Below are 57671 nucleotides of genomic sequence, written 5' to 3' on the forward strand. Positions count from 1 at the left end.
TCTAATGAGAGCCATGCGCTTATTTTGTAGCCCCTTGAAAACATTGAATCACTCAATAAAATCGGCTATAACTCATCGTTCACAACTTTTTATCGGAGGCTAGACCTTGCCACAGAGTCGCAAACGCAAACGTAAACATCGCAGCAGTTCGGCAAAAGCCAAATCAACTTTTTCGACCAACCGTCGCAATCAAATTATTGTCTTTGTCATCATCGCCGCATTCATTATCGCAGGGCTGTTCTATGTCTTTTCCAGCAATAAAACCGATACGCCCACTTCGACAACCACTCAACCCGTTGAAGGCGCGACTGTCACATCTTCCGGTTTGCAATACATTGATTTAGTCGAAGGCGCAGGCGAAAGTCCCAAACCCGGTCAGCAAGTTACCGTCAATTACACCGGCACGCTCACCAATGGCACTCAGTTCGATAGCTCTGTAGGTAAACAACCCTATACTTTCCGAATCGGAACCGGCAGGGTCATCAAAGGTTGGGACGAAGGTATAATGACCATGAAAGTTGGCGGCAAACGCAAACTCATCGTTCCGCCCGCTCTCGGATATGGCACGAAAGGATTCTCGCCCGATATTCCCCCAAATGCCACGCTCATCTTTGAAGTTGAATTGCTTGGTGTGAAGTGAATCACCTCCTTCTCATCATCAAAGCGTCACTGGCTTCGCAACTGCGTTGGGCGAAACAACACGTTTATGCCTGGTTGTTTCTCGCGCCCACGGTGCTGGGTTTGACTTACTTGAGTGTGTCGCGCCTTGCCGAAAGTCTTTCAACCGATGACTTCACGTTTTTACAGATAGAAATCCTTGGCGCGATTTTGTATCTGAGTCTCATCGCGATGGGCATGTCACGCGCCACCGCTGAACTCTATCATCTGCGCCGACCTGAATATTATTTTGAATCGCTGCCGGTTGCCGTCAATACGTATCTGCATGTCGCCTTGATGACTCGTTTCATGCGAAACCTTACATTGGTTTTCGTGCTTTTGCTTATCAAAAGATTGATGCGCGAAACCATCGCAGCGCAAACGATATTATTGCTTATTCTGTTCGCGGTGTTGATTGCCATAGCACAAGTATTTGCCGCCTTGAACTGGGTTCATTGGGGACACCTTAAAGAGAAAAAGTTTTTATTGATTAGCGTGTCACTCACTATCATTTCAACCCTCGCCGCGTCGCGAATTTTTGCTTTTGCCATTAAACGTAATGAAGTTGAGTTTGTCATTATCATTCGGGATGTCGTCATCAATCTTTTTTTAATCGTTGTTCTTTATCTGCTCACGCGCTTTACGCATCAGCGGTGGCGCAGGCTTGATATGGAATTTGCGCGACGATTGAAAGCCACCAAAAGTTTTCGCTACTTCTCTGCTCAGGCACTAAAGCAAAGGTTCAGCGCATCCGTCGCATCGCAATTGGCGCGCGATTTTCAACTCACCTTCAGAGGTTTCACTTCGGCGGTTTATGTCGTTGCAGCCATTGCTTTGCTTTTACTCGCAGGACTTTTTGCGACACTTACGACCAACCTGTTATCACCTGTGCCGGCGCAACTCAGTTGGGGCGACGCCATGCAGCTACAGCAAAGCGCGGCGGTGAAAATCACCGGTTCGCTACTCACTACAATCTTTTCCATTTTGACGCCGCTTCTGGTTGCTTATGAAATCCCTCTGCTCTGGCTTGAACGCGCCACCGGCACGAGCGGGCTTGAAGTCTGGCAATCGAAACTCACCTACACCCGCATCATCAGTTTGCCCGCGCCGTTATTGGCGTTTTTGATTGGCGCAACGACCGGCACCTTGCCGCTGTTTTATTCGCCGCTGCTATTTGTTGAATGTTTAATGTTGTGGTGGTCAATCAGTTCATTCATCGGCGCGCTGGCTTTCGAGATGCCGACGCGCACGGCGCTTTCGGTTATTTTAATGGTCGTCGTGGGCGCAGGAATTGGCATCGGCGCATCGCTGGCATTTTTGACCAATGCCTTGTTGCCTTTCGGTTTGATTATCTATGGTCAAGTGATGCATGGATTGACGCAACGCGGGCGGGCGCGCGCCAGATATTTTTTAATGTTCGGAGATGATTAATTTTGCTCAAGGTTGAATCGGTAACCAAACGCTATGGTCAGGTCGTCGCCGTCGATGATGTCAGTTTGCGCGTCGAAGCGGGCGAAATCTATTCGCTGGTCGGTGCCAACGGCGCGGGTAAATCGACCTTGATGCGAATGATTGTCGGCATCACCGAAGCCGACGCCGGACGGCTGCTCATCTGCAATGAAGACCTGTCGCATCGTTTGCCAACCACCAAACGTCATCTCGGCTACCTGCCCGAAGAATTGTTGTTTTACGACAATCTCACCGGCAAAGAATATCTTGAACTGGTTGCAGGATTAAAAGAAACCGACCCCGCGCAGATTGAACGGGAGCTTGAGTATTTCGAGATTCTTCACGTCGCCGATAAACTGGCGGGCGGCTACTCGCTCGGTATGCGAAAAAAATTGGGCTTGTGCGCGGCGATGCTCGGTTCGCCCGAAGTGTTAATTTTGGATGAACCGCTAAACGGACTTGATGTGGAAATGATGCGCAAATTGCGCCGTCGGATTCAACTGGAACGCGAAGCCGGCAAAGCGATTCTGGTATCGTCGCACGTGATGAGTTTCGTTGAGCGCGTCAGCACCCGCATCGGCGTGTTGCGCAAAGGCAAATTGGTCGCCGAAGGCACCGCCGCAGACCTGCGCCAATTGACCGGTTTAATCAATGAAGATTTTGAAGACATATTTTTTCAACTGGCTGAGTAAAAATCAGTCGTTGACCGTTAGGAAGTGAGAAAGGCTACGCCCTTCTTCACATTCGGGCTACCGATACCTGAGACAACCCGCAATGCAAAACCCACATCCGAAAGCGCACGCGTGATTAGATTGAGCAAGACTCCCGAAGGGGTGTGCTATGAATGGCTCAATACAACTTGCAAATGAATCTGCCCGCAAAGTTTTTCTGTTGATGTTTTTTGCCGAATGTTTACTGGTCTTCTTTTACTGGATTGATATTTTATCCGCCTCACCTTCGCCGGTTCTGCACGCCCTGGTTGACCTCGACGGCGAAGGCAATCTGCCCGCGTGGTTTTCTTCGTTTCAACTCGCGCTCATTTCGCTCAGTCTGTGGTCGTGGGTACTCAAACATCAAAAAGGCGAAAAACCAAGGCAATGGTTTTTAATGATTCTCGCTTCTGCTTTTCTGCTCTGGTCTGCGGATGAAACCGCCATGCTTCACGAACGCGCGACCGCGCTCATCGGTTCGCGTTATGTGGATTGGCTGCCTGAGTATCTGCTCAATCACAAACTCTTCATCTTCGCCATCGCGGCGATTTTGTTTATTGCATTAAAAATATTGTGGAATGATTTAGCCGCCTTGTGGCGCTGGCATCGGCACGAAAGTGTGATTGCCTTGTTTGGCGTTGCCATCTGTTTTTTGGGCGGCGCGATTTTGGAAACCCTCGGCTACAAATATTTCGCGAACGGCGTCAGTCCGTTTTTATATCAAACCGAAGTTTGCTTTGAAGAATTTTTTGAAATGCTCGGCGCAAGTTTCCTGCTCTATGCGAGCGTGTCGCTTGCTACTCAAAAAGCCTCCCGACAAGCGACAGAAAAATCTCAGCGATTGATGCAATCGTTAAATTTTTAAGGCAAACTATTCTCTTGAATGAATCGAACCTACACCCGGCACCTGTACTGCCCTTAACTGATGGAGATGAACTCATGAAAAAATATTTTCTTTCTGCGGTAATCCTGCTTTCGATTTTAATTTCACTCGGTTGCTCAACCGAGCAACCCTCAACCCAATCGCCGCAAACTTCGCAGAGTAAAACCATGGAACCAGTAAAAGACCCGCACAGCTTTGCCAGCCCCGAAGCGGTTGTCGTCAAACATCTCAACCTCGATATCAATGTCGATTTCGATAAAAAGCAGATCGCCGGTAAAGCGACGCTGCAAATCGAAAATAAAACCAATGCCAGAGAATTGCGTTTGGACACCCGCGATTTGACCATTCAAAAAGTCACGCTCGATAAAAACGAAACCGAAACCAAATTCACGCTTGGGGATGAAATGAAATTCATGGGCAAGCCGCTCACGGTTGACATCACCCCCGACACCAAAGAAGTGAATGTCTATTACAACACTGCGCCGACGGCTGCCGCTTTGCAATGGCTCGACCCGGCGCAAACTGCCGGTGGCAAAAAACCGTTTCTGTTCACCCAATCGCAAGCCATTCTCGCGCGCACCTGGGTTCCCTGCCAGGATTCGCCCGGCGTTCGCATGACTTATCACGCCAAAGTAAAAACCCGCCCGGATTTACTTGCGGTGATGAGCGCCAGTAACAGCGCCACCACTCACCCGGACGGCGTTTATGAATTCGATATGCCGCAAGCGATTCCCTCTTATCTGCTCGCGCTTGCCGTCGGTGACCTCGCTTTTCGTTCGCTTGGTTCGCGCAGCGGCGTCTATGCGGAAACCTCTGTCGTAGACCGCGCCGCCAACGAATTCGTCGATTTGGAAAAGATGATTGCCGCCGCCGAATCCATCTATGGACCGTACCGCTGGGAGCGTTACGATTTGATTGTCCTGCCTCCGAGTTTTCCGTTTGGCGGTATGGAAAATCCGCGACTGACATTTGCGACACCGACGATTTTAGCGGGCGACCGGTCGCTGGTCTCATTGGTCGCCCACGAACTGGCGCATTCGTGGTCGGGCAATCTGGTTACCAATGCGACGTGGAATGATTTCTGGTTGAACGAAGGCTTCACCAATTATTTTGAAAATCGCATTATGGAAAAAATGAACGGCAGAAATTATTCCGAAATGCTCGCGCAACTTGAACTGCAAAATCTCAACGATGAACTCGAAGGCTTGAAAGATAAACCCGAAGACACCCGCCTTAAACTGGATTTAAAAGGACGCGACCCCGACGAAGGCACGACCAATATCGCTTATGACAAAGGCTTCATGTTTTTGCGAATGATTGAAGAAACCGTCGGGCGCGAAAAGTTTGATGCCTTTCTGAAAAAGTATTTCGACACCCACGCTTTTCAAAGCATGACCACCGAAAAATTCGTCGCCTATCTGCGCGATAATTTGATTCAAGGCGATAAGGCGCTCGAAGACAAATTGAAAATTGACCAGTGGATTTATCAACCGGGACTGCCGGATAACTGTCCGAAAATTCACGCTGCCGAATTCGATAAGGTCGGAGCCGAGTTGAAAGCCTGGACAGGCGGTAAGCCTGCTAAGGATTTGCAAACCGCAGGGTGGACGACGCAACACTGGTTGCACTTCTTGAAAAACCTTCCCGCTTCGATGACCAAATCGCAGATGATGGATTTGGATGCGGCGTTTAAATTTACGCAAAGCGGCAATGCGGAAATTTTAAGCGCGTGGTTATTGCGGGCTATTCAGAATAAATACGAAGCGGCATATCCGGCGCTTGAACATTTCCTGACCAGCCAGGGGCGTCGCAAATTCCTGCGCCCGCTTTATGCGGAACTTGCAAAAACCCCTGAGGGCAAAGCCCGCGCTCAACAAATTTATAAGAAAGCGCGTCCGTCTTATCACGCGGTTTCTTACGCCACGATTGATGAAATATTGAAATAGACAAAAGGCATATCAAACAACTAAAGCGCAAAATGAAATTTCATTGATTCATTTTGCGCTTTGGTTGTTCCCAGAATTATTCCTTCATTCGATCAAGCGCCTTCGGGGCTTTCAAAGGGTTTTCACCGATAAATCGGTCTTTTCGGCGGCAACAGATATAACACCGTCAATCCAACGCAAAGGATTAATCCGGTTGTCGTAAACCAGAGCGAAATTACCACGGCGATCAGATAAAGCAAAATTGAGAGCAGGTATTGTCCGGTAAGCAACTTCACAAATCGCGGAGCCAGTTTATGGTCAAGCAGACGATAGTTGCGGCTGCCATAAAACCAGAACAGAAACCAGGAAAACGCCGGAAGCAATAAACCAATCGCATACAAGGTGACGGCGCTATGTCGCTCCTGCGGGTTGTTCATATATTCGGCAAGTACCGCCGTAGGAAATGGCAGAAACGAAATGCACATCAGAAAAAAGACATTCAACAGATTAAAGAGGTGATCGGTCTTTTTGAAAAATTTGAAAAGATAATGATGATTCGCCCAGTAAATTCCGATGGTAATAAAACTCACCACATAAGCGAAGTACGATGTCCACAACCCCATTAAAGCTTGCGCCAGCGTCTTGCCATCGCTTGTGCCGCCCAGGTGCGGAATTTTGATTTCCAGAATCAACAAAGTAATGGCGATGGCAAAAACCCCGTCGCTGAATGCTTCAACACGTTGCGTGGTCAATTCAGAATTGTATTCACTCGCTTTTCCCATAGGTTGATTTGTGTAATTGAAAGAGAAGAATGTGTAGAAGTTGAATCATTTATTTGCCGGTCAATCGCCGCACGACTTCGGTAAACAGTTCCGTCCCCAGGCGTTTGGATGCGTCTTCATTGTGTGCGTCAGCCCATTCGAGCGCGAGAATCATCGGCACCCATCGGTAAGCCATCGCCGAAAGTTCGGAATCAAGCGTGTAAACTACGGTTGAAACTTTTTCTGCGAGTTCAACGCCTTCGATATTATTTTTCGGCATAGCGCAATTTTCGGCGGGCGAAGTGACCAGGTATTCGCGACACGAAAGCGGACGCTGCGGGTGAATCGAACAGGATTCTTCTTCAAGAAACGGACAGGCAATTCCGAGTTTGAAATATTCCAATCCGAATTTGCGGCGGTCTTCGAGTGACATCCCGGTTGGTTGTCGTAAAGTTGCTAACATTCCGGCGCTTTCCAGTCGTTCACGCGCATCATCAAAACGTTTGCGAATTTCCGCTTGGCGCGATTCCGGCAACGATTCGACCACCTCACGCAGATGAAAGGTTTCCATCTCGGCAATCGGCACCAGTTGACGACAACACGCGCCGCATCCGGCTTTGCAGGAAATGGTTCGCCCTTCGGCTTCAACTTTTCTCACCGCGGCATCGACAATGGTGTTGGTGAGTTGTTGAAAAATCGGCAGCATGCGTCGCGGGCGAATGGGTTCGGCGGGAACGGTGACTTCGAGTTCGATTTCCGAACCGGAGATGGTGAATTTACCTTTGCCCGTCACCCATCGGGAAATTTCTTCGGGGTTTTCATCAGCCATAAATCCTCCTTGCAGGCTTTGAAATCTATGCCGTGTTTATAAACACAATACGAAACAAACGGAAATAACCGAACCAACGGAACTCATTATTCCGTCTGCTCGCCAGTCAGGTTTTGCGACTGTTGGTCGGGCAAAGCAACGCTACATACAATGATGCAACCTATCTTGCCAGTCGAATGCTTTGAATGATTTGTTGAAATGCCGGTTTATATTTTTCTATTTCATCCTGCGGGCAGATGGTGACGAAATAAAATAACCGACCATCGGATGTCGCTGTTGTGTAAATCACATCGATTTCCATCACTCCCGTGACCGGTGATTGTCCTGCCAGCACTGTCGCATAGCCTTGCCGGTCGCCGAAGTTTATCGCTTCGGGTTGGCGGGCAAGTTGAAAATCGGGATTGGCGCTGATTTGCGCTCTCACGAAGGCTTCCGTAGCCGATTCCAGATCGTGTTGTTCAACCGGCATCGCACCGATGAAAATTCCGTGGGTTGCGTAAACCGTGCCTTCCATCTCGCCATATGCGCCCTGCGGAGCGAATATCAAATTGACTTCATCCGATGTCGCGCCTTCCCAATTGGCGGGCACTTCGAGCGCGAATGAATCATCCTTCGCTTGATAGCTTTTAAATTCCGAAGACGGCGGTTCGGGACGATTGCCCATGTAGGTCGGAACTTTACCAACGCGACGCGGTTCTTCCGAAGTCATCGCCGAACGGTTGCCCGTGAGCCTTGCTTTAATTTGTTCAAACTCCGGCGTGGTGCGTACAGGATTGGCGCTCACCGGCAATGACGAATAAATATCGGCGATGGCTTTGACGCGATTGCCCGGGTCCGGGTGGTCGCTCATGATTTCCGGCACACGCTTGCCGCCGCTCAGTTTTTCAAGAGTTTGAAAAAAGTTTGCCAGATCGCGCGGGTCATATCCGGCTTCAGCCATAATGCGCGCCCCTTCAATGTCGGCTTGGGTTTCCGCTGTGCGCCCGAATTTCAAAAACAGGGCGTTTGCGCCCGCGCCGCCAATCGCTTGAATGACCTGTCCGAGGTCTGTGTCGCTGCCGCCCGCAAGTCCGCCGAGAACGCTCAGTCCGGCTTGCGCGATATAAGCTTTGGTTGCCTGATTGGTGCCGTGACGCAGTGCGACGTGAGAAATTTCATGCGCCATCACGCCTGCGAGTTCCCCTTCGTTTTTCGCCGCAGCAATCGCCCCCGCGTTGACGTACATAAATCCGCCGGGCAAGGCAAAGGCGTTTACATCGCGAACGGCTGTGACTTTGAATTGATACGGAAATTTGAAGCCGGGGGCTTTCGCGGCGAGCTTTTCTCCGACTCTGATGATGAAATTCTGAATTTGCTGATCGCGCAAAATAGGCGTTTGTTTTTCGATTTCCGCAGCCGATTGCTTGCCCATTTCGACATCCTGTTCGGGACTGAAGAGATTAAAGCCGGGTTTAAAATGGGTGTCGCTTTTCTTGCTGCCCATGCGTGTGCCGCTGCCGCCACCGCAAGCCAGTTGCGCAACCATCATCGCCAGTACAATCAAAATGACAGGCAATTTTTTCTTGAGCATCGTTTGTGTGAACTCCTCTTGTGAATCTCATTAGGGGATCAGGATACTGCAAAGCTCTGGCAAAATCTTAACCATTCAAATGACAACTCACAACCTGCGTAAAATAATTTCCCGACACTGTAACCGCCGATATTTTTCGTGCGTTTACCGGTTGGGGCGTTGATAATATGATTTGCAGCCTGACGAAATGCCTTGTGCGGCTGCAACCGCGCCCAGATTTTGGGAAAGCAAGTCTACGAAGGCTTGCTTTCCGATTCATACACAGGCGACCGATGTAGCGCATGGAAATTTGCCGGAGAGTTTAGCGACACGATTATCGAAACCCGTTCTCGCATCAAAGAGGAAGTAAGCGATGATGCCCTCGTTCAAGCGGTGCTTGGCGGCGATGAATCCGCCTTTGAGCAACTATTCGAGCGGCACAAAACCAGAGTTGCGCGTGTCGCGGGAAATTTTTTCAACCGTCCTGAAAAGATTGAAGAAATCGCTCAGGAGGCTTTCACCAAAGCTTATTTCGCATTGAAAAATTACGCGCCACAACCGGATGCGTCGTTTGCCGCCTGGCTCTCACGAATCACCATGAACTGTTGTTACGATGAATTGCGACGCGCGCAGCGACGCCCGCACGACGGAGCAAAATCGCTCGGTGATGACGAAGTGCATGAGTTGAGCGCGTTGTTGAGTAACACCAAAAAGCGGGACGCCGAAGCCCATTTGATTACCCGCGATTTAGCCGACAAGTTGCTTGCGCAATTGAGTCCCGAAGACCGCTGGGCGCTCACGCTTTTGGAAGTTGAAGAGATGTCGGTCAAAGAGATTTCCGAACTGACGAACTGGTCGATTGCCAAAGTAAAAGTGCGAATGCACAGAGCGCGGCTCAGTTTGCGGCAATTGCTTAAAGATTTTATGTAAAGCTCTCAAGGCTTGGACAATTTTCAAAGAGAATTTTTTATGGCGAATGAAATAGAACGAAATGAAATTTTAGACGAAGCCGGTCGAACGATTTGTCGTTCGGCTCGCGCGACGGATGATGAACTTGCGCAGGCGATGGCTTCGCCATTCCTGTTTGCAAAAATTCGCGCCCGTATCGCGCAAGGCAATCCAACCACGGCGCGTCCCACATCAATCTTTTTAATTTGGCGGCAAGCTATCCCGGCGCTCCTGCTGGTCGCCATGATAGCGACCGTGAGTTTTTTGGTGGCTCCGAAAAAAGCTGCGCCGGTGGTTGCAAATCCACCGGATATTTTGCAACCGGCGAGCGACCCGAAATTTCAACTCATCAATAATCCGACCGGCGCGCCGATAACCGCCTGTTCAATCGCTTCAAAAGAAGAGTGCGCGGTTTCCACCAGAGACGTGGTGGCGATTTTGATGAACACCAGTGAAGGACAGAACCGTAATGAATGAATCAGCCAAAGTAACCTTGAAAATCTGGAGCGCAGTTTTTGTGGTCTTCCTGCTCGGTTGTATCACCGGCGGCGCAGTGAGCGGTCTTTATCTCTCGCGTTCAAGCGAACCTCATAAACCGGTTTCCATGCGCGACCGCGACGAATATTTCGATGTGCTCAAACACGAAGTCAATTTAACGCCTGAACAGGAAGCGAAAATGGGCGCGATTTTGGATGACATGCGCGACAAATATAAATCGGTTTGCGCAGAAGTGCGTCCGCGTTATTTCTCTTTGCGTGAAGATGCGCGTTTGCGTATGCGTGAATTGCTTTCGCCCGAACAGCAGAAAAAATTCGACACCATCGTCACTCAGGCCGATTGCAAATGTCCTGAACAGAAGCCGTGAAAGGTCAACAAAACCGCTTTGCAATTACTCGCAGTAAACTGCTAGCTTCATAGTTACACCATTATTCAAGGAATGATTCAGATGAGAAGGTTTATTTTTATCCCCGTTTTTATTGCGTTTTTTGTGATGAGTGTGGTGGCGCAGGAAAAAACCGCCAAAACCGATTGGAGCGACACCACGCGCGACGTCTTGATTGACGGCGAAATCGACCGTTCAGCGCAGGTGTTGAGCGCAGGGCAACCGACGCGCCTGGCGCTCCTTTCTCCTAAGTTTGAAAAAGCCATCCTGCTCGATGTCAACAGCAAAAGCGTCAACACCGTTGCTAAAGACATCTGGAAATTTTCACCAGACAAATCATCGGCAACCACTGAAGGAACCATCGAATTAAAACCGATTGGCAAATATGTCCGCGTTGACGGAGCCAATTCATCATTCGTTTATACCTTCAATGCCGAAGGCAAGATGATTGTCATTCGCGCCCATCCGGGACTCACAGGCGAACTCACCGAAGACAAAGTCTGGGCAACGGTTCCGGTGTGGCGCGCCGGCATGGACACCCATAAACCCGATGCCAAAGCGGTTGCCGCCATCAAAGCCAGCGATAAAGAAACCAACATCACGATTATTTTCGGAACCTGGTGCGGCGATAGCAAACATTATGTTCCGCAACTTTTGAAAGCTTTGCACGAAGCTAACAACCCCAAACTGAAAATCAAACTCGTCGGCATCGACAATCAATTCAATCAACCGACCGATGTGGTTCAACCGCGCAAACTCATCAATGTGCCGACGGTGATTGTTGAAAGAGGCGGGCGCGAAATCGGGCGCATCATTGAAACCCCCGCAACCGCAAGCGTCGAAGAAGACCTTGCCACTATCTTGCAGGAAAAACCGCTCACTCATAACGGCAGATGGGATCGGGTTGTTAAACTCGGACAAGGCGTTTACGAGTATCGCGATGCATTCGGCAAAACCGTAGGCAAAGAAGATTGGGAACTATTCAGCACCGCAGAAGGCGGCTATATGATTCACAGCCGCGTAACCACAGGCGATTTAACCACGGAAATTTTTCATCGCATCAATGCGAAAAAGAATCCGACCTTTGTTGAAGTCACTAAAACTCAGGGCGACAATTTAACCCGCACCCGTTACAACATTGATGACCACTCGCTTTCAGCCACCCTGCGCGGCAACGTTTCGGGCGGCGTCAAACAGACGCTTGAAATTCCCGCGCAACTGGCGATGGCTTCCCCTTGTGTGGCTGCCGAGGGCTGGATGTCGGCGCAGGTGCGCGAAGGTCAGGTGACCAGTTATCTGGTGCCGCGCGAATTTGCCAACACCGCAGGCACGCTTTTTACCATTAACAATCAGAGCCTCAATGAAGAAAATGTCAAAACCCCAGCCGGAGAATTTCGCGCCCAACACATCATTCGCATGACCGGTAAAGAAACTTCCGAATGGTGGGTACATTCGCAACTCGGCATCCCTGTGCGCGGCAAACTGGCAAACGGCACCGAGTTCGTTTTAACGTCGCTTGAAGTCGCGCCGAAAAATTGATATGCACGAATGAAGATTCATGCATATCAATTTTGATTCCTTCATAACCAGCTTATGTAAAAAAGCCAACCCGTTAATGATTCGGATTGGCTTTTTACTTTCTCTTGGTTTACATCATTCGCTTCCGCGCGATTTGCTTATCGAGCAAGACTGAGGATAGCCAGTTTAATCAATACCGCAACGATTACCAGAACGATTCGCGTGGTTTTACTCACTCTCTTTCTCCTTTCAAAAATTTTATTCGGATGTAATCATCAGGCTGCTTGTCTGGCGGCATCAGCCAGCGCAACGATATACAACTTCACCTCAGCAGGTTGAACGCCTGCCCGGGGGGCAAACTCACGAGCAACTTCATCAAGTGAACTGCCGCCATTCAATCGGTCTATTATCTGGTTGGCATAGGGATGAATTTTGTTAAAGGCTTCGGCGGTCAGTGGCTCTTCGGTTGAGGGTTTGCTATTGACCGGCGACATGGTCAAACACATCAGATAACGGGCGATGTTATTAATCAGAAAAAAGGGCGTCACGATTAAAGAAATCACACCCCACCAACCCAACACTGAGGTAATAAGCGTATGCGACCAGAATTGTTCGTGAATGCAGTTTTTGCAAAGTTCGCCTTTGATGGATTTGTGAAAGCGAATAATCAAAGCTCCGATATTTTGATAAAAGGCAACGTATCTGGTTTCTGCCGAAACCCCGCACAATTGACAGTTCATGAGGCTTTCTCCTTGTGATTGATGAATGGTTGGGCAGCAGGTTTCTTTTGTCTGTTTTAATTGCTTCGTAACCACTGTCTGCTGCCCTTCATTTGGGGACGGCGCAGAAATTGTCGGGATATTCCCTGACCTAAATATTTTTTTTAATCGAAGGTCAGAACGCTCTGCATAAACAGGCAGGTTGCAGATGGCGAGGACACTCTGCCACTCACATAGCGGGTATGGATTCAGATTGAGAAGGCTAAGGCTTCTTTTGGATGCGTCTGAGGTTTTCCTGCGCTTCACGATCATCAGGGTTGATCTTGAACGCCTGTTTATAGGCGTCTTCGGCGTCTTTCAGTTTCCCCTGTTTTTCGAGCGCAATCCCCAACCGTAAAAATAGTGCTGCATTATTTGGCGTCTTTTCAAGCGCATTTCGGTACGCGGTTTCGGCTTCGGCAAATTTTTGCAAGCCGAACAATGCCAACCCTAACATGTCCTGGTAGTAAGAAAATTGCGAAGGCGGCGCTTGCGGGGGAAGCAGACGAATGGCTTGGTTAAACAGTTCAATCGCTTCCGCATATTTTTGTTGCCGTGAAAGCGCATCCGCATAATGAAAAACGTAGAGGTGATTATCGGGATCGAGATTGACGGCATTTTTGAATGCGGCTTCGGCTTCCGGATATTTACGTTGCTCCAACAGCACCCCGGCAAGACCATCCTGATAAAGCGCCGATTGCGGATTGATTCGTAAAGCCTCTTTGAAAGCGAACTCCGCGTCGGCATATTTCTGCTGCCAGTATAATGACCAGGCAAGATGGCTATAAAACTCAGCGATAGTCGGTTGCAAACGGGTCGCCTCTTTATAAGAGGATTCGGCTTCGGCATATTTACGCTGCCAGAATAAAGCATCGCCGAGTTTGTCCTGATAATCTGCAATACTCGGATTGATTTGCACGGCTTTGCGAAACGCCTCTTCGGCGTCGCGGTCTTTGCGTTGCGCAGTTAAAGAAAGTCCCAGGCGATAATAGAATTCGGGATTGTTAGGGTCTATGTTGATGGCAGTTTTCACAGCCGTTTCCGAATCCGCAAAGCGATTGAGACTCGCAAGGCATCCGGCGAGATTGTAATGAAAATGCGGGTTTTGCGGATTGAGTTTGATGGCTTCTCGGTACGCCGATTCTGCCTCCTGAAATTTTTTCTGCCAGCTTAAACTCAGCCCCAGGTGATAATGAAAATCGGCTTTGTTGGGGTTCAGTTGAATGGCTTTGCGATTCTGTTCTTCGGCTTCTTTATAGCGTTGCTGGGCATAGAACGCGCCGCCGAGATGGTCATAATAATCGCCGTTTTTCGCGTCCAGCCGAATGGCTTCCCGATATTCGGCTTCGGCATCCTGATTTCTTCGTTGCCAGCTAAAGGCTCTGCCGAGATGGTCATGAAACGAAGCATTACCGGGTTCAAGCCGGATGGCTTCACGAAGCGCCGCTTCACCTTCTTTATCCTTCTGCTGATACCCTAAACTCTGCCCCAGCCCATCGTAATAAAGCGCTTTACCGGGTTCGAGTTTAAGGGCTTCTCTGAAACTCGTTTCAGCATCGCGGTCTTTTTGCTGTTGCATCAACGCCAAACCTAAACGGTAATGATAATCTGCGACATCGGCTTTCAAACGGATGGCTTCACGGAAATCGGCTTCGGCATCTGCATAGTTTTGCGCTTCAAACCGTTTCAAGCCGCGCGTCACATAAGCCGTCGCGTCTTTGGGTTCCGCTTCGGCTGTGGAAGCGACAAGTTCAGAGGTTTCCGCACTCGCGCCTTTACGAACGAAGACAAAATCTCCGAAGCTATCGCTGTGCCCGGAAATGCGTATCGGATTGTATTGCGGCAATTGTCTGGATTTGCCGCCTACGGCAATGCGCACATAGGATTCAAACAACTCTCTTGCGGTAAAGACGTGTTCCTCGATTTTTTTAAAGCCGTTGAGCAAGGCATTGGCAAACACCGAATGAACGCCACCGCCGCCATCATCAACCGGTTCATTGCTGCCGCTTGACATCAAGGTGCGCGATTTCGACGAGATGGCTTTGCGCAAAAAAGTCTGGCGCTCTTTTGCTGGAATGCGCAGATTGGCATCTCTGGTATTGGTCAACAATCCCGAATAGCAACTGTCAGCGATGATTAAAATATGCAAAGAGGGCAAGGCGCGAATGTCATCGGTGATTTCTCCTGCGCTGATCCAGTAGGTATTGTCCTGGCTGGCATCAACCGGCAACCAGTACGCCTGGTCGGCATCCTTGTCATAGTAGCCGTGTCCCGCGTAATAGATGAGCAGGTTGGAATTTTCATTAAGCGCGCGCCGGTAACTGAAAATGGCTTTTTTAATCTGGTCGCGCGTGGCATTCAGCAGCAGTTGGGTTTCAAAGTTGTATTCGTCGCGCAGCAATCGGGCAATCTCCTGCGCATCATTCACCGCGGTTCTCAGTTTTGACAGATGCCGATACTCATTATTGCCGATGATGAGCGCGTAATATTTACCCGCCTGTTTTGCGTATTCCTTTTCAACGACGGTAGGTCCGCGTTTTTGAATTTGCGCTTCAACAGCAATCGACAGGAATGCGTTGCCCGACAACACGAGCAATAGAATCAACAACCGGTGAGGCAAAGTTGTAAATTTCATCTCGTCAAAATTCCTTCCCGCTTTCGCAGTCAAACCCAATTGAAGAGTTTAGTTTAATTATCCTTGCCAAATTTGAAAAATGTTTTTGCCGGACAATTCATTCAGCTTTGCCGCTGAAATCGGCGCAACCTCATTCGGGGTATAAAAAAATAATTTTCAAAAATATTTATCCTCAATGTAACCACGTCAATAATGGGAGCGTTTTTGGGGGTTGTAAAATCAAATTATGGAGAGTCAAAAATGAAATCAAAAACCCCGCTCATGTTAATTGCGCTTTGTTTGATTACGGTGTTTTCCGTAGTCGCTAAAGAAAATCCCGCAACATCAGGCAAAGCGCCGAAAGCCAGCATCACTTCACTTGAACACAACTTTGGCACGGTTAAAACCGGTACACCGCTTAGCTTCACCTTCAAAGTGAAAAACACCGGCGACGCCGATTTGGAAATCAAGAATGTCGCGCCGTCCTGCGGTTGCACCTCAAGCCAGTTCGACAAACTGATTCAAACGGGCAAAGAAGGCGGCATCACTTTGGAAGTCAAAAACACCGAAGGCTACAAAGGTGAAGTGGTTAAAAACGCCACCGTCACCACCAACGACCCCAACCAACCCACCTTCACTCTGGTGTTGCGCGCAACCTTCACAGAATAAATTCCTGTGCACTTTCAGATTGCTTGAGCGTCGGCACCAGACCGACACTCAAGCAGATTGAACCCGTTACTCAATTCGATGCTGGCATTTTGGCTTTTTCAACAGCATCGGTGATTTTTTTCCAATCCATCAGCGTCAGGTGCATGGCGAAAACTTTGTCAACCGTTAAGTGTTCGCGGTTCACTGCGTCCATGACTTCCGCAAGATACTGAGGCATAAAAAAGTTGCCGCCGCCGAATTGAATCAAATCGCTGGCGTAAAGCATTCGGTGTTCGGGAAAGTAAGCCATCATCATGCGTTCGCCCGCTTCCGTGCGAATCGGATAAAGCTCGATTCTATTTTTGCCTTCCCCGATAACGGTTTTCTTTGAAACCATAGCAAACCTGGGCTTTTTAGGCGCACGCGTCAAAGCATCCGGTATTAAACGATGCGACGAAGCAATCAATCTTTCAAGTATCGGTTGATTGAGGTCAAGCGCATAAACCGGAATGCCGCGAGCGACATATTCGCGCAAGCCGCCGAAATGCGGCCAGGCGTCCGACGTGGTGATGACGGCTTTGATTGGCGCGTTCGGAAACCGTTTCGCGGTTTCTTCGATAACCTTCGCGCTGTATTCGGAAGAGATGGGCGATTCCAGAATAACAATGCCATCGCTTTGACGAATCAACACGACATTCCACGCGCCGGGTATTTGAATCAAGTCGGGGGTTATTTCTTGCACAGGTCTTCCCATTTGCCCCAAAGCGATGGTGTGAAGCGTAATCGCTTTGCTGGCGTTTGCTTCAAAGGCTTTGCGAACCTCATCAGGAATAGCGAACGAATCCGGCGCAATCGCTGCATTGAATTCCAATTTGGTAAGGGTCAGCGATTTGTTCGGTATGCCGTTGCCATAGATGTCCCACTGTTTCGGATAGCGTATGCCTCCGGCTTCAAGCGTCCAGTATGAAAAGAGGGTTCGCATCTTCACATCGCCCCAGATGCCCCAAAAGAAATCCGGGTAGGCGCGAACCGTTTCCACGCCTGTTGGCAACGCCGTGTTGGCGTTTAGAAATAATCGCGTCAGATTGCCATTCAAAGTAAAAACGACGACGTGATGTGGAACGCCTTGCAGCAAGGTGTCGCTTTCGGCGCGCAGGTCTGTGGCGGCAAGGGCATTGAGCAAAACTTTTTCGGGACTAGTGGCGAGGTCTTCTTTCGCTTGCTCCACCTCTGCGACCTGTCCCGGAATTTTTCTGGTTCCCACAGTGCGCATCGCTACGCCGTCGGCAATGATGAGCGAAGTGCCGTTCCAATTAGGCAATTGCTCCATTTTGCTTTGAGTGGCGCGGAGAATTTTATTATTGGTCAAATCGCGCGATTCGGTAATCTGGTCGTAACTGACAATCCAGGGACCTTCGGGTCTTTCGGATTGTTCCACCCAGAATCGGTGACCGATGGCTTCAAATTTCAAGCTTCGCAAATTTTTCAATTGCGTTTCGCCGCCCATCGCTTCGATGGCAGCGCGCACCCAGGCTTTCGGGTCTTTTGGGGTTACGGCAAAAACCGACATTGCCAGATTCAATGTAATGATGCAGGCAAAGATGATTGAGCGAGCAGAGTTTTTTTCAATCTTTCCTCTGGTTTGATTGAGCATTCTTTTCCTTCCAACTTTGTGATGAGTTAAATGTCTGTGCGGGTCGGCTGAGAGTCCCTTTGCAGATTTACAAGACGCTTAACGATGTTGCGCGACGACAAGTTCTCTCAGGGTTTACTGATTGGCTAAAGCGCGCTGATTACTTTATAAAAAAAATCTTCAAAATAAGCCAACCCGCTACAGACATTTCATCATCGTGTCAGTGCCGCTGCTATGAGCAAACAGCGCAATAGAATCTATACCTGTGTGCCTACATTGAATTCGTCAAACTCACACGACTCAATTTCTGACCAGCGTTATCATTCGTCGGTGTCTTGCGAAATCAAAAAGCGACGGTTTTTGAAAACCCGCTTTTTTATTCGCGCCACTGTCGATGCGCGGCGCTCTTTCCAGGCGCTGCGCACCTGACGGTTGACCGGCGTTCGGTTTACACAAAGGAATTAACGGTTGCGCCGGTAATTTCTGCACACTCCCTTTTTTCACTCCCTCATAAAGATTCGGCACCCGCTTCAATCCAAATTGCAACCACTCGTCAACCATGATGCGCCGGTCGGCATTCACATCGGCAGCATTTGCCGCGACACCTTCTTGAACCAGCGCATAGGTGAGCAACCCCTGCCGCAAGAGATTACTTTCAAGCGCCACATCATCGGCTTGCGTGGCAGTAAGAATTTTCATGCCTTTGTCATAAGCCAACTGTCCGAGTCCGCGACTGCCCATCGGTCCGGGTTTGAAACCTTGCCCTTCGATTGCCCCCGCCGAATAGCAGGCATCAACGACGAAGACCAGTTCGCCCGCATCCACATCGCGCAGCCATCGCGACAATTCTTCGCTTGAGATACAACGCCGCTTGATTTCTCCGGTCATCTTCTTGCCGCCGGTTGCGCCGATGTCATAAACGAAGAAATAGAAATTGCCGAGCGCGTCCGCATAGCCGTGACTGGAATACGAGATAATCAACAAATCTTCGGGGCGCGCTTCGCGGAGTTTATCGCCACCAGGAATTTGTTTTATCAATTCGGGAGCCACTTTTCTGCCTGCAAGCAAATCCATCACCGCCTTGAAATTGGCTCTGGTAGCCGTTTTCTCAGTAACTACAGGTTTACCATCGCGAATTTCATAATCGGAGATGAGCGGCACGGCAATCACTTCCGCGTAATCGCCGGTTCGCGCCAGGCGTTCAGCAAGCGCCGAATACATGAGGCAAGCGTCATTGGCGGCAAAGGTTAAATTCCATTGGCTGCTCTCATAAGCATTGACGCCGACAGTAATCAAATAAGCTCGCCCTTTTACGGCTGGCAAATTCGCTGGCATCACGAATAGCTTTTTTGCCGTCTGACTTTTTACACGGTCTTCGTTAAAAGCATAGGCGGAAAATTCCAGTTGATTGACATCGGCGCGACGCGGCAATTTGATATTTGAAAATTTGAGAAGTTGTTTGCCGCGCGCATCCATTTGAATTTGCGTTTCGCGTCGCCACACAAGCAAATTATCGGAAGGCTCATCATTTTTTGTGGGCACTTTTCCAGGCGCATTCACACCGGGAAGTTCGCCGACGATTTGCCCGTTGCGAAACAGCCGCACATCATAGACTCCGGTTGTGCGCGTTGGTTTACGACTGTTCTGCCCAAAGGTTTGCGACACTTTCGCCACTTCAACGGTGATGGTCGCCAAACTCGGATCATTTTTTTGTTGTTCGATAGCCACGATTTTAACCGCCGGTTGAACGCGATTGAGTTGTCCGAGTCCCCGCACCGGTTTCAAAATTTCACCAGCCAGAATACGCGCCAGCAGTCGCGGTTCGTAATAATCGCGCATAAAAATTTCCAGCGGCAGTAGTCTCAACGGGTCATCTGCCATACGCCAGTGCAATCCGCGAATCGTTTCAAGATTGTTGGTGTCAAAGCGTCCCTCTCGGTCAACGCTAACCCAGGTGCCATCGCGAAACGAAATCAACCGGCAGAGTTCGTTTGCGCTTACGGCGTCCCACACGCGCGTCGTTGAATCCAGCCCGCCGCTTACGATGCGTCGCCCGTCAGGTGAAAAATTAACGGACATCACCTGTCCTCTATGTCCTTCAAGTTGCAGCAGGGCTTTTCCGGTTGCGGTTTCCCAACTGCGCACGATGCCGTCGTTGCAACCCGCGACCAGTTGCAGTCCGTCGGGCGAAAAATTGATTTCGTTGGCAATCATGCCGGCGTTTTTAAATTGCAAAATCTCTTTGCCGTTGGCGGCGTCCCATAACCTTAATGTCCGGTCGCGACTAGCTGTGGCAAGGCGTCGTCCGTCCGGCGAAAAAGCAATCGAGATGATGTCGCCTTTATGCCCGGTAAAGGTGCGAATTTTTTGCAAGCTTCTGGTCATCAAGGTTGCCGTGTTTTTTATGCCTTTGACTACGTATTTACCATCCGCTGAAAAGCTGGTCGCGCTGATAATATTTTCCGAATAGTTGATGGGCGTTTGTGTGCCGGGCCAGTTGCCGATGAACTCTTTTTGTGAACGGCGCATTTCCTGTCCGCTTTCGGCATTCCAGATAATCGCCGTTCCCCTGTCGTCAATGGTTGCGAGATAGACGCCATCGGGCGACAGCGTCGCTGAAATTATCCAGCTTTGATGCCCTGTAAAACGTTGCGCTTCTTTGCCGCTTTCCAAATCCCAGAGCCGCGCTGAATAATCGCTCACCTGACTATCGCGGGACGCCAAACGTCCGCCGCCGGTTATGATATATCGCCCGTCAGATGAAAACCGCGCTGCGTAAACGAAACTTGAATAGCCTTCGAGCCGACTGACCGCTCTTCCGGTTGCAGTCTCAAAAACCCGCGCCGCGCCTGACCCCGCGCCGACAATCACAAAACGTCCATCGCTTGATAGCGCCGAAACATTGAGCGAAGCCGCAAACGATTGCCACACGGTGCTGTTGCGTTCCTGAAAACTGCGCGCCAGTTTTCCGCTTTGCGCGTCCCACAATTCGACTGCGCCATCGCCGCCAACTAAAACCTGTTTTGCGTCCGGTGTGAAAGCGACGGTCACTTTACTGGTGTAGCCGCTAAATTGTCTCAACTCTTTTGCGGTTGCGGCGTCCCACAAGCGCACAATGCCGTCAACGCCGGTCAAGACGAACCGACCGTCGGCTGAATAGGCAACCGATGTGTGATAGGCGCGCGGCGCAACAAAGCGTCTGATTTCTTTAGCAGTTGCCACATCCCACAACCAGCCTGTGCCGCTGCCGCCGCTCAGTAAATAATGACCATCGGGCGAAAACGCGACTGAGAGAAAAGGTTGGGCGATTGCCCAGGGTTCAGGGTTTTTCGGTTGCGGAGGGGCAACAAACGCGCGCAACAGTTTGCCGCTTGCCACATTAAATAATCGCGCGCTGCTTTGTTCGGCGATGACGAAGGTTTGTCCATCGGGGGAAAACGCCAGGGCGCTTACGGATTCAGCCGCATCAGCAATGCGATAGCGTTCTTTGCCGGTTGCGAGGTCCCAGAGTCTCGCGGTTTTATCGGCGCTTCCGGTGAGCACATAACCCATGTCGGATGACACGGCTACGGCAAGCACGGCGTCGGTGTGCCCGACAAAGCGCGACACTTCGTTGCCGGTTTCCGCTTCCCATAAAATCGCTACATTGTCACGTCCTCCGGTGATGATGTATCGCCCATCACTTGATGAAGAAATCGCCAGAAATTCATCTGAATGTCCCAATTGCAAAACCAATTCCGGCTGTCCCGAATTTGCAGATGTTTGCGGTTTGCCGGTGTAGGGTTGTCCGGCAAAGGCTGGGCAAATCACCCACAAGATGATAGCGAGTGCCGCGAGGCAAAAAATTGAACTGAGGATAAATCGCAGGGGTTGCATGCTCACCTCCGAATTTTCTCGTGTTCGATTAAATTAATCGGTTCGCAGTTTTTTGTGAATTGCATCGGATGCGACCAGATAAATATCATAAAACCTCGAAGGGCACGAAGCCCTTGTGTAAGCCTTCGCAACATTTTAATTTTTCACCTGCGACCTTGATTATTGCCATCAACTTGACCTCACCTGTAGCAATCATCTGCACAACCGAACGGCGTGAAAGCGTCTGTGATATTACAATCGGCTTAAAAAATTTTAAACTGGTGATAAACGCAGGCGTTGCCAATCGCGCTCAGCTTGAAATCACTTGTCTATACAGGCTATCTTTCCAGTTTGGTTTTCACGGTAATTTCCGACAGGTATTACTAATTTCACTTGGAGAAAATAAATGGCAACAAAGTATGTGTATGTTTTTGCTAATGGAAAAGCTGATGGAGAGGGCAGCATGAAAGATTTGCTCGGCGGCAAAGGCGCGGGTCTTGCTGAAATGACCAACGCAGGGCTTCCTGTCCCCCCCGGCTTCACCATTACCACTGAAGCCTGCAATGCTTATTATGAAGCAGGCGCAAAGTTCCCCGATGGCATGTGGGAACAGGCGCTCAAGGCTTTGAAAGAGGTTGAAAAAACGACAGGCAAAAAATTCGGCGATGCCGCGAATCCTTTGCTGGTCTCCGTTCGTTCGGGCGCGAAATTTTCCATGCCCGGAATGATGGACACCGTGTTGAATCTCGGTTTGAACGAAGACACGTTAAAGGGACTCGCTAAACTTACCGGCAACGAACGATTCGCCTATGACGCCTATCGCCGCTTCATTCAAATGTTCGGCAAAATCGTTTTGGGAATTGATGGCGAACTGTTCGACCACGCTTTCGATGCGGCAAAGAAGAAAGCCAAAGCCAAACTCGACACCGACCTCAATGCCGACCATCTAAAAGACGTTTGCAAAGAATTCAAGAAAATCGTCAAAGCCGAAACCGGCAAAGAGTTCCCGACCAATCCTTACCTGCAACTCGAAGAATCGGTCAAAGCGGTATTCCGTTCATGGAATGGCGACCGCGCCATCGCTTATCGTAAATATGAAAAAATCCCGGATAATCTCGGCACCGCCGTCAATATCGTGACGATGGTGTTTGGCAATATGGGTGAAGATTCGGGCACCGGCGTCGCTTTCACGCGCAATCCGGCAACCGGCGAAAAAGTTTTATTCGGCGATTATCTCACCAATGCGCAGGGCGAAGATGTGGTCGCGGGCATTCGCACGCCCAAACACATTGATGAATTGCAAAAAGATATGCCGGTGATTTACGACGAATTCGTCGCGGTGGCGAATAAATTAGAAACGCATTACAAAGACATGCAAGACCTCGAATTCACTATCGAACGCGGCAAACTGTGGATGCTGCAAACCCGCAATGGCAAACGCACGGGGACTGCCGCCGTTAAGGTTGCAGTGGATATGGTCAAAGAAGGTTTGATTGATGAAAAGACCGCATTGCAACGCATTCCCGCAGGCGACCTCGATCAACTGCTGCACAAGATGATTGACCCGAAAGCCAGCATCGAAATTTTGACCAAAGGCATCAACGCAAGCCCTGGCGCAGCCATAGGTAAAGTCGTTTTCACGCCGCAGGAAGCCGAAGCGTGGGCGGTCAAAGGCGAAGCGGTAATTCTGGTGCGCCGCGAAACTTCTCCGGAAGATGTAAGCGGAATGAAAAGTTCACAAGCTATCCTCACTTCAACCGGGGGCCCGAGTTCTCACGCGGCAGTCGTAGCGCGCGGTTGGGGCAAACCCTGCATCGTCGGCGCGGGCGAAGTCAATATCAACTATGGCAAGAACGAATTTTCAGTAAACGGCACGCGCATCAAACGCGGCGACTGGATTACCATTGATGGCACCACCGGTCGCGTCATCAAAGGGCAAGCGCCGCTCATTGACCCGGAACTTGGCGAAGATTTCAACACCCTGATGAGTTGGGCAGACAAATATCGCAAACTCAAAGTCCGCACCAACGCAGACACCCCGGGCGATTCCAAGGTTGCGCGCGCCTTCGGCGCAGAAGGCATAGGGCTTTGCCGCACTGAGCATATGTTTTTTGAAGGCGATAGAATTGATTATGTTCGTCAGATGATTTTGGGGTCGCTCGATTACAAACGTCTGGAAAAAGAACTGGCAACGATTGACAGCGAACTCGAAAAAGCCACCTCGCCGAAAAAGAAACAGGAGTTGAACGCTCACAAAAAACATTTGAAGAAAGCCATCGAAGAGCCGAAGAAATTGTACAAAGGCGGACTCGCGCAACTCTTGAAATTGCAACGCGGCGATTTTGAAGGCATCTTCAAAGCGATGAACGGGCTGCCCGTAACCATCCGCACTCTTGACCCGCCGCTTCATGAATTCCTGCCGCACGATGAAGAAGGCACCAAGAAACTGGCGAAAAAATTGAAGGTCAAAGCCGCGCACCTGTGGGCGAATGTGCAGACTTTGCACGAAGCCAATCCCATGCTCGGTCATCGCGGTTGTCGTCTGGGGGTGGTCTTTCCTGAAATCACCGAGATGCAGGCGCGGGCGATTTTTGAAGCCGCTGCGCGTCAGCAAAAACGCGGCGTGAAGGTCTTGCCGGAAATCATGATTCCGCTCGTCGGTCACGTCAACGAATTGAAGTTGCAATCCGACGTGGTGCGTCGCGTCGCTGATGAAGTGCAAAAAGCCACGGGGCAAACGATTGAATATTTAGTCGGCACCATGATTGAACTGCCGCGCGCCGCGCTCACTGCCGATAAGATTGCCGAAGTCGCGGAGTTCTTCTCATTCGGAACCAACGATTTGACGCAGACGACATTTGGTATTTCGCGCGATGATTCGGGCAAATTCCTGCCGTTCTATGTTGAAAACAAAATTCTCAAAGACGACCCGTTCCAGGTCTTGGATCAAGACGGCGTCGGTCAACTCGTGAAGATGGGCACTGACAAAGGTCGTTCGGCGCGCAAGGATTTGAAGGTCGGCATTTGCGGCGAACACGGCGGCGACCCAACTTCTGTTGGCTTCTGTCACCGCGTCGGATTGAACTACGTTTCGTGTTCACCCTATCGCGTGCCGATTGCTCGTCTTGCCGCCGCGCAAGCCGCACTCGGAAGCGAGCAATCCATCTCGCACACCGCGTAAGTTTTCGAGTTGAGCAAGCGGTCTTTGACCGCGATAGGTTGAGCGTTGAGCAAGCGGTCTTTGACCGCGATGATAAAGGCAAAAGGCAGCGAATAAAGTTTTCGCTTGACCTTTTGCCTTTAATTTTTTTTACTTCTTTTCGGGAATTTTGAAGGAAAGAAAAATTATGGATGTAACGATTTCAATCCCGACCGAATTGGAAGTTGTGCTGAAGGAACGCGCCGCGCAATTCGGGAAAGACGCTGACGATTACCTCAGCCAACTGGTAACAAAACATCTTGAGCGACCTGCGCTTGATGAAATACTCGCGCCAGTGCGCAAAGATTTTGCGAAAAGCGGAATGACTGAAGAGGAATTGAATCAATTGATTGAAGAAGAACGCCAGGCTTTGTGGGATGAAAAATCATTGCACATTTGAAAGAGAACGAAACAAATCTTAACCGGCAAATTCTCCATCCTCCATCTGGCAAATATCATCAATCCTCATTTAGAATGAGCCTGATTTCACAAAGTAAAACAGAAAATTCAAAACCTTCTGCTTAAATGGTGTGGATATGCCCCAAACCGACGAACAAAAAATTGTCGTTCCTGATGTTGATTGGCAAGAAGATGCACCTGTGCAGGAACCGATCAATGAAGAACACAGGGAGCCGAATCTTATCTGTGAATGGGATGACGGGTTTCCCTCCCCTTGCGAAGGCTGGCCGTTTTATAAAGCGCATGAAGGCAAGCGATATTGTGTACTCCATTATCCAAGCACAGAAAAGGATAGAGATTTTCAGATCGCATTTGAGCAAAAAAGAGAGGATAACGATTCTTACGTGAGCGGAACATGGCGTGGAGTGTGGTTCCCCGAAGACATAGAATTTAGCTATATGGAATTTGAAACGGGAGCGGACTTCAGGTATGCAAAATTTAGCGGAGAGGCAAAATTTGACCATACAATATTCAAAGACTATATAAAATTTGCAGGCAGCCAGGAGATTCAGCCTTTCACAAAAACATCACTGTTAGATTTACAAACCTCTTTTATAGAAAAACCTGAGCGCGTATCTTTTCATTCTGTTACGTTGCGACCGCATTGGTTTATTAACACCGATACGAGAAAGTTTGAATTTACCAATGTCAAATGGACTTCAAACTTTGATAAGAAGCTCCCAGATGTAAATTCAGAACTTGAAGCCCTCGCACAACGAAGCGTCCAATCGCCGCATCGTTTGCTAACAATTGCCTGTCGTCGGCTTGCAGTTAATGCTGAAGAAAATAATCGTTACGAAGAGGCATCATATTTTCGCTTTCTGGCGATGCAGGCGCAGAGGCTTGAGAAGGGGCGAGGTTGGGCGATCTGGACATTGCGTTGGTGGTATTGGCTTGCAAGTGGATATGGCGAGCGAATTGTTAGGGCATCTGTTGTTTTATTTTGCGTTTGGTTTATCTTTACTCTTCTCTACACACAAGTCGGTTTCACACGGTGGGAAGCGAAAATAACCAATGAAAATGAGGTTGAAGCGATGCAACGCGACACTATCGGTCATCCGTTACCCTTCACTCGTGCGCTCACCTACAGCTTTGAAACCATCGCATTGCAAAAGCCCGAACCACGTCCGGCAACGAACACAGCACGCGCACTCGTCACATTTGAAACCATTCTTGGTCCGTTGCAAGCGGCGTTACTCGCGTTGGCGATTCGCCGCAAATTCATGCGCTGAGGCTTTTGTCGCAAGTAATTCCCATTGATAAATTTTATGCTTAGTCCCGTTTTGTGACCTCGGCAAAAGGAGTTTGGTCTCCTGACTATTTTTCATCTGTAATCGCACTCACTTTACTATATCTTCCTTCACCTCCTTTGTTACGAGTGATAGAATTGCGCCACTTTCGGGGTCAGTTTTACTCGCAACCCGCGTCTAAGCCGACTATTCAGGAGACCACAGAAATGTTTGAAACGCTTTCACACATCAGCGCGCTTTCGGTTTTCCTGGCATTAGGAGCCATTGGTTTCTTATTTCTGCTTGCCTCGTTTCTGCTAGGCGAAGTATTCGGGCATTTCGACATTGATCAGGACATTGATGTAGAACACGATTTCTCTCACGACCTGGCGCACGATGGACCCGGCATTTTTAATGCTCGCATCATCAGTATGTTTATCACTGCGTTTGGCGGTTGTGGAGCCATCAGTGTTTACCTGGGTCTGAGTGTTCTTGTCAGTTCATTAATCGGACTCGCGGGCGGATTTTTATTTGGCTGGCTGGTTTACCTGTTTGCGCGATTTCTCTATTCGCAACAAGCGTCGAGCATACACCAGGCTACGGATTTAATCGGTTTGACGGCGCAAGTCATCGTCGCGATTCCGACAAACGGGTTGGGGCAGGTACGTTGCATCGTCGGGGAAAGCGCCATCGAAAAAATCGCCCGCTCAACCGACGGCAATGCCATTGCCGAAAATACCACAGTCTTTGTCGAAGCCATCTCAGGAGAAACTGCGGTTGTCAGCCCACAACCTGAACCAGGCGCGGGATGGTTTCTCACAGACCGATCAGCGTAATTCATTTAGGCTGACGAAACCCAACGGAGACAAACGAATGAATATTGAAAACTTTATCGTACCCATCGTCATCGCCGGAGCCATTGTGTTTGCTCTATTAATCGTGATGTGGCTCTTCAGCTCGAACTACATCAAAGTGCCTCCGAATCAAGCGGCAGTATTTTCGGGACGCAAACGCAAACTGCCTGACGGACGCATCGTCGGTTATCGGTTAGTCAAAGGTGGCGCATCGTTGAAAATCCCTCTGCTGGAAACCGTACATTATCTATCGCTCAATCTGATTACCATACCGCTTGAAACCCGGCGGGCTTATACGCTCAAAGGCGTTCCGGTTTCGGTTAAAGCGGTCGCCAACGTCAAAATCAAAGGCGACGACATTTCGCTGCAAGCCGCTTCGGAACGTTTTTTAGGCATGACGCCGCCCGAAGTGCAGAAAATTATTTTCCAGACCCTTGAAGGACATTTGCGCGCCATACTCGGCACGCTCACGGTTGAAGAAATAAATAACGACCGCCAAAGTTTCGCGCAGAAGCTAACCAGCGAAGCGGCAACCGACCTTGAACGCATGGGCATCGGCGTCGATGTGTTAATCATTCAGGAAATCAGTGATGATGAAGGTTATCTTGATGCGCTCGGCAAACGCCGCACTGCCGAAGTGAAACGCGACGCGCAAATTGGCGAAGCTGAAGCGACGCGCGATTCCAAGATCAAATCCTCACAGGCGATGCAGGAAGGCGAAAAGGTCAAGCTCGATTCGGAAGCCAACATCGCCCAGGCGCATCGTGATATGGAGGTCAAAAAAGCGCAATATCAATCCGAGGTTGAAAAAGAACGCGCCACCGCAGAACAGTCGGGCCCGCTCTCATCGGCGAAAGCGCGGCAATCGGTGGTTGCCGAAGAAGTCCGCATTGAACGGGTGCGCACCCAGGAACAGATTGCTGTGCAGGAGCAGGAAATTTTGCGGCGCGAAAAAGAGCTTGAAGCGACGGTCGTCAAACCTGCTGATGCGCAACGGGTGGCTGCGGTGTTAAAGAGCGAAGCCGCCAAACAATCGGCAATCCTTGAAGCCGAAGGTAAAAAAGCCGCTTTGATTGCGATTGCCGAAGCCGAAAAAGAACGTTTGCGACAGGAAGGCTTGGGTCGCGCGGCGGCGATTGAAGCCGAAGGTAAAGCGGAAGCCGCAAAGATCGAAGCGCTCGGACTTGCGCAAGCCAAAGCCATCGAAGCGCAGGGTGTCGCCGAAGCCGCTGCCATTCAGAAGAAAGCCGAAGCCTGGAAAGAATTCGATGAAGCGGCAAGAATGCAAACCATACTCGAAAAATTGCCGTCAATTTTGCAAGCTACCGCGCCGGTATTTGGCGCAGTCGCCGCGCCGCTTGGCAACATTGATAAAGTGGTGGTTATTGAACAAGGAGGCAACGGAAATCACGCGCCAAGCGGCATGACGCGATTCGCTTCAACCGCGCCTTCGGTTATTTTCAATCTTCTGCAACAACTTGAAGCGTTGGGGTTGGATATATCGGGATTGCTGGCTCATGCCGGCATTCACACAAATGGTGAGCCGACAGCCAAAGCAAAAGCGGATGACCCGAACAACGTTCTTGAGATTGATGCCGTAACCAAAGAGTCTTAATTAACAGGGTTGAAAATATTCAGTTCCATTGAACTGTGATGGACAGGATAGCGCGGATAAACTTATGCTCTATCCTATCCATCTTATTTTTTGAGGCGAAAGTGAAAAAGAAAAAACTGTCAGCGGCAAGAAAATCCGAGTTGTGTTTGGAATGCGGCAAATGTTGTATGGCGATGACCTTTTATGGCGGCGAAGTTGACGACGAAGTGCGCGATGAAATTTACTGGATGGAATTGCACGGCTTCAAAATTGACTACGCCAAAAAACGCGGCGAACTGGTCTATTACTTCACCATTGCGCAACGCTGCAACGCCTTGCAGGAAATCCCGACGCCCGAAGGCAAAACCCATTATGTCTGTGGCGTCTATGACACCCGCCCGCAGATGTGCCGCGATTATGACGGCACCATGAAAGGACCATTAGGTGTCAAAGATTGTTTATGGCGCGATGAGAGGCGACCGACCAAAAAGCTTGTGCAAATCGGCAAAGCGGCAAAATCAATTTGAAAGTAAAAGAGAACAAAGTCTGCCTCAGTAGCGTTAATCAAGCTATCCTGATGACACATATCTCAGCCAACCTGCTTTGCAGAAATATTAAACAACCCTGGAGTAATCAAATGAGGCATTCTCTTTATCCAGTAAAAATTTTTCATTCGCTTTGCCGCACGCCGTTAAAAGTTTTTTCGGTCTTCGTCTTTTTCCTGATGCTGTCAATCGCAGGCTCTTCGATGGCGCAGAATCCGCCGAAACCTGCTGTGGATTTGCAACCCCTGAAAGCCAATTATCAAGTCAAAATCGAAACGGGCGGGCAGACCTTTCCATTATCGGTTACAGCGGAAATCAAAGAAGAAAATGGCGCGTGGGTGGCAACTGAAATTGCCAGGACGCCACAAGGTGAAGTAAGCGACCGCGCCATCCTTGAAAAAGGCACATTGATTTTAACCAAACGCACGGTCAAACAAGGGCCGGTTGAAATCAATGTCGCATTCAAAGATAAAAAAGCCACCGGCTCCATGACGATGAATGGACAGACACGCGCGATTGATGCAGAAACCCTGGGCGCAATGTTTGCCGATGGCGCGGGAACTTATTTTGTCGTCGCCGCGTTGCCGCTTGCCGAAGGTTACACGACATCGTTTTACAATTTCGATCTGAGTTCATCGAAAACATCTTTGAAGCAATTGAAGGTCGTTGGCGCGGAAAAAGTAACCGTGCCCGCAGGGATTTTTGATGCATTCAAAGTCGAGATTACCACTGCCGGAAGTGAGAGCGGAAAAACTACCGTGTGGATTGCCAAAGATACCCGCAAACAGGTGAAAACCGTTGCTCAGTCATCGCAGGGCGCAACCATTACCTCAGAATTGCAGCCATAAATTTGTTGGTTGAAATATTTTTTGCGGGCTTTGCAAAACCTTTGCGAACTTGGCGAGAATCACAAAACCTTTCACACAAAGTCGCAAAGGGAAACGCAAAGCCCGCAAAGTCTTTAAAGTGTAGAAAGCTGAATCGAGTCATTGACAATCGAACGCTCAGAGAACCTGATCGCCTATTCACCTCACTCATTCGCGTTGCGATTGCTTGCAACCGAAAGCACACATAGCGGTTCACCTGATATTTCCGACCAGCGCAAAGTTTTCGGCGGGTCGTTGGGATTTGCCGGATTGTTTTCGGAATTATCGAAATAAGCGGTCACTTCGATGCGCGTCCCCTTGGGGAAAAGCAGCGGCTCTTTGAAATAATAGGTCTGCTGCCAGTCGTATTTGTGCCCGCGCGACCAGATTAAAATTTGCTCGGTGCCATCGGGGCGAAACGCTGATGCTTGAAAAGAAATCATGAACGGATTATCGAATGGGCGAAGCGCAAGGGCTTCGACAGCTTCTTCCAGAGCCAGAGAAATTTTCACTTGATGCGCCTCGGCATTTGCGGGAATCAAAGCATCGGCATTGGTGATGGCAATATCGCGGAGTTGTTTTCGCGGCGGGGTCTTCGCGAAATACATTCCCACCTGACTTTTATCTTTGGCATCTTCGCCGTTACCGCGATAGCGAATCTTCAAAATCAGTTTCGCATTCGCAGGAATGAGCCGCGCCATATCCTCAGGCAAAGCGATGATTTTCTGACCGGGCATCCAGGTGGCAAGCGCCGGTCTAGCGTCACGAGTCCGATGTCCGGCGTCCGAATCAGGTGATGAGCGATGAGCGATGAGCGATGAGTTTTGATTACTTCGCTTGCCGCTTCCCGACTCCTGACTCCTGACTCCTGACTCCTGACTTCCTTCCAGATAGATGGCTGCCGATAACACCACTGCGCCATTGTCGGGGCGCAAATCGATGGCGCGAACCCAGCGGTCGGTTTTCAAATTGGTTGGCAAAATAAACGTTTGGACGATGTCAGCGTCCGAAGCAATTTTTTGTTCTTTGGAAAGTTTTAAAATCAAATCGGGTTTGCCGAGTTGCCAGTTATCACTATAGACATCGCGTTTGGGATAATCTTTGTCATCGCCTTTCGGCGCGCCGCCTTCGACCCAGTTAATGATCAAATCCATCTCGCGTTGCGTTAAGTTCGGCGCGTTGCGAAATTCGCCGAAGCCTTTAACCGCGTGCCACACCGGCATGCGCTTTTCGAGCATCTCTTCTTTGATGGCTTTTGCCCACGGGCGCGCTTCTTCGTAAGTTGCCAGCGACATCGGCGCAATGCCGTTCGGGCGGTGACAACTGAGACAACTGCGTTCAAAGATGCGAATCACTTCTTTATTGAATCGCACTTTGGTGGTGATGGGTTCGTGCGCGGTAACGTTTAAGGCAAAAGGCAAAAGGCAAAAAGCAAAAGATAAAAGAATGAGTCGAGGATTTAAGGTTGATTGAAACGTTAATGAAACCAGGTATTTTGCGATTCGCATATTTTTTGCCTTCTTTACTTTCGGTTTTTACTTTCAGGTTTTCGAGTCGGTTTCGCTACCGGCAAACGCTTTTCAAATTTCAACATTTCATTTTCCAACCGTAGCGCCAGTTTCTCCCGCTCATGCTTTTCGTTCTCGCGGATCAGCCGAATTTCGTAGGCAAGGTGTTTGACTACATCCGTCAGTTCATCCAATTTCTGACTTAATCTTTTGATGTCTTCTTTGTTTTGCTGCGTATCTTTGCTTAACTGGAATACCTGGGTGAGCAATTCATAAAGCTTTTTCCACATCTTTCACGCCACCTTCAATTCACGTTTTAACTCATCCAGTTTCATTTGCGTAGAAGCGTGTAAACGGTCAATTTCCACTTGATCTTTCGCCATTTGATTTCGCGCTCTTTTGATTTCCGCCAACACCTCATCAAGTAAGGCTTCAAACTTTTTTGCTTCAGTCAGGGTAATTTCCAATGGCATATTTTTACTCATTTTATTGACCTCTGTAGTAGCAGTTTATCACACAGGCAATTTGTCATGAAGCAACAAAGCTTAGGCGCATCTTCAAAAAGCTGTGCCTAAGCTTTGTTGTTGATCGGTGTTTGAATTGTGTATTTATTTATTCTGACTTACAGCATCAGTTGCAGGTTTCATCTCGTTTTTATCGAGCGTGTAACTCATCCAACCGATCATCATCTCTTCCCAGGTTTGATCGCCCCAGCGAACTTCTTTGGTCGCATCGGGATTGAATTTATTTCCGGTTGAGTTGTCGAAATGTGCCAGACAATCAACGCGCGTACCTTTTGGCGCGCGCAACGGTTCTTTCAGGATGTAATAGGTCTGCCAACCGAAATCATATTTCGGAACCGAAAGAATGATTTCCGATTTGCCGTCAGGATAGGTGACTTTATAAAGGAAATCTTTGCCGCGCAGATGCATATGCGGCATCAAGGAAAGAATCTGCCCGTCATCTCTAAAGGTAAAACTCGATTCAACTTTATAATTGGCATCGCCCGGCGGAATCACAAAACGCCCATTCATAATCGGCATGGTTTGCACTTCGTTGCGGGGTTTTTCTTTGGCAAAAATCAAACCGACATAGGATTGGTCTTCGACCGCCGTGCCATTCGGCGTGTAGTGCAATTGGAATCTTAAGGTCGCGCCGGCGGGAATCTTTTTCGCAAGCCCCGGCGACATCTGCACAGGCTGTTCGCCCGGTGCCCAACCGACAAGCAGTTTCTGCTGACCTTTATCAATCACAAAAACGATGATGTGATGCACAACGGCGCGTTTGTCGGCGCGGATTTCAGCCCCGGACACCCATTTATCTTCGGTGAAATTGGTCGGCACATCAACATACTGGTACTTGACCACGCCTTCTGCGGGAACCTTGTAAACTTGCGGAAGTTTGAAAACCACATCGGGTTTGCCGATGTTCCAGCCATTTTCAAATTTCGGGACGGGCGGCAAATCTTTGGGGTTGCCTTCAAGTGCGCCACCATCAACCCAGGCAGTAATCGTGTCGATTTCTTTTTGACTGAGCCTGCGGTCATTGGCAAACGCGCCGTGATTGGGGTCGGCGTGCCAGGGCGGCATGGTGCGCAGGGCGACTTTTTCTTTAATCGAACGCGCCCACGGACGGGCTTCTTTGTAAGTCGTCAAGGCGAACGGCGCAATCTCGCCAGCGCGATGACATTCAACACACGCCTTATTGAAAATCGGCGCGACATCTTTTGCAAAGGTCACTTTTGATTTCTTCGCATCGCTTGCCTGAGTGGTCGGCAATACCAATAAGGCGATGCTCGCCACGCAAGCAACCGCAAGGGTCATCAAGGTCTTTTTCATGGATTCGTTGCTCCTATTTGTTCACCCGCTTGGCGCGGATACTTCGTCCACTGATTTCAAAGAGTAGTTCGCCAATTTCGCCTTTGTCATTTTTAATGAAAGTCGCCTGGGCGTCAACAACGGTGAAATAAAATTTGTTTTCCGACTCCGGGTAAGCTTCGATTTTCGGTTGTTTGGGGGCGATAAAAAAGAGTTTGTCGCCGTCTCTTTCAACTTTGAAACTCACACCCAACGCCACCGTATATTCGCCAACATAGGCATCATAAATTTTCGGGTCAACCTTGATGGCATGGCGATTGGGTATCTTCGGCACAAAATCGAAATAACCAATCATCATTTCGTCATAGGTCGGGTCGCCAAAGCGCACAAACCTGGTCGGGTCGGGATTGTATTTATTGCGCTCGGAATTATCGAAATGCGCCGTGACCATCATCCGCGCGCCTTTGGGCACGACAACCGGTTTCGCGAAGCGATACATGGTCTGCCAGTTGAAATCGTAACGCGGCACACTCAGCAAAGTCTCGCGTCTGCCATCCGGGTAAATCAATTCGTATTTGAAATCTTTGCCGCGAACGTGCATATGCGGAAGCAGTGTATGAAGTTCGGCATCGCGACTGAAGGTATAACAGGCGGTCACTTCGTGGCTCGCTACGCCGGGGGGAATCTTGAAGTAAGTATTCATTACGCCCCACGACATCATGGATTTTTGCGGCGGCGTTTTGGCAAATCGTAATCCGACACTGGTGCGGTCGCGTTCAACCTTGCCGGTGGTTTTTGAGTAATGCATCTGCAAAACGATTTTTGAACCGGCGGGAATCGCTTTGGCTATGCCTTCGGGAAACACATCGGGGTCTTTGCCGGGCGTAAAAAAGCCTAACGGGAAACCTTGTTCAAGGCTGCTGCCGCGCGCCACGCCGCCATTTGGCGCTTGACAACCATTGTCATAAACCGGCGCATCTTGCCGCAAGCGAATTAACGTGCCGTCCAGATAGTAAAGCGATTTCGCTATCGCTTCGGGCTTGCGCATCTGCTTGACCATCTCAGCTACTTCGGGCGATTGAATAAAGGCGATGACATGATGCACAACCCGGTTATTGCCCGGATGAATTTCTACAGCTTGAATCCATTTGTCTTCGGTGAAGTTGGTGGGCACGGTGATGTCGATGTATTCATCCGAACCTTTGGCATCCAGAACAACCTCTTCGGGCATGGCGAGGATGGCATCGGGGTTGCCGATTTTCCACTCATTGGAAAATTTCGGTAATAGAGGCAGGTCTTTCGGGTTGCCTTCTTTCGCGCCGCCATCAACCCAGGCGGCAATCGTATGGGTTTCTTGCTCGGTTAGACTTTTATCATTTTCAAATTTGCCGAAATGCGGGTCTGCGCCCCAGGGCGGCATTTGTCCGGCTAAGACTTTTTCTTTAATCGAACGCGCCCAGGGACGAACTTCTTTAAAGGAGAGAACCGAAAACGGAGCCATCGCATTCGGGCGATGACATTCGGCGCATTTGGCAAAAAAAATCGGCGCGACATCTTTTGAGAATGTCACGCCGGAATTAGCATTAACCTTTATTCCATTTGCACCTGTCGGTACAGTGAAACAAAGAGCTAAAAGAAAACAGAAGGAGAAACACACAACGAACGCTTTGCTCATGAAACCACACCTTCCGCCTAAAGGCAATATGCCGAGTGAAATTTTTTTGAAAAAATTTCAACTCGGCAATTTGTGACCTGAATCGGCTCGCCTGTTCCTCTACGGAACTATTGTTGACCGCCTGCCGGTTTGGTGCCGGCAGCATCTTTTTTCGGCTTCAAGGGATTGTCAACAATGATGTCGAACCAACCAATCATCATTTCATCGTAGGTCGGGTCGCCCCAACGCACATCCTTTTTCGGGTCAGGATTATATTTGTTCTTGGTTGAATTATCGAAATGTGCAGTGACGATGACCTTGGTTCCCTTCGGCAAGGTCACAGGGTTTTTCAGATAATACATGGTCTGCCAGTTGAAGTTGAATTGGGGAACGTTGAGCAAGGTTTCCTGACGACCATCCGGGTAAACAACATCGTAACGCATATCTTTGCCACGCATATGCATGTGCGGCATATAGGTCACAAGTTGCATATTAGCGGGAACGGTCATACAGGCTTTGACTTCATGGTTATCGGCACCGGCAGGAATTTTGAATGTCGCATTGACCACGCCTGCGGTAATCATCATTTTATCCGGCGGTTCTTTGGCGAATTTCAAGCCGATTTTGGTGCGGTCTTTTTCGGCTTTATTCAATCCGCCGCTGAATGCCGAATAGTGCATCTGGAACATGATGTAGGAACCGGCGGGAACCCGTTTTGCCATACCGACAGGCCAAACATCAGGCTGCTTGCCTGGCGCATATCCGGCAAGCAGTGCGCCTTCCTGCGCTTCGGGATTTGCAGCCGCCCCGGCTCCGCGCCGTGCGCTTCCGCCACCCGGGCCGCCTGCCGTAGGCTGTGCCGCACAGGTATCATCATTGACCGGCGCGTCCATCTTGACGCGCCGCAGCGTGCCATCCCAATACATCATGCCGCCGCCCTCTTGCGAAGAAGTCCGGGTTCCTTCTTTTTCAGCTTTCATTCGCGCTTCAGCAATTTTTGGCGATTGCAGGAAAGCGATAACGTGATGCACCACTTTGCGGTTGCCAGGAAGAATTTCCGCAGACTGAATCCATTTGTCTTCGGCAAAGTTCGTCGGCACCCAGAAATTGATGTAGTTGTCGGGGGCGTTGGGTTCGACTGTCCACTCTTGCGGCAATTCAAAAACCACATCGGGTTTTCCGGTTGACCATCCGCCTTTTGCGGCTTCAGGCACCGGCGGCAAATCTTTGGGATTGCCTTCCTTGGCACCCTGGTCAACCCACGCCACCACGGTCTCGATGTCGGCTTGGCTCAGGCGGCAATCGTTGGCGAATTCCCCATACTGCGGGTCGGGACTCCACGGCGGCATCTCGCGACTCAGGACTTTCTCTTTTATCGATTTCGCCCACGGTCGCGATTCCTTGTAGCTCATCAACGACATCGGCGCAATGTCGTTCGCTCGGTGACACTCCGCACAATTCTTATAAAATATCGGCGCGATATCTTTTGTGTAGGTTACTGGTTTCTTGGCTTTGGTGTTTGCACTGATGTGAGCGCTGCCAATGGCTACTGCAATGGCGGCAACAAACAGCGCAAGGACGAGTCGCTTCGGGGTCATGAATGTTCTCTCCTTACAAGTTTAATAGTCAATTATTGCCAGACACGATAATAAAAGAGCCTTCCTATAATATTTCCGGTTATTTTGAGTGTCAAGAATATATTGAAACTTTTTCAACTTTTCCGCACAGAACTTGAATCACATTTTAATTACGCCGGTTAAACCTGAAGCGTTACAAAAGCTTTGCCTTGATTTGTTGAAAAGGCTTTAAGTCTTCAAGCCTCCATACGCAAAATGATTTTGCCGAGGTTCATAAAAAAAACGCAAAATAAAAACGGCGGCTGAACAATCAACCACCGTTTCAAAATTTTTAAGTCTCAGGAGCAGGTCGGAAAATCGCGGTCATAGCCCGCTTTCTCAACTGCAAATTGTTTTGCAATCCGCTTTAAATTATTTGCCCGCGCTTTTGGCAATATCGGGCTTCACGTTGTTATTGACGAGATAGTCCATCCAGCCAATCATCATTTCATCATAAGTCGGATCGCCCCAACGAATGTCTTGTTTGGCATTCGGATTATATTTATTCTTCTCCGAATTATCGAAATGCGCCGTGATAACCATGCGCGAACCTTTGGGAATCCATAGCGGCTTCTTGAGTTCATACATGGTCTGCCAGTTGAAATTAAACTTAGGCACCCAGAGCAAGGTTTCACGTTTGCCATCCGGGTATACAACCTCATATTTCATATCTTTGCCGCGCAAATGCATATGCGGCATGTAGGAGATAATTTGCACATCCTGTTTGAAGACTTTGCAGGAGGTCACCTGATGATTGGCTGCGCCAGATGGAATCTTAAATAAAAAGTTGCTGATGCCTTCGGTTTTAATCTCTTTTTTGGGCGGCTCTTTGCTGAATTTCAATCCGACGCTGGTGCGGTCTTTTTCAGGTTGTTCAAATGCGCCTTTGAAACTGGAATAGTGCAATTGAAAGACCACTACTGCGCCCGCCGGGATTCGTTTTGCCGTATCGGGCTGCCAGACATCTATACCGCGACCCGGCGCATATCCGGCTAAAAAGGTTCCCCGTCCGCCTTCGGCGCTGCTGCCTTCGTCATCATTATCAACCGCCAAACCTTTCGGCGCGTTGCAGCCATCATCAACCACCGGCGCTTCCGTCTTCACACGCGACAACGTGCCATCGCGGTAAAAAATTTCGGCGCGTTTATCACTGAGCCGCGCTCTTTGCCCTCCTGACTTTGCCAGTGTCTCAGGTGAAATAACAAACGCAATGACGTGATGCACAACCTTCTTGTTGCCGGGATGGATTTCGGCAGCCTGCACCCATTTGTCTTCTTTCAAATTGGTCGGCACATTGAAATATAAAATTTGATCGGAGGTTTTGGGATTGACGATTTGCTCTTGCGGCATCGAAACAATCATATCGGGTTTGCCAATTCGCCAACCACCATCAGCAAATGCCGGAGCCGGCGGCAAATCTTTGGGATTGCCTTCCTTGGCACCCTGGTCAACCCACGCCACCACGGTCTCGATGTCGGCTTGGCTCAGGCGGCAATCGTTGGCGAATTCCCCATACTGCGGGTCGGGACTCCACGGCGGCATCTCGCGACTCAGGACTTTCTCTTTTATCGATTTCGCCCACGGTCGCGATTCCTTGTAGCTCATCAACGACATCGGCGCAATGTCGTTCGCTCGGTGACACTCCGCACAATTCTTATAAAATATCGGCGCGATATCTTTTGTGTAGGTTACCGGTCTTTTCGTTTTTGAATTGGCGCTGATGTCAAACGTGACGGACGCGATGGCAGCGGCAAACACCAACAGCACGAGTGCAAATCTCTTAGGGGTCATTTCACTCTCCTTTACAAATTTGATAATGCCTGTAGAAATGCGCCTTAAAATAAAATCAAAAATGATTAGGGAATCGATGAATTCCAAGAGAGCTTAAAAATTTTCACCACCGAACAAGCCAAGAATACTCCAACCCATTGATAAAAATCCAATCCTCAATTCGCAACCAATCGCGCAACCAGGCTATCCAACACCGCTTCGGCGCGCGCTTCGATTTCCGCTTTAGTCTGGTCTTGAATCGGATGCGCTACATAAATGGCATCGAAATCGCTGCGCCCGAGAGCGGCGGCTTGCGCTCTTGCGGCAAACATAAACTCGGTTGTGGCGACCGGCACCGCCGGGATGCCCAGATTTTCAAGTTTCGTGGTATCGTGCAAACTGCACGTTGTACAAGACCCTCAATCAGCCAGCGCCTCAATCACCGCATCACAAACTTTGAGTTGTTCAATCACCGCATCGGGCGCGGGTTTGGTAAACGTCGGCTTCATGGCGCGAATCACTTCGGCAACCTTGAAGCGGTCTTTGAGCAGACGTTCAAGATGGTCTAAGAAAAAACTGCCACCCGGTTTGCTGATGTCGAGCAAGCCAATGGTTTTTCCTGCAAGCGTCGCAAGGCGCGGCGCAACCTTCGCCTGCGTTTGTTGATGTTCATTAAACGGATTCACCAGAACTGTCGGCATAAACTCTCCTTTAATTGCGGATTGCGAAATGCGGATTGCGGATTGGCTGAATAGTTCTAGGTATCAACCTTAATCGCGCAAAACCAATTTAGCCTCTTTACCAAATCCGCAAACGGCTATCGCACTTCTGCTTTGAAATGCTCGTCAAAGATGCTAATAGCAACGTCAATCCACAATCCGCATTTCGCAATCCGCAATCGGATAGGTGACCATTTGACTGCCGCGTGCGCCGGTTGCCCAACTGCTGATGACCGCAGAGAATTTTCCCGCCGTGCCGCCTGCGACAATGATTTTAATCTGTTCGGGCGCTGCGAATTTCAAATAGCACGGCTCGCCATCAATCACCGTCTCTTTGTAAAAGCGTGTGAGTTGCGTGCCTTCGCCGTTGTTTTCAGTATATTCCTTGAGCGGAATGCCTGTGTTATTGAATAAAAATTCGCGCACCTGCTGTTTGTTCCATTCCTCGCGTTTGAGTGTTTTTACATGTTCAGGGCAAAGCACAACAATGGCTTCAAACAACGCGCAGACGCGATAGGTCCAACTGGTTGCCAGTTGATGACAGATGGCTTTTAAAATCTGTTTGCCTTCGCGGGCATTATGTTCGCTGACGCCGCGCGGCGGTTCTGCGGCAAATAGCGTCACCGCGCTTTGTTCAGGCGCAAATCCCATCTCAACATGCAGCGGTTCCCAGGCGCTCTCTTCTTCGTTTTCGGCGATGCAATACGAAAACTTTCCGGGATTGCCAAGCGTTGACATATCGATTTCGCCGGGACGCGCGCCGCCAAGGTTGGTAAGCAGCAGTTGCAATGCCCGCCCTACGGAACTATTGGCGCGGGCAACATTACTGAAGACATTACCCGCGCAAGCGAAATTCAATTGCTTACGAATTGGCCCATTGATAATCACCAGCGGCGCAGCAGAATGCGTGGTTGCCTGAACGCCGTGAATGTTGAAGCGTTCGTCACACACGGCGCGAACCAGGGGAATGAGCACGCGCATCATTTCCGGCGCGCATCCCGCCATCACCGCGTTTGCGGCAATTTTTTCAACCGTCGCCTCTCCATAATTCGGCGCAATGCGTCCGATGATTTCATCCGGTGGAAGTTCGGTTGCCGCAAGCATTCGTTCAACTCGTTCAACGGTTGGCGGCACCACCGGAAGCGCATCGGCTATGCCGTTTTGCAGACAATAATCATATGGGTCTGTGTCGTCGGCAAGTTCAATCAGCGATGCCCGCGCCCCGCGTTTGCTGTAAAGATGCAAACTTGCTGCGGTCTCACCTTCGCCTTGTTGTTCAAGATGGCGCGACGTGCAGCCGGGCTTGGTGTCGGGATTGCCATCAAACTTTTCCGCAATGATGACTGGCTCGCGATTTAAAGCTTCGCACATCATCGCCGCAATCGTATTCAAATCCGTTTTATCGAAAGCCATTTGCGTGAAGACGATGCGCTTTTCCTGATTCACCAGAAACAGTGTGGGCACAGCCTCAGGGTCATAGGCGCGCGTCACCGCTAAATCGCCGTCAAGCGCCACCGGAAAAGCAATCGCAAGCTGCTTGATGAGTTCGCGAGTGCGTAGCGCATCATCTTGCGAAATGCCGATGATATGAGCATCAGGCAAGTCATTCACAAGGCGATTCAAATAAGGAATCGTCAAATGGCAGGTCGGACAATCGGTTTCAAAAAAAATCAGCAGCGTCGGTTTTTCCGTGGCGATTGTCAACCGTCGGGTTGAATCATCAATTGATGGCAGGGAAAACAGCGGCGCGTGGTCTTTGATTTGAAGCATGGTGACGGCAAGCATATCTCCAACAGCCCGGAAAAAGCAAAGCAGCGCAGTTACTTTGCGAGTGATGCATCGTTTGCATAGCTATCGCAAAATAACCGCGCTGCAAAGCGTGGCAATATTAAAAACCCGCGTTATTGTTTGGCGTAAACTTCGGTTGATTCCTGCTCGCCTCTCGGTGTCGTGCGTTTGGTGTGAATCTTTAAAGTTTTGCCACCGTCCGCAAGTTCCCAATGTGCTTGAGCGGTAATTTCAAACTCTTGCCCTTGCATGCTGAGTTTTGACACAGTGTTGATTTCGAGAATTTTGCCGTCGCCTTGCCATTTGGCTTTGTGTGTAGATGTGCCTTCCATACGACCGGTCATTTTACTGGTGGTTTCACTGCCATCAAGATTGTAGGTTGTTATCTGTTCGCCACGCGCAGTTTTTCTAACAGCTGTCAGCGTTTTTGCATCCTGCTTGACGTCCAGCGTAATCTCACCACCGCCGCCACCGCCGCCCGGTCCTTGTGGCAAGGTGCTCTTTGATGCGTCCAATTTCCAGGTGCCTGAAAAATCTGTGCCTGCTGCGCTCACGGAAACTGCCGCCATCACCATCATTAAAAACATCGAACCATAAGCTAATATTTTTTTCACTTTTTCTTTCTCCTTGTTAATCGTTTTGAGGGAAGATTTGCGAATCACCCCACTCGAAAGTCCGCCAATTTAATGACGTAAGCCGGATGCCGCAGGTTACGAGAAAGTTGTGCGGCGGCTTTAGCTTAATCGCGATACGACGGATCGATTCTATCGAGTTTGCGAAGCAAGGCGGGCCAAGCCAAATCGCCGCCCATGCCTTTGGTGGCTTCGGCGGATTGCGCGCGAATGCCGCGCAAAATCGGTTCGGCAATGTGGGTGAGTTCGCCGCCCGCTTGCGCCATCACCTGTATGCGACACGCGGCATCAAGGGTATACATCGCCAGGAAGGCTTCCGCAGCATTTCTGCCAACCGTGAGTAACCCGTGATTGCGCAAAATCAAACAATTGTTGGTGCCGAGGTCTGCCACCAAGCGCGGTTTCTCTTCGGCATTCAAAGCCACGCCTTCATAGTCGTGATAGCTGATGGATGAAAGCGGAAACAGCGAGTGTTGCGAAATCGGCAGCAGTCCGTTTTTCTGCGCTGATACGGCAACGCCATGAATCGTGTGGGTGTGAAAAACACAGTGCGCATCTTCGCGCGCTTCATGCACGGCGCTGTGAATGGTGAACCCGGCAGGGTTAATGAAATAAGGCGAATCCATCACAGTATTTCCCTGAAGGTCGATTTTCACCAAACTCGAGGCGGTGATCTCTTCAAATAAAAATCCATAAGGATTGATCAGGAAATGGTGGTCGCTTCCGGGAACGCGCATGGAAATGTGTGTAAAAATCAGATCATCCCATTTATACAGCGCGGTCAAACGGTAGAGCGCAGCCAGGTCAACCCGCGCCTGCCACTCTTCGGCGGAAACTTTTTCACGAACATTGATTGCTTTTGCGGTTTGCATAATGCGGACTCCTTTCGATGCTTTTTAAGCTGGTGACTTTCAATCAGCAAAATCTGTCGGAATATCGATTAGCCATGCTTCTTTGATTTTTGCTTTTAAACTTTTGCCTTTTAACTTTTGCCTTTTGCCTTTCTTATTGTCCTTTACTCGCTGGTGCTGGTGATGCGGCAGGCACGACGTGACCTTTTTTCACCGTGAGGTTCAAATTCTCATCAATCGCTTCATAGAAGATGCGCCCCTGCATCATCTCGTCGGCAGTGGTTTCGCCCCAACGCACAACTTGCGCGGGGTTAGGATTAAATTTATTTTTGGCGCTGTTATCATATGTCCCGATGAATTCGACCTGTGTGCCTTTCGCAACGCGCATTGGCTCGGTGAGCAAATAGACCCGCTGCCAGTTGAAATCATAACGTGGAACGGTGAGCACATCTTCGACGCGACCGTCCGGGTAGGTAAAGCGTATCACATAGGATTTGCCGCGCAGGTGCATGTGTACATGAAAGAAGCGAATCAACGCATCGGTATTAAAGGTCTTTTTATCGGTGAGTGAATAGTTGGCGTCACCGGGTTGCACTTCGAGATCTTTCCGATCACCAAACAGCACGCGCAAATTTTTCTTCACGATGCCATCGGCGAGATAGAGTCCAACCGAAGTCTGGTCAATCTGTTCTTTTTCGGTGGGCGCGTAATGAATCTGGATGCCGAGTTTCATGCCTTTGGGAATCATCACCGCTGTGCCTTCCGCAAGCATGATGGGTTGCACGCCGGGTGCCCATCCCGAAACCATCACAGTGCCGCGCGCCGACGGGTCGAAATCGCCTGCGATGTAGCCTTCTTCAGGAACCTTGAAATTTGCAGGCACAACGTGAGTGTTGGCGTGGTGCACGGCTTTCAAATTCCCCGGTCGCGTTTCAATCGACCGCAACCAGGTGGTTTCGGGAAAGACATAATCGAAAACGAAAAACACATACAAATCTTTTTGCCTGGCTTTCACGGTAAACGGTTTTTGCACTTTGACGACGACATCAGGTTGACCGAGTTTCCAATCGTCTTTCCAAATGCGGGCGGCGGGCAGATCTTTGGCGTTGCCTTTGGCAGCGCCGCTATCGACCCATTTCGTAACCGTGGCAATCTCCTCATCGGTGAGGCGCGGGTCATGTTGATAACGTCCGATAGCGCCGGTCGCATGAAAAGGCGGCATCTCGCGGTTGACGATTTTTTCTTTGATGGAACGCGCCCAGGGTCGCGCTTCTTCAAAGGTCACAAGCGACATTGGCGCGACGCCACCGGCGCGGTGACACTCTTCACAGCGACGTTGGAAAATCGGCGCGACATCTTTGGTGAAAGTGATTTTGGTTTTATCGCTGCCGCTGTTGCCCGAAGTGGACGACGGCAAATAGACCGCAAGCATCAATAGACCCATGCCGATGAAGAAGATTATTTTTTTCATGGAGACTCCCTTTCACGCGAAGCAAAAATTTAGCCACGAGCAGCAATGAAACGGCAATCGCAACTCGTGGCTAAGTTTTATCCAAAACGACGGATGAATCAAGTTTAGAACGCGAACTTCAAGCCAAATTGAATGCGGCGCGGATCAAACGCGGCATTGAAACTGAGCGGTTGACCGGGTCCGCGCGTCTTATCGCCTTTAAGGTTGAAGGTTCCGCGATTGTAATCGGGCGACGCCGGATTGTTACCGAGAATGTCATTGACGGCAGCAAAGTTCGTATGGTTGAACAGGTTGATGCCTTCGACAGTGAATTCAATTCGCGTCGGGTTGTCCTGCGCAAAATAGAAACTCTTGCTGAGGCGCGCATCGACGCGAGCGAAATTGGGTCCGATGCCGGAGTTTCTCGGCACATAGAATAAGCGGTCGTTGGTGACGCGGGTATCGCCGTTAATGTCAACGCCGGTGTAAAGCGTAAACGGTATGCCCGAACGCAGAGAAACGACAGGGCTGAACGCGACATCGGCAAACAGATGTCCCATAACCGAATCGCCGCCGCGTTTATACGGCGTAACAAACACGCCGCTGAAAACGAAATTGTGGCGCACGTCATACGATGAAAGCCCGCGCTCTAAATCAAGGCGTGAGGGGAAGGGACCATAGAATGCTGAGTTATAATCGGTCACATCATCAATCGCTTTTGAAAAGGTGTAACTGCTCTGGAATGAGAAATGGTCGCTGAAACGTTTCGTCAGTGACGCCGTCATGCCGTGATAAATCGAATTGCCGATTGAGGCATAAACGGTTTTTTGCGTGATGGTCGGGTCGCCGCCTCTTGCCGGGTCAATTACATAAAGCGGTCCGAATGCCGGATTGCGCCCGACAAGCCGTGGGTCGCCCGGCAACGCTTCGACATAGTTTCTCGCGTGCGGCACCTGCAAGTGGACGCCGTGATACACCTGATAAGCAAGTTCAAGCGCCATTGACGAGGTCAGCTTTCGTTGAATGGCGAAGTTCGCCTGAATCGAATAGGTGTTTTTGTAATTCGGGTCTAAATCAAAAATGACGCGACCGATACCTTTCGGCGCAGTGCTGATGCCGAGCGCCTGCAAATCGCTCGCCGACAGTGAGCCAAAGGGCAGTTTGCCGGCGGCGCGACCGGCAGCCCAGATTGCCGCAGGAGTTTGCGCAGCGGGAAATGCCGGGGTGCGGAAAACCTGATTGATGTAGCGCCCCGTATCATCAAGCAAGTTGGTCACATAGATGACCTGATAAGGAATCTGCGCATAGAAAACTCCCGCGCCGCCGCGAATCACTGTACTGCGGTCGCCCAGCACATCCCAGGAGAAACCAAGACGCGGTGAAAAATAGGTGTTGCCCTGGGCAGGCGCTGGCTCGCCTTCGTAATCAACGCGGAAGCCGTAATCAAGCGTGAAGCGTTGCGCGACTTTCCACGAATCCTGGGCAAACGCGCCAAAGTAATTGGCGCGGTCTTCCCAGACCGAATTACCAAAACCCTGTCGGTAAAGGAAGGGCAAATTGGCATTGAAGGATTGCAAACTGGTGAGCGCGGTTCCGGGTATCGAAGCGCCTGCGGTTGTCGCATTGCAACTGGCAAGCGGGATACCATTCAATTGACAAATGCCGACAACGAAAGCCGTCTGGTCGGCTGGCGGTACGGCTAAGACCAGCGGATAAATCCCCGATGAGAAATTCCATTCACCGGCAAACCACAATTGATTATCGACTTTGTAATTGACCGGACGGAATGACGCGCCAAACTTCATGGTGTGCGCGCCCTTAATCCACGAAACCGTATCTTCAAATTGATAGCGATCCTGGAAAGTGTTAAACGGCGTGGTGAACGGGCGATTAAAATTGCCTACCCCGACAATCAACAAAGATGAAGTATTCGGCGTATGTGGAGTGGTGACGGCTGAATTTTTCGGCGAAAATTGTACCCGCGCAATGTTGACCACGCTTGAGCCGAAATTGTGCGTCCAGGTAAACAGCGCCGTGTAATCGCGCGCCGTCAAATCGGTGGAATAGGAAGTGGATTCAAACGCATCGGTGGTCAACTGGTCATTGAAATTACGCGATAATGAAAACCGCCCGGTGATGATGTCGTTTTGGGTCGCCTGGTAATCCACCCGCGTATTCCACGAATTCAAGCGGTATGCCGCGTTAAACGCGCCGTTATTGGCAGAGAGCAGATTGACGGTCGCCGGATAGTTTGCCGCAGTAGTTCGCAATGAATTTGCGAGATTGCCGCCGATGCGCGCCAAGTTGGCATTTCCCGAACTCTGCATCCTTGAAATCAGCGTTGATTGCGCTGCTGTCGCATTCAGCAAAGGGTTGGCAAGAAAGTTGCGAAAACGCGGCAAATCCAATTTCTGCCGTTCGTAGTTGGTAAAAAAGAACAGCTTGTTTTTGATCATCGGACCGCCGAAGGTAAACCCTGGATAGACCTGTTGTTGAAAAGCTTTTTTAGAACTGATGTCAAAAAATTCGCGCGCCGAAGTTTTATTCGAGCGATAAAAAATATAGGCGCTGCCGTGAAATTCGTTGCTGCCGCCTTTGGTCACGACGTTGACTGCGGTTCCCGAGGTGAAGCCGAATTCCGCCGCAAACGAATTGCGGTTGACCTGAAATTCCTGAACCGCTTCGGGGCTGATGGCATAACGCAATTGCCCTGAGCCATATTCGTTTTCACCGCCATCAACGGTAATCAGGTTGTTGCGTCCGCTGCTGCCGCCAATCGAAAAACCCGAAGTGCCGAAGTTAAATCGCGCGCCACCTTGCACGCGCGGCGCATCGGAACTCGAAACCCCCGGCAAAGTGAACACATAGTTGGTAAAGCCGCGTCCGATGTTCGGCAGATTTTCAATCTGGCGGTTTTCAATGGTATTCGCCTGTTGGGTGCGCTCGACTTCAACGACCGGCGCTTCGGTATTGATTTCGACAATGTTACTGACCGCGCCGATGCGCATTTGGGCATCGTAAACCGCTGTCTGCCCGATGCTCAGAACGAGTTTGTTTACCAGAGTGGTTTCAAACCCCTGAGCTTCAATGCGCAATTGATATTCGCCCGGTTGTAGCGATTGAATTTGATATTCACCGCTTTCATTGGTTTGCGCCGTTCGCGTTGTACCGCGCTCAACGCTTTTGATGGTTATCGTTGCACCGGCAATGACAGCGCCATTTTGGTCTGTCACCGCACCTTTCAACGTCGCGGTGCTGACATCAGCCTGACCAAAGACCGTTAGGGTTTGCAGGCTGAGCAAAACCGACACGCACAGAATATTGAGAACTTTTTTAATCATAACAATCCTCCGGTAGCGGTTACGTGGAACAGGTTTAAGAGCAAGGCGGCACAGGAAAACGCCACGCTGCAATTAAATGAATTGATAACTATGGAACCCGAAATCTATATGGATGTGCCTGAAAACCCCTCCGTGTGATGAGTCCACCGGAAAGGTACAAGTCGCCAGTTGAACTTTCCTGACGTCTGCACACCGTCACAACACCACAGAGTTCGTATCAATCGTTGTTGTTGTTTTATTAGAGAGCTAACAAATACGGAAATTTTATATACCGCGCCTTTTTGTTACGTCAATGTAAACCGATTTATTTTACCCGTCGCTATGGGCTACGACGTGAAGCGGAATTTCAGTTTCGTAAAAAAGCGCGGTTGAGGAAATTTTTATTTCAGTTTGCCAAGCAGTTGATAAATCCAGATGAGCGCCGTGTTCATCAACTGTTCACCTGCGCCAATGGCAACCGGCGACACTCCCTGATCCGCGCCGTAACCGCCTTCGGCGATGGCTTCGACGGTGGGGAAATATTGATGATAGCCATTGGCATAACCGAAAAAGAAAAGTTGTTTCACCCGGGCGCGTTCTTTCAAACGAATCGCGTGATTAGAAAAAAATTCGCCCGACGCGCCAACCAGGGCAATCTCGCCATTGAGCAGCGCCACCGTGAGTCGCGGGCGCACCCCTTGTTCATATTCATCAACGAATGCCGGAATCAGTTCGGGGAAAAAAGCTTTTTCATAAGCCGCGCGCACAAAAGGATTTTTTAAATCAACGCGCGGCGCAAACGTAAAGCGGTCTTCTTTGACTTCGAGTGAAGGTTTGGCAACCGTCTCGGTTTTAAGCGACGAAGCAAGCTTAATCACTTCGCCAGCCAGAGCCTGACCAAATGCCTGATAGCCTTTATTCGCGCCTTCGTTGACCGATTGATCGCCCGCCGCCCCCTGCATAAACACCGTCGTTGTACCTAATTGTTTATCAACCGCAGCTTTCATCTGTCCGACATAATCGGCGGAAAATTTCAAAGTGAGCGCCGGGATGGTCGTCGGATGCGCGGTGAAATTAACCACCACGGCAAGCGGCTTGCCGCTCTCGTCATCAAAACGCATCACGCTTAAATCTTTGTCGCTCGGCTTGGGCTCAATTTTGGTGTGACGATTGCGATTAAAGCCTTCGAGTTTCACTGCGCCGGTTGCCATCTTCGCCGGTTGCAATTTGCTATTCGCTTCAAAAATCGCCGCGCAGATACCCTCTTCCATCTGCTTGTAGTAACGAATCGCCGCATCGAATTTGCCTTTGCCTTTGCCCGGCTCGTCTTTGAGTTCAAGCACCGGCGTGTGATGCGAATGCGAACCGGCGATGAATGAATATTCGATACCGGCTTCGGCTTTGATACGCTGGCGAATGTTTTGCAGCGAGGCTTCGGCGGGCGCGCGACCTAAATCGAGACCGACGATGGCTAATTTTTTAGCGCCTGCCTGAATAACAATCGCCACGGCATAGAGCGGGTCGAGTGTGCCTTGCGACAACATATCGTGACGCGCCCCGTAACCCCACATCGGCACAGGCTCACGCGGGGTGATGTCGCGACGACCGACGCCGACTTTGAAAACCGCGGCATCCGCAGCCTTCGTTTGCGCGAAAGCGGCTTCGGTATTCGCAACGAAGATGAGAGAAAAAATGAAATGAATGATGATCAAAGCAACGAGTGTTTTTTGATAGAGATAGGTTTTCATAATTTATGTTTAAGCCGGTTATGCCGGTCGAATTAATCAACACGGATTGCATTGTCTTGAGCATGCGCCTGAAAGGAAAAAAGGGTTGCAACGGCAAACCAACCAATTGCAACCATCACGGGTGAGCGCGAACGTCTGAATGTCATCGGTTGTCCTCTGAATGAAAAGAATGTTTAAACCGCCGGTACGGCAAGAAGCGGACATTGCGAACCGCGCAACACCCGTTCGGTGGTGCTGCCGCGTAAAGCATCGAGAAAACCTTTGTGACCTTCGGTTGCCATGACAAGCAAATCCGCATAGGCAAATTCTTCTTCGTCGAGAATGGTTTCCACCGCGTCGCCTTCCTTAATAATTTCCTGAACCTGCCAACCGGTTTGCAAAGGCACTGCGACATTCGGGCAGGTTGCTTTGCTGCCGACGTGCAGCAATTGAAAATTGACCTTTGGACAATCAAGGATTCGCGCCAAAGCGACGGCGGCGTCAATGGCTCGTTGCGGATGCGGCTTGCGGTCAATCGGAATCAAAATATTTTCGAGGCTTACCGCGCCGGTCTCAACCGATACAAACCCAACTGCGCGACGCGGCACAAACAAAGTGGCGACGTGCGACTCGCGCCCTACGGGTTCGGCAATCGCTTCGTGCGTCCAGCGCGACAATCCTTGCCGTTGGTGGGTCGAAAGCACAATCAATTCGTTTTTATGGGTCTCCAGATAATGCAAAATCGGATGCACGGGCGCGGAACCTTTGGCTTCGATTTTTTTTACCTGCACCCCGCTATCCAAAACCGCTTGAGGCGTACTGCCCTGCGGGATAACGCCCCAACGTTCAAGAAGATTGCGAACGTGGGGAAACTCTTCCCAACCGGCATCTTCATCAAAGGTGTCCAAATGAAAGATGGTGAGCAGCGATTTCGCTTGATGCGCGATTTTCAGCGCGTGGGCGAACGCCGCTTCATCACCTCTGGTCAAATCGGTCGGATGAAAAATTTTCTGGTAATTGAAATCGCTCATCTTAGCTTCAGACTCAACTGTTGAACCTTTCAAAATTCGTCGTCTTCATCTTCGGGTTGTATGTCTTGCGAAATCAAATCGCGCCAAGTATCTAAAATGGCTGGTCCGACGTTTAAGGCTTTTAATCGCTCGCCGACTTCACCGGTTTCGCTCTTTAATTCAGGAAAGGTCAAAAGTAACATCGCCAAATCGCGCCAATCGGTTCCGGCTTTCGGTTTACCGCGCCGCTCCGTATAAGCAATCACTTTGCTGGCAATCAAATCCGCCGGAGAAATCACCAACACATTTTCTATGCGATTGGTTGCCGGTAACGTTTCGACAGGGCGAAGGTCAACTAAATGGCGATTGCCGGATTTCTGCACTTGATACAACCGATAACCACGCCCTTCGCCAATCTCGCGCACCCGCACGGCAATGTGAAATTCGTTGTTGAGATGTTCGCGCAATTCTTCCGCCAGTTCCGCAGCCCGCGTCGAAAGTAAATCTATATCTTGCGTCATTCGCGGTTCATTAACATAGGCATTGACTGCCTGGGCGCCAAACACGACAACGTCATTGCGCCCGCGCAAAAATTCCAGCACAGCCTGATGAATATTTGCTAAAGGCAAGGGTTCTTGCATCACAAATTCCCGAAATGTCAAAGCGCCCGCATTAAACATGATTCACACCTCTGCATCATCTTAATCCATTCCTGCTCTTTTTTGTATTTGCTTCTCGTTAAGCAATGCGGTGCAGAGTTATGGACGGTTGAGTATAAGATTGTTGGTAGCTGCAATTGCCATTTGCACAATTGCAACTACCAACAATCTTTAAAAATTCATCCTCCATTTTGGTTTCCAAACTTTAGTAGGAATATCTTTATTTGTTCTTGCCAACGTTCTTGCCGTTTTTCGATTGCGCAAGGTCTTTGCCATTCAATGGCACAACCGGCAATAGCGCGCGCGACGGATACGATTTGCTGAAATGCACGGTATTCATTGCCACGCGGGTTTCACTATCGGCGCGCAAAGGTTTTCCGGTATTCGGATTGGGATCAAAACGCTGATCGTTTGAACTGGTGATGTGAATGGCAATGCGATGCCCTTTGTTGAAAATCAAACTGGTATTCCACAAATCAATGGTCAGTTTATAAACTTCGCCTTTTTTCATCATCACTTCTTTGGCGAAGCCTTCGCGAAAACGCGCGCGAATCGCCGAATCCAGAACCAGGCGTTCGGTGCCGTCCGGGTAAACGTCTACGAGCTTCGCCATAAAATCGGTATCGGGTGAGTCTGATTCAACAAAGAGTTCAACCGTAACTTTGCCTGTGACTTCGACCGGCTCGCTTAATATCGCGGTTTGAAATTTCAAGACATCTTTGCGACTACCGATGGCGCGTTGATCCATCGGCCCTTTTTTCAAAAACAGGTTGCCGCCACCAATCGTCGGCACAGGGTTTTTCGGGTCATAAGCGTAAGTCGCGACGGCTTTCGCTTCTTTGGGTCGCGTGGTGTCGAGTGCGCCACCGGCGCTTAAAAAGTACGGGGTGATTTTTGCGGGCGGAGGCCAGCTTGCTGCCGTGCGCCATTCATTGCCCGGCGCGTTCGGGTCTGTGACATCGCCCATCACATAATACTTGACCGGCGGCTCGCTCATAATGCCGTTATTATTGCCTTTCAGCCAGTAATCGAACCAGCGCACCGCAAGTTCGGTTGAGAGATTGCCGCCAAACGCGCCGACGCCGGAATTCGCGGGATATTTCACCTCTTCAACCGCGCCGTGCGCCCACGGTCCCATAATCAATTTCTGATTTCCGGCAGCGCCTTTTGCGCCCTGTTTTTGCAGACCTGCGAAATTCTGAATGTTGCCTTCGGAAAAAATATCGTACCAGCCGCCATAGTTGTACATCGGGATATGAATCTTGTTCCAATGTTTCGACATTTCATTCGAGTCATACGCGCCATCATAGACCGCGTGACGGAAAGTTTCCTGCAACACATCATCCGCGCCCTGACGTTTAAGCCACAGTTCATTCAATTCTCTGCGAAACACCCCGCCCATAAACGCCGATTGATGATAGATGCTCGAACGCGCCACCATCACGAAAGCGGCTGTCAGATGCGGTGGATTTTCCATTGCCGCAAGATTCGAGGTGATGCCCATTGCCGACGCGCCATACATTCCTACTTTGCCGGTTGACCAGTTTTGTTTGGCGCACCATTCGACGGTGTCGAAACCATCTTGCGGGTCATCAACGAAGGGACGATACGCGCCTTCGCTTTTGCCTTTGCCGCGACAATCCTGCACCACGAAGGCAAATCCGTTTTTCACCCAGGCACCCGCAGAAGTCGCGCCGGTCGCATCTTTCCCGTAAGGCGTGCGCATCAAGACCACAGGGAACGGTCCCGCGCTTTCGGGCAAATAGACATTGGTGGCAAGTTTGACGCCATCGCGCATCGCCACCATGACTTCGGATTTTTTGATGGAGACCGGTGCGGTCGCCGGCGCAGTCGCTGTCTGTTGTGAAGGCACAGCTAAAAACGCGCCGAAACAGAAAATGAGCAGAAATGAAAACGCTAACTGAAATCTCTTCATGGCTAATTTCCTTTCAAGGTGAACTTCTTATTTCCAAAACCCCTGGTGAACCGGCAAAGCTTCGTCGGTCAAAAAAGGTCCCGCGACTTCTACCTCGTCGACGGCGCTTGCAAAAACTTCGCGGCAAGACATTCTCAAGCGTTCGCCCGCCTGCTTTGCCAACTCGTCGCTTGCCAGCGCGTAAACCACGCGACGAATGCCCGCCCAGTAAATCGCTCCGGCGCACATCGCGCACGGTTCGGTACTGGTGTAAAGCGTGGCGTTTGAACGCTCGGCTTCCGAAAGCTGACGAATCGCTTTTTGCACGAGATTGGTTTCGGCGTGACCGGTCGGATTGCTTTCGCTACTGACGGTATTTTCAGCGGTCAACACCACTGCATCGCCAATCACCAACAGCGAGCCGAACGGATGATTGCCCTTCGCCCGCGCCTGCCTTGCGAGTTCAATTGCTTGTCGAATAAATCGCTCTTTAACCTGCATAAAAGATTAGTCCCAACACGTTTTTAATTATTCCTTGCGCGCCTGGCCTTCGACGAGTTCGATGAGAATTTTATCGGGACCTTCAACAAAAGCGTGCTTCAACTTCGTCGTTTTATCAATGCTGATGCCTTCGACGATTTTCACGCCGTCTTTTTTCAGGCGTTCGACAACTTCCGCGAGGTTATCGAAACTGAATGCCACGTGGTCAATCACCCGCCCTTTGGTCGGCGCAAGTGTTTTCTGACCGGGCTTCCAGTATTTCGCGTAAAACTTTTGCGTGAATTGCACCGGAAAAATAATCACGTTGACGTTATCAACCATAAACGAAGCCGAGGGACCGACCTGCCACTCTCTGTAAAAGCGCGGCTCACGCGAAGGCGGCGTGGTCGAGCGGCGTTTGATGCCAAGGTATTTCATGTACCATTCGCCCGCCGCGACCGGGTCTTCGCTAAACAGGTGCAGATGCCCGAAATGGTGATGCGGCGCGGTGTTGAGTTCGATCAACGCATGGTCGGGACCTTCGACATAGGCGTAATAAAAGTTGGGAAAGCGCGCCAGGTCGCTGATGTCGGTTAGCGGTTCAAAAAATTTCGTGCCGCTGTCGAGTTGTTTTTGATAAGTTGCTCGCATGTCTTCCGCGCCCCAGCCCATATGCCAGATTGACGATACCGGTTCCCAGGCGGGCGGCTTGCTGACTTTGTTAAACAACAGCCAGGATTTCTGCGCCCACACCGCATCGCGCCCTGCAAATTTGGCTTTTTCGCAATCGAATTTCGACGGGTAAAATTCAACGTTTGCCGCCGGGTCTGTGACATTCAAATGCAAATGATGAAAATGTCCGACGGGCGCGGGCGGCGCGTTCTGAGCCGTCGAATCGAAACTGCAAAGCGATAACATTCCGATGAGCAGCGCAACACAGAGGGCTTTGCCGCGCAGGTTATCAAGCTGTGACATAAATCGTTCCTCGTATCGATTGAAAATTTTTGGGTAAGCTTACGCCTGCTCTACTCGTTTACTTTTAAGTTGAGCAAGCGGTCTTTGATCGCGACTCAACTTCAGCATGGGTTTTGCAACCTGCTTCTTCATTACTCAAAACGCCACTAAATTGAATTGCTTAAAGTCGCAAATTCAAATCACAATTTTTTCAGGTATTTCAAACTTTCAGGAATCTGGGTCATCACCTGACTCGATTCGTCTTCAAGGATGTGATACCGGATACCAAGCTTGCGCGCCGCGCGCACCACACCCGCAATATCGATTTCGCCGGTTCCGAGCACCACGTCTGAATCCGCAGGCGCACCGCCACTGAAATTTTTCGGCGTCCCCGCTTTCATATCTTTGAGGTGCAACAACTCAAAACGTTTGGGATATTTTTTAAGCAACGCCACAGGGTTTTGCCCGGGTTGCGCTACCCAGAACACATCCATTTGAAACGCCACATATTTCGGGTTGGTTTCGGCAATCATCTTATCAAGTAAAGTTCCGCCCGCGTGCGGTTGAAATTCGTAGCCGTGCGTGTGATAGGCAAAGCGCAAACCGTGTTTGGCAAGCCGCGCGCCCCAATCATTGAAATTGGCGATGGCGCGATTGCAATCGTCGAGCGTGAAGGTGTTGCCATGCGGAATCCACGCGACGATGACATATTTTGCGCCCAGGGTTTTCGCCTCTTTTGCAACCCCATCGAGGTCTTTGCCGAGTTCGTGGTAATCGGCGTGCGTGCTCACGCAGGTGAGTCCCGCTTTATCGAGCATGGCGCGAAACTCTGCGGCAGAGACAAGTCCGTGCGGGTAGGATTCGATTTGCGTAAGTCCCATGGCTTTGATTTTTGCAAGCGTACCCGGCAAATCGGTTTTGATTTGATTGCGAAAACTGTAAAGCTGCACGCCAATCACTGTGCTGTTTTTTGATTTGGCAAACGGCGTTGTTGATGAAGCAAATAAAATCATTGCCAATATTGCGATAAATAAGTAGCGAAAACTTTGCATTATTTTTCTCCGCGTGAAAGTGAATGCAGCGTAGCATCCGCAGCATTGACGCGCAACTCACACGATTCAACTTTCAGTTATCCGATTGATTGGGAAGCAGCACTCAACCTCTGCCGCAAAGTTGCATTCCCGGCGGGAAGGTCCCTTGATAGACAGTCGCGGTCTTCCATCATTACTTTGATAATTTATCCCGGAGCCAATCCGCCAAACCTCGCCTCAACTTTGCGCGATTCACCGAAGCTAAGCTACATTATGCAAGCGGGATTTTCTCCAGAGCACACATTCAACAGCACAATACTTAATGCCACAATGAGTCAGCAATCCAAGCAATTCAATAACGCCTCGCGGCGAAATTTCTTAGCGCAACTCATCGCTGCGCCTTTTGCATTAAATTTTTCACAAGATGTTTTGGCGCTGAAAAATCCGCAATTCTCATCAATCGCCCAACAACCTCCGATAACTATGGCGAATGCGCCACATTCACGAGCCTTTCCGTTTGCGACGCTTAACAGTTGGATAACCCCGACAAAAGATTTTTTCGTTCGTTCACATTTCAGCATTCCGAAAATCGCCCCTGCGCGTTGGAAACTGGAAATCAGCGGCGCAGTCGAACGCCCGCGCACCTTCACCTTTGAAGAAATCCTAAAACTCCCGGCGGTCGAACAGGTTGTGACTCTTGAATGTTCGGGCAACCTCGTAGGCTATGGCGGCGTATCGAATGGGCGTTGGACGGGCGTGAGGCTCGCCACCTTACTTGAAGCCTGCGGCGTTCGCGCGGATGCCATCGAAGCCGTGTTAATCGGCGCAGACGGCGGCAGCGAACGCGAAGCCAATGATATTCAGGTTCCGGCATTTGCCCGCGCCATTCCTTTAACAAAAGCTTTGGATAAAAATACTCTGCTTGCCTACAAGATGAACGGCGAGATGTTACCCGAAGCGCACGGCGCGCCGGTGCGAGCGTTGATCCCGGGATTTTACGCGATGGATTCGGTGAAGTGGCTCAGGCAAATCGTTGTCAGTCGCGAAGCCTACAGAGGTTTTTATCACACCGAGCGTTATTATGAAGCGCGGCGCATCAATGAAAAAATTTATCGCGCGCCGCTTCATGATATGCGGATTAAATCGCAGATTGCGCGTCCGCTGAGCAATGAAAAGCTGGCGCTGCAAGCGTTGCAAATCGTCGGCGCAGCGTGGACGACGGGTGATGCGGAAATCACCCGTGTCGCTTTGAGCTTGAATCGAGGCAAAAGCTGGACGGATGCGCGGCTTGGCGATGACCGCGCGCCGTTTGCGTGGCGGTTATGGTCTGTGGATTGGATGCCTGAACAAGCGGGGGTTTATGAAATCATCGCCCGCGCTTTCGATTCGCGTGAACGCGAACAACCAATGGAGCGCGATTCAACGCTGATCACGCCTTATGCGCAAAACCACGTCGAACGCCGAATTATCGAAGTAGGATAATTAAGGAAATTCGATGACCGCCGCAATAGCCAGCACGATTTCTTCAAGCGTCTCTTCGGCGATGAGTCCGAGTTTGCGAATGAACCGTTGCGTATCCCTGCCGCGCAGTTGCAAAGCGTCAACGGTTGAAGTTTTCGATAAACCGTTTTGTGAATCGGGAACCATACGGATATGCCAGATGTTGTTTTCGTAACGCGCTTTCCAGTCGGTAATCGGAACAACCAGTCTTACAGGCAGGCGACCAACGGCATCGGAACTCATCACAATAGCGGGCGGGTTTTCTTGATTGCTACGCCGATAGTCGGGTCAAAATTGACTAACCAGATTTCGCCACGCTTGGGCATCGGGCTATGGCTTAACGATATTGCCGCCTTGCCAGGTTTCACGCTGTTTGGCGGTTTCTTCTCGCTGGTAACTTTCGAGTAATTGTTCCGCTTGTTCGGCAAGAATTCGGCGGCGTTCACTGAGCGGCAATTTTAGAAAAGCGCGACGTTGTGCAAGTGAGGTTGCTGAATCTATGATTCCTTCCTGGCAAATCATCGATTGACTCCTTTAATGGTGAGTTTACTGTAACTGAAAATTGATAGTCAGCAATCTTTTAGGGACTTATATGAAACTGATAGTTGGAAATTCTTTAATCATTCTTTCTCTTTTTGTCTATACAGCCTGCGCGCAAGAGCATGGTCAACAAGCCAATCAATCCATGCAACCCGCTGCTCAACATCAAAGCCACGAGGAGCATTCGCTGTCGGTTGATTCGATTCCGGTAGAACTGCTCACCAAACCTATCGCGCTTCGCGCAGGTGTCGGCAAAGTCAACGACGCGGTTACGACCGCCTCGAAAGAGGCGCAGGCGTTTTACAACCAGGGCATGGCTTACCTGCACGCTTATGTGTGGATTGAAGCGGCGCGCTCATTCAAT

At 50.0% G+C, this 57671-nt stretch carries 48 protein-coding genes and 1 pseudogene (1 of these 49 only partly in view); 19 read left to right on the forward strand and 30 right to left on the reverse strand.

The annotated features are described in order from the left end of the window. Positions 1 to 193 precede the first annotated feature (193 nt). The 5 genes from AB1757_07895 (at position 194) to AB1757_07915 (ending at position 5645) form a co-directional block, all read left to right on the forward strand. Positions 194 to 640, forward strand: coding sequence for an FKBP-type peptidyl-prolyl cis-trans isomerase (locus tag AB1757_07895; GenBank protein ID MEW6126945.1), 447 nt, complete (start codon positions 194 to 196; stop codon positions 638 to 640). Then, entirely contained in the window at positions 637 to 2088 is a 1452-nt protein-coding gene (locus tag AB1757_07900; protein MEW6126946.1) for a hypothetical protein, read from the forward strand. Before AB1757_07895 ends, AB1757_07900 begins: the two co-directional genes overlap by 4 nt. A gap of 2 nt (positions 2089 to 2090) precedes the next feature. Beyond that, positions 2091 to 2798, forward strand: a complete 708-nt coding sequence (locus AB1757_07905) for an ABC transporter ATP-binding protein (protein ID MEW6126947.1) — start codon at positions 2091 to 2093, stop codon at positions 2796 to 2798. A 148-nt stretch (positions 2799 to 2946) separates the two neighbouring features. Then, positions 2947 to 3681 carry a hypothetical protein gene (locus AB1757_07910; GenBank protein MEW6126948.1) on the forward strand — a complete coding sequence of 245 codons (735 nt, stop codon included), beginning with the start codon at positions 2947 to 2949 and terminating at the stop codon, positions 3679 to 3681. Positions 3682 to 3755: 74 nt separating this feature from the next. Beyond that, positions 3756 to 5645 carry a M1 family metallopeptidase gene (locus AB1757_07915; protein ID MEW6126949.1) on the forward strand — a complete coding sequence of 630 codons (1890 nt, stop codon included), beginning with the start codon at positions 3756 to 3758 and terminating at the stop codon, positions 5643 to 5645. 122 nt (positions 5646 to 5767) lie between these two features. Here AB1757_07915 and AB1757_07920 read toward each other — a convergent pair whose 3' ends face one another. From AB1757_07920 to AB1757_07930, 3 genes are all read right to left on the reverse strand, one after another. Further along, complete coding sequence (locus tag AB1757_07920) at positions 5768 to 6406, reverse strand: TMEM175 family protein (GenBank protein MEW6126950.1); 639 nt, start codon at positions 6404 to 6406, stop codon at positions 5768 to 5770. Between the two features lie 49 nt (positions 6407 to 6455). Then, on the reverse strand, positions 6456 to 7214 hold the full coding sequence (locus AB1757_07925) for a YkgJ family cysteine cluster protein (GenBank protein ID MEW6126951.1): 759 nt from the start codon (positions 7212 to 7214) through the stop codon (positions 6456 to 6458). Positions 7215 to 7374: 160 nt separating this feature from the next. Then, positions 7375 to 8784 (reverse strand): M48 family metalloprotease, encoded by a 1410-nt coding sequence (locus tag AB1757_07930; GenBank protein ID MEW6126952.1) that lies wholly within the window; start codon positions 8782 to 8784, stop codon positions 7375 to 7377. A 219-nt stretch (positions 8785 to 9003) separates the two neighbouring features. On the opposite strand from AB1757_07930, the gene AB1757_07935 reads away from it, so the two are divergent. The 4 genes from AB1757_07935 to AB1757_07950 all read left to right on the forward strand — a co-directional run bounded on the left by AB1757_07935 (position 9004) and on the right by AB1757_07950 (position 12133). Beyond that, positions 9004 to 9693 (forward strand): sigma-70 family RNA polymerase sigma factor, encoded by a 690-nt coding sequence (locus AB1757_07935; GenBank protein MEW6126953.1) that lies wholly within the window; start codon positions 9004 to 9006, stop codon positions 9691 to 9693. A gap of 39 nt (positions 9694 to 9732) precedes the next feature. Beyond that, positions 9733 to 10188: a hypothetical protein gene (locus AB1757_07940; GenBank protein ID MEW6126954.1), complete on the forward strand. Its 456-nt coding sequence runs from the start codon at positions 9733 to 9735 to the stop codon at positions 10186 to 10188. Further along, complete coding sequence (locus AB1757_07945) at positions 10181 to 10576, forward strand: hypothetical protein (protein ID MEW6126955.1); 396 nt, start codon at positions 10181 to 10183, stop codon at positions 10574 to 10576. The genes AB1757_07940 and AB1757_07945 overlap by 8 nt, the downstream gene beginning before the upstream one ends. 81 nt (positions 10577 to 10657) lie before the next feature. Continuing rightward, positions 10658 to 12133: a thioredoxin family protein gene (locus tag AB1757_07950; GenBank protein ID MEW6126956.1), complete on the forward strand. Its 1476-nt coding sequence runs from the start codon at positions 10658 to 10660 to the stop codon at positions 12131 to 12133. Positions 12134 to 12387: 254 nt separating this feature from the next. Here the strand turns inward: AB1757_07950 and AB1757_07955 are convergent, their stop codons facing one another. Then, positions 12388 to 12852, reverse strand: coding sequence for a hypothetical protein (locus tag AB1757_07955; GenBank protein MEW6126957.1), 465 nt, complete (start codon positions 12850 to 12852; stop codon positions 12388 to 12390). Positions 12853 to 13093: 241 nt separating this feature from the next. Next, positions 13094 to 15505 carry a tetratricopeptide repeat protein gene (locus tag AB1757_07960; protein MEW6126958.1) on the reverse strand — a complete coding sequence of 804 codons (2412 nt, stop codon included), beginning with the start codon at positions 15503 to 15505 and terminating at the stop codon, positions 13094 to 13096. Positions 15506 to 15745: 240 nt separating this feature from the next. Between AB1757_07960 and AB1757_07965 the strand changes: the two genes are divergently transcribed. Continuing rightward, positions 15746 to 16153, forward strand: coding sequence for a DUF1573 domain-containing protein (locus tag AB1757_07965; GenBank protein ID MEW6126959.1), 408 nt, complete (start codon positions 15746 to 15748; stop codon positions 16151 to 16153). Between the two features lie 70 nt (positions 16154 to 16223). On the opposite strand, the gene AB1757_07970 is transcribed toward AB1757_07965, so the two are convergent. Further along, entirely contained in the window at positions 16224 to 17786 is a 1563-nt protein-coding gene (locus AB1757_07970; GenBank protein MEW6126960.1) for a hypothetical protein, read from the reverse strand. A gap of 279 nt (positions 17787 to 18065) precedes the next feature. Next, positions 18066 to 21641, reverse strand: coding sequence for a hypothetical protein (locus AB1757_07975; GenBank protein MEW6126961.1), 3576 nt, complete (start codon positions 21639 to 21641; stop codon positions 18066 to 18068). Between the two features lie 385 nt (positions 21642 to 22026). Between AB1757_07975 and ppdK the strand changes: the two genes are divergently transcribed. From ppdK to AB1757_08010, 7 genes are all read left to right on the forward strand, one after another. Further along, a complete protein-coding gene (gene ppdK, locus AB1757_07980) occupies positions 22027 to 24801 on the forward strand; it encodes a pyruvate, phosphate dikinase (GenBank protein ID MEW6126962.1) in 2775 nt (924 codons plus the stop codon). 166 nt (positions 24802 to 24967) lie between these two features. Next, positions 24968 to 25219 carry a hypothetical protein gene (locus AB1757_07985; protein ID MEW6126963.1) on the forward strand — a complete coding sequence of 84 codons (252 nt, stop codon included), beginning with the start codon at positions 24968 to 24970 and terminating at the stop codon, positions 25217 to 25219. Between the two features lie 136 nt (positions 25220 to 25355). Continuing rightward, positions 25356 to 26510 (forward strand): hypothetical protein, encoded by a 1155-nt coding sequence (locus AB1757_07990; protein MEW6126964.1) that lies wholly within the window; start codon positions 25356 to 25358, stop codon positions 26508 to 26510. A gap of 224 nt (positions 26511 to 26734) precedes the next feature. Further along, positions 26735 to 27343, forward strand: coding sequence for a hypothetical protein (locus AB1757_07995; protein MEW6126965.1), 609 nt, complete (start codon positions 26735 to 26737; stop codon positions 27341 to 27343). Positions 27344 to 27380: 37 nt separating this feature from the next. Beyond that, entirely contained in the window at positions 27381 to 28976 is a 1596-nt protein-coding gene (locus AB1757_08000; GenBank protein ID MEW6126966.1) for an SPFH domain-containing protein, read from the forward strand. Between the two features lie 101 nt (positions 28977 to 29077). Then, on the forward strand, positions 29078 to 29482 hold the full coding sequence (locus tag AB1757_08005; GenBank protein ID MEW6126967.1) for a YkgJ family cysteine cluster protein: 405 nt from the start codon (positions 29078 to 29080) through the stop codon (positions 29480 to 29482). Positions 29483 to 29592: 110 nt separating this feature from the next. Beyond that, a complete protein-coding gene (locus AB1757_08010) occupies positions 29593 to 30348 on the forward strand; it encodes a hypothetical protein (protein MEW6126968.1) in 756 nt (251 codons plus the stop codon). Positions 30349 to 30530: 182 nt separating this feature from the next. On the opposite strand, the gene AB1757_08015 is transcribed toward AB1757_08010, so the two are convergent. The 21 genes from AB1757_08015 to AB1757_08115 all read right to left on the reverse strand — a co-directional run bounded on the left by AB1757_08015 (position 30531) and on the right by AB1757_08115 (position 55288). Then, positions 30531 to 31874: a hypothetical protein gene (locus AB1757_08015; GenBank protein ID MEW6126969.1), complete on the reverse strand. Its 1344-nt coding sequence runs from the start codon at positions 31872 to 31874 to the stop codon at positions 30531 to 30533. 14 nt (positions 31875 to 31888) lie between these two features. Next, positions 31889 to 32164: a hypothetical protein gene (locus AB1757_08020; GenBank protein ID MEW6126970.1), complete on the reverse strand. Its 276-nt coding sequence runs from the start codon at positions 32162 to 32164 to the stop codon at positions 31889 to 31891. A gap of 3 nt (positions 32165 to 32167) precedes the next feature. Further along, positions 32168 to 32359, reverse strand: coding sequence for a hypothetical protein (locus tag AB1757_08025; GenBank protein MEW6126971.1), 192 nt, complete (start codon positions 32357 to 32359; stop codon positions 32168 to 32170). Positions 32360 to 32482: 123 nt separating this feature from the next. After that, positions 32483 to 33712, reverse strand: a complete 1230-nt coding sequence (locus AB1757_08030; GenBank protein MEW6126972.1) for a cytochrome c — start codon at positions 33710 to 33712, stop codon at positions 32483 to 32485. A 13-nt stretch (positions 33713 to 33725) separates the two neighbouring features. After that, on the reverse strand, positions 33726 to 35261 hold the full coding sequence (locus AB1757_08035) for a DUF3471 domain-containing protein (GenBank protein MEW6126973.1): 1536 nt from the start codon (positions 35259 to 35261) through the stop codon (positions 33726 to 33728). A 212-nt stretch (positions 35262 to 35473) separates the two neighbouring features. Next, on the reverse strand, positions 35474 to 36943 hold the full coding sequence (locus AB1757_08040; GenBank protein MEW6126974.1) for a cytochrome c: 1470 nt from the start codon (positions 36941 to 36943) through the stop codon (positions 35474 to 35476). Positions 36944 to 37333: 390 nt separating this feature from the next. Beyond that, entirely contained in the window at positions 37334 to 38752 is a 1419-nt protein-coding gene (locus AB1757_08045; GenBank protein MEW6126975.1) for a cytochrome c, read from the reverse strand. 155 nt (positions 38753 to 38907) lie between these two features. Continuing rightward, positions 38908 to 39129: a hypothetical protein gene (locus AB1757_08050; GenBank protein ID MEW6126976.1), complete on the reverse strand. Its 222-nt coding sequence runs from the start codon at positions 39127 to 39129 to the stop codon at positions 38908 to 38910. A gap of 21 nt (positions 39130 to 39150) precedes the next feature. Then, a complete protein-coding gene (locus AB1757_08055) occupies positions 39151 to 39432 on the reverse strand; it encodes a hypothetical protein (protein ID MEW6126977.1) in 282 nt (93 codons plus the stop codon). Positions 39433 to 39597: 165 nt separating this feature from the next. After that, a complete protein-coding gene (locus AB1757_08060; protein MEW6126978.1) occupies positions 39598 to 41235 on the reverse strand; it encodes a TlpA disulfide reductase family protein in 1638 nt (545 codons plus the stop codon). A 116-nt stretch (positions 41236 to 41351) separates the two neighbouring features. Further along, positions 41352 to 41852, reverse strand: a complete 501-nt coding sequence (locus AB1757_08065; protein ID MEW6126979.1) for a hypothetical protein — start codon at positions 41850 to 41852, stop codon at positions 41352 to 41354. A gap of 125 nt (positions 41853 to 41977) precedes the next feature. Further along, positions 41978 to 42742, reverse strand: a complete 765-nt coding sequence (locus AB1757_08070) for a class II aldolase/adducin family protein (protein ID MEW6126980.1) — start codon at positions 42740 to 42742, stop codon at positions 41978 to 41980. 133 nt (positions 42743 to 42875) lie between these two features. Further along, entirely contained in the window at positions 42876 to 44192 is a 1317-nt protein-coding gene (locus AB1757_08075; GenBank protein MEW6126981.1) for a cytochrome c, read from the reverse strand. A 104-nt stretch (positions 44193 to 44296) separates the two neighbouring features. Next, positions 44297 to 47512, reverse strand: coding sequence for a TonB-dependent receptor (locus AB1757_08080; GenBank protein ID MEW6126982.1), 3216 nt, complete (start codon positions 47510 to 47512; stop codon positions 44297 to 44299). A 380-nt stretch (positions 47513 to 47892) separates the two neighbouring features. Beyond that, positions 47893 to 49239, reverse strand: a complete 1347-nt coding sequence (locus tag AB1757_08085; protein ID MEW6126983.1) for a neutral/alkaline non-lysosomal ceramidase N-terminal domain-containing protein — start codon at positions 49237 to 49239, stop codon at positions 47893 to 47895. A gap of 173 nt (positions 49240 to 49412) precedes the next feature. Beyond that, on the reverse strand, positions 49413 to 50249 hold the full coding sequence (locus AB1757_08090) for a universal stress protein (GenBank protein MEW6126984.1): 837 nt from the start codon (positions 50247 to 50249) through the stop codon (positions 49413 to 49415). Between the two features lie 29 nt (positions 50250 to 50278). Next, positions 50279 to 50869 (reverse strand): nucleotidyl transferase AbiEii/AbiGii toxin family protein, encoded by a 591-nt coding sequence (locus AB1757_08095; GenBank protein MEW6126985.1) that lies wholly within the window; start codon positions 50867 to 50869, stop codon positions 50279 to 50281. A gap of 238 nt (positions 50870 to 51107) precedes the next feature. Beyond that, the gene (locus AB1757_08100) at positions 51108 to 52823 is read right to left on the reverse strand and encodes a CocE/NonD family hydrolase (GenBank protein MEW6126986.1); all 1716 of its coding nucleotides are present in this window, start codon (positions 52821 to 52823) and stop codon (positions 51108 to 51110) included. A 27-nt stretch (positions 52824 to 52850) separates the two neighbouring features. Continuing rightward, positions 52851 to 53303: a nucleoside deaminase gene (locus AB1757_08105; GenBank protein MEW6126987.1), complete on the reverse strand. Its 453-nt coding sequence runs from the start codon at positions 53301 to 53303 to the stop codon at positions 52851 to 52853. A gap of 27 nt (positions 53304 to 53330) precedes the next feature. Continuing rightward, on the reverse strand, positions 53331 to 54257 hold the full coding sequence (locus tag AB1757_08110; protein ID MEW6126988.1) for a VOC family protein: 927 nt from the start codon (positions 54255 to 54257) through the stop codon (positions 53331 to 53333). A gap of 179 nt (positions 54258 to 54436) precedes the next feature. Further along, a complete protein-coding gene (locus tag AB1757_08115; protein MEW6126989.1) occupies positions 54437 to 55288 on the reverse strand; it encodes a sugar phosphate isomerase/epimerase in 852 nt (283 codons plus the stop codon). 309 nt (positions 55289 to 55597) lie between these two features. Between AB1757_08115 and AB1757_08120 the strand changes: the two genes are divergently transcribed. Then, complete coding sequence (locus tag AB1757_08120; GenBank protein MEW6126990.1) at positions 55598 to 56749, forward strand: sulfite oxidase; 1152 nt, start codon at positions 55598 to 55600, stop codon at positions 56747 to 56749. On the opposite strand, the pseudogene AB1757_08125 reads toward AB1757_08120, so the two are convergent. After that, positions 56750 to 57093, reverse strand: a pseudogene (locus AB1757_08125) (type II toxin-antitoxin system PemK/MazF family toxin). 4 nt (positions 57094 to 57097) lie between these two features. Next, the gene (locus AB1757_08130) at positions 57098 to 57289 is read right to left on the reverse strand and encodes a hypothetical protein (protein MEW6126991.1); all 192 of its coding nucleotides are present in this window, start codon (positions 57287 to 57289) and stop codon (positions 57098 to 57100) included. A 70-nt stretch (positions 57290 to 57359) separates the two neighbouring features. Here AB1757_08130 and AB1757_08135 point away from each other — a divergent pair, with 70 nt between their 5' ends. Then, positions 57360 to 57671, forward strand: the beginning of a protein-coding gene (locus tag AB1757_08135; protein ID MEW6126992.1) for a hypothetical protein. 1368 nt of this gene lie beyond the right edge of the window; the window shows 312 of its 1680 coding nt (coding positions 1-312); it begins with the start codon at positions 57360 to 57362; its stop codon lies beyond the right edge, outside the window.

Source organism: Acidobacteriota bacterium (assembly GCA_040754075.1).
In the GTDB taxonomy this organism is placed as follows: Bacteria; Acidobacteriota; Blastocatellia; order UBA7656; family UBA7656; genus JBFMDH01.

What these genes read in the sequence shown, in the direction of transcription:
- AB1757_07910 (MEW6126948.1), top strand. Translation starts at nt 2,947, where the DNA reads ATGAATGGCTCAATACAACTTGCAAATGAATCTGCCCGCAAAGTTTTT.
- AB1757_07915 (MEW6126949.1), top strand. Translation starts at nt 3,756, where the DNA reads ATGAAAAAATATTTTCTTTCTGCGGTAATCCTGCTTTCGATTTTAATT.
- AB1757_07920 (MEW6126950.1), bottom strand. Translation starts at nt 6,406, where the DNA reads ATGGGAAAAGCGAGTGAATACAATTCTGAATTGACCACGCAACGTGTT.
- AB1757_07925 (MEW6126951.1), bottom strand. Translation starts at nt 7,214, where the DNA reads ATGGCTGATGAAAACCCCGAAGAAATTTCCCGATGGGTGACGGGCAAA.
- AB1757_07930 (MEW6126952.1), bottom strand. Translation starts at nt 8,784, where the DNA reads ATGCTCAAGAAAAAATTGCCTGTCATTTTGATTGTACTGGCGATGATG.
- AB1757_07940 (MEW6126954.1), top strand. Translation starts at nt 9,733, where the DNA reads ATGGCGAATGAAATAGAACGAAATGAAATTTTAGACGAAGCCGGTCGA.
- AB1757_07945 (MEW6126955.1), top strand. Translation starts at nt 10,181, where the DNA reads ATGAATGAATCAGCCAAAGTAACCTTGAAAATCTGGAGCGCAGTTTTT.
- AB1757_07950 (MEW6126956.1), top strand. Translation starts at nt 10,658, where the DNA reads ATGAGAAGGTTTATTTTTATCCCCGTTTTTATTGCGTTTTTTGTGATG.
- AB1757_07955 (MEW6126957.1), bottom strand. Translation starts at nt 12,852, where the DNA reads ATGAACTGTCAATTGTGCGGGGTTTCGGCAGAAACCAGATACGTTGCC.
- AB1757_07960 (MEW6126958.1), bottom strand. Translation starts at nt 15,505, where the DNA reads ATGAAATTTACAACTTTGCCTCACCGGTTGTTGATTCTATTGCTCGTG.
- AB1757_07965 (MEW6126959.1), top strand. Translation starts at nt 15,746, where the DNA reads ATGAAATCAAAAACCCCGCTCATGTTAATTGCGCTTTGTTTGATTACG.
- AB1757_07970 (MEW6126960.1), bottom strand. Translation starts at nt 17,786, where the DNA reads ATGCTCAATCAAACCAGAGGAAAGATTGAAAAAAACTCTGCTCGCTCA.
- AB1757_07975 (MEW6126961.1), bottom strand. Translation starts at nt 21,641, where the DNA reads ATGCAACCCCTGCGATTTATCCTCAGTTCAATTTTTTGCCTCGCGGCA.
- ppdK (MEW6126962.1), top strand. Translation starts at nt 22,027, where the DNA reads ATGGCAACAAAGTATGTGTATGTTTTTGCTAATGGAAAAGCTGATGGA.
- AB1757_07985 (MEW6126963.1), top strand. Translation starts at nt 24,968, where the DNA reads ATGGATGTAACGATTTCAATCCCGACCGAATTGGAAGTTGTGCTGAAG.
- AB1757_07990 (MEW6126964.1), top strand. Translation starts at nt 25,356, where the DNA reads ATGCCCCAAACCGACGAACAAAAAATTGTCGTTCCTGATGTTGATTGG.
- AB1757_07995 (MEW6126965.1), top strand. Translation starts at nt 26,735, where the DNA reads ATGTTTGAAACGCTTTCACACATCAGCGCGCTTTCGGTTTTCCTGGCA.
- AB1757_08000 (MEW6126966.1), top strand. Translation starts at nt 27,381, where the DNA reads ATGAATATTGAAAACTTTATCGTACCCATCGTCATCGCCGGAGCCATT.
- AB1757_08010 (MEW6126968.1), top strand. Translation starts at nt 29,593, where the DNA reads ATGAGGCATTCTCTTTATCCAGTAAAAATTTTTCATTCGCTTTGCCGC.
- AB1757_08015 (MEW6126969.1), bottom strand. Translation starts at nt 31,874, where the DNA reads ATGCGAATCGCAAAATACCTGGTTTCATTAACGTTTCAATCAACCTTA.
- AB1757_08020 (MEW6126970.1), bottom strand. Translation starts at nt 32,164, where the DNA reads ATGTGGAAAAAGCTTTATGAATTGCTCACCCAGGTATTCCAGTTAAGC.
- AB1757_08025 (MEW6126971.1), bottom strand. Translation starts at nt 32,359, where the DNA reads ATGAGTAAAAATATGCCATTGGAAATTACCCTGACTGAAGCAAAAAAG.
- AB1757_08030 (MEW6126972.1), bottom strand. Translation starts at nt 33,712, where the DNA reads ATGAAAAAGACCTTGATGACCCTTGCGGTTGCTTGCGTGGCGAGCATC.
- AB1757_08040 (MEW6126974.1), bottom strand. Translation starts at nt 36,943, where the DNA reads ATGACCCCGAAGCGACTCGTCCTTGCGCTGTTTGTTGCCGCCATTGCA.
- AB1757_08045 (MEW6126975.1), bottom strand. Translation starts at nt 38,752, where the DNA reads ATGACCCCTAAGAGATTTGCACTCGTGCTGTTGGTGTTTGCCGCTGCC.
- AB1757_08055 (MEW6126977.1), bottom strand. Translation starts at nt 39,432, where the DNA reads ATGCCGACAGTTCTGGTGAATCCGTTTAATGAACATCAACAAACGCAG.
- AB1757_08060 (MEW6126978.1), bottom strand. Translation starts at nt 41,235, where the DNA reads ATGCTTGCCGTCACCATGCTTCAAATCAAAGACCACGCGCCGCTGTTT.
- AB1757_08070 (MEW6126980.1), bottom strand. Translation starts at nt 42,742, where the DNA reads ATGCAAACCGCAAAAGCAATCAATGTTCGTGAAAAAGTTTCCGCCGAA.
- AB1757_08075 (MEW6126981.1), bottom strand. Translation starts at nt 44,192, where the DNA reads ATGAAAAAAATAATCTTCTTCATCGGCATGGGTCTATTGATGCTTGCG.
- AB1757_08080 (MEW6126982.1), bottom strand. Translation starts at nt 47,512, where the DNA reads ATGATTAAAAAAGTTCTCAATATTCTGTGCGTGTCGGTTTTGCTCAGC.
- AB1757_08085 (MEW6126983.1), bottom strand. Translation starts at nt 49,239, where the DNA reads ATGAAAACCTATCTCTATCAAAAAACACTCGTTGCTTTGATCATCATT.
- AB1757_08090 (MEW6126984.1), bottom strand. Translation starts at nt 50,249, where the DNA reads ATGAGCGATTTCAATTACCAGAAAATTTTTCATCCGACCGATTTGACC.
- AB1757_08095 (MEW6126985.1), bottom strand. Translation starts at nt 50,869, where the DNA reads ATGCAAGAACCCTTGCCTTTAGCAAATATTCATCAGGCTGTGCTGGAA.
- AB1757_08100 (MEW6126986.1), bottom strand. Translation starts at nt 52,823, where the DNA reads ATGAAGAGATTTCAGTTAGCGTTTTCATTTCTGCTCATTTTCTGTTTC.
- AB1757_08105 (MEW6126987.1), bottom strand. Translation starts at nt 53,303, where the DNA reads ATGCAGGTTAAAGAGCGATTTATTCGACAAGCAATTGAACTCGCAAGG.
- AB1757_08110 (MEW6126988.1), bottom strand. Translation starts at nt 54,257, where the DNA reads ATGTCACAGCTTGATAACCTGCGCGGCAAAGCCCTCTGTGTTGCGCTG.
- AB1757_08115 (MEW6126989.1), bottom strand. Translation starts at nt 55,288, where the DNA reads ATGCAAAGTTTTCGCTACTTATTTATCGCAATATTGGCAATGATTTTA.
- AB1757_08120 (MEW6126990.1), top strand. Translation starts at nt 55,598, where the DNA reads ATGAGTCAGCAATCCAAGCAATTCAATAACGCCTCGCGGCGAAATTTC.
- AB1757_08130 (MEW6126991.1), bottom strand. Translation starts at nt 57,289, where the DNA reads ATGATTTGCCAGGAAGGAATCATAGATTCAGCAACCTCACTTGCACAA.